The 54,959-nt window shown below is 50.2% G+C and carries 51 protein-coding genes (1 of these 51 cut by a window edge); 16 read left to right on the top strand and 35 right to left on the bottom strand.

Annotated features, from left to right (window positions below; translation table 11 throughout):
• Window positions 1-129 precede the first annotated feature (129 nt).
• On the bottom strand, window positions 130-696 hold the full coding sequence (gene gmhB / locus M977_RS14865; RefSeq protein WP_064516372.1) for a D-glycero-beta-D-manno-heptose 1,7-bisphosphate 7-phosphatase: 567 nt from the start codon (window positions 694-696) through the stop codon (window positions 130-132).
• Window positions 697-886: 190 nt separating this feature from the next.
• Here gmhB and metN point away from each other — a divergent pair, with 190 nt between their 5' ends.
• The 6 genes from metN to proS all read left to right on the top strand — a co-directional run bounded on the left by metN (window position 887) and on the right by proS (window position 6,479).
• A complete protein-coding gene (metN, locus tag M977_RS14860) occupies window positions 887-1,918 on the top strand; it encodes a methionine ABC transporter ATP-binding protein MetN (RefSeq protein ID WP_064516370.1) in 1,032 nt (343 codons plus the stop codon).
• Window positions 1,911-2,564 (top strand): methionine ABC transporter permease MetI, encoded by a 654-nt coding sequence (locus tag M977_RS14855; protein ID WP_064516368.1) that lies wholly within the window; start codon window positions 1,911-1,913, stop codon window positions 2,562-2,564. The genes metN and M977_RS14855 overlap by 8 nt, the downstream gene beginning before the upstream one ends.
• 44 nt (window positions 2,565-2,608) lie before the next feature.
• Window positions 2,609-3,424, top strand: coding sequence for a methionine ABC transporter substrate-binding lipoprotein MetQ (metQ, locus tag M977_RS14850; RefSeq protein ID WP_064516366.1), 816 nt, complete (start codon window positions 2,609-2,611; stop codon window positions 3,422-3,424).
• Window positions 3,425-3,538: 114 nt separating this feature from the next.
• Window positions 3,539-3,943: an Rcs stress response system protein RcsF gene (rcsF, locus tag M977_RS14845; protein WP_064516364.1), complete on the top strand. Its 405-nt coding sequence runs from the start codon at window positions 3,539-3,541 to the stop codon at window positions 3,941-3,943.
• Window positions 3,940-4,647, top strand: coding sequence for a tRNA (N6-threonylcarbamoyladenosine(37)-N6)-methyltransferase TrmO (gene tsaA / locus M977_RS14840; protein ID WP_064516361.1), 708 nt, complete (start codon window positions 3,940-3,942; stop codon window positions 4,645-4,647). The genes rcsF and tsaA overlap by 4 nt, the downstream gene beginning before the upstream one ends.
• A gap of 113 nt (window positions 4,648-4,760) precedes the next feature.
• Entirely contained in the window at window positions 4,761-6,479 is a 1,719-nt protein-coding gene (gene proS, locus M977_RS14835; protein WP_064516359.1) for a proline--tRNA ligase, read from the top strand.
• A 64-nt stretch (window positions 6,480-6,543) separates the two neighbouring features.
• Here the strand turns inward: proS and nlpE are convergent, their stop codons facing one another.
• The 3 genes from nlpE to M977_RS14820 are packed head-to-tail and all read right to left on the bottom strand — an operon-like array spanning window position 6,544 to window position 8,239.
• Window positions 6,544-7,239, bottom strand: a complete 696-nt coding sequence (gene nlpE, locus M977_RS14830; RefSeq protein ID WP_064516394.1) for an envelope stress response activation lipoprotein NlpE — start codon at window positions 7,237-7,239, stop codon at window positions 6,544-6,546.
• Between the two features lie 38 nt (window positions 7,240-7,277).
• Window positions 7,278-7,697, bottom strand: coding sequence for an alternative ribosome rescue aminoacyl-tRNA hydrolase ArfB (gene arfB, locus M977_RS14825; RefSeq protein ID WP_064516357.1), 420 nt, complete (start codon window positions 7,695-7,697; stop codon window positions 7,278-7,280).
• The gene (locus M977_RS14820; protein ID WP_064516355.1) at window positions 7,697-8,239 is read right to left on the bottom strand and encodes a YaeQ family protein; all 543 of its coding nucleotides are present in this window, start codon (window positions 8,237-8,239) and stop codon (window positions 7,697-7,699) included. The genes arfB and M977_RS14820 overlap by 1 nt, the downstream gene beginning before the upstream one ends.
• A 204-nt stretch (window positions 8,240-8,443) precedes the next feature.
• On the opposite strand from M977_RS14820, the gene M977_RS14815 reads away from it, so the two are divergent.
• Together M977_RS14815 and rof are read left to right on the top strand one after the other, a co-directional pair.
• Window positions 8,444-8,644 (top strand): YaeP family protein, encoded by a 201-nt coding sequence (locus tag M977_RS14815; protein WP_034460828.1) that lies wholly within the window; start codon window positions 8,444-8,446, stop codon window positions 8,642-8,644.
• The gene (gene rof, locus M977_RS14810; protein ID WP_034460830.1) at window positions 8,631-8,891 is read left to right on the top strand and encodes a Rho-binding antiterminator; all 261 of its coding nucleotides are present in this window, start codon (window positions 8,631-8,633) and stop codon (window positions 8,889-8,891) included. The genes M977_RS14815 and rof overlap by 14 nt, the downstream gene beginning before the upstream one ends.
• A gap of 48 nt (window positions 8,892-8,939) precedes the next feature.
• On the opposite strand, the gene M977_RS14805 is transcribed toward rof, so the two are convergent.
• From M977_RS14805 to rpsB, 21 genes are all read right to left on the bottom strand, one after another.
• Window positions 8,940-9,251, bottom strand: coding sequence for a c-type cytochrome (locus M977_RS14805; RefSeq protein WP_064516353.1), 312 nt, complete (start codon window positions 9,249-9,251; stop codon window positions 8,940-8,942).
• Window positions 9,251-10,558, bottom strand: a complete 1,308-nt coding sequence (tilS, locus tag M977_RS14800) for a tRNA lysidine(34) synthetase TilS (RefSeq protein WP_064516392.1) — start codon at window positions 10,556-10,558, stop codon at window positions 9,251-9,253. Before tilS ends, M977_RS14805 begins: the two co-directional genes overlap by 1 nt.
• Before the next feature lie 63 nt (window positions 10,559-10,621).
• On the bottom strand, window positions 10,622-11,011 hold the full coding sequence (locus M977_RS14795; protein WP_064516351.1) for a VOC family protein: 390 nt from the start codon (window positions 11,009-11,011) through the stop codon (window positions 10,622-10,624).
• 56 nt (window positions 11,012-11,067) lie between these two features.
• Window positions 11,068-13,209, bottom strand: a complete 2,142-nt coding sequence (locus M977_RS14790) for a lysine decarboxylase LdcC (RefSeq protein WP_064516349.1) — start codon at window positions 13,207-13,209, stop codon at window positions 11,068-11,070.
• Window positions 13,210-13,364: 155 nt separating this feature from the next.
• A complete protein-coding gene (gene accA / locus M977_RS14785) occupies window positions 13,365-14,324 on the bottom strand; it encodes an acetyl-CoA carboxylase carboxyl transferase subunit alpha (protein WP_064516346.1) in 960 nt (319 codons plus the stop codon).
• A 12-nt stretch (window positions 14,325-14,336) separates the two neighbouring features.
• Window positions 14,337-17,819 carry a DNA polymerase III subunit alpha gene (gene dnaE / locus M977_RS14780; protein ID WP_064516344.1) on the bottom strand — a complete coding sequence of 1,161 codons (3,483 nt, stop codon included), beginning with the start codon at window positions 17,817-17,819 and terminating at the stop codon, window positions 14,337-14,339.
• Between the two features lie 38 nt (window positions 17,820-17,857).
• A complete protein-coding gene (gene rnhB, locus M977_RS14775) occupies window positions 17,858-18,454 on the bottom strand; it encodes a ribonuclease HII (protein ID WP_064516342.1) in 597 nt (198 codons plus the stop codon).
• The gene (gene lpxB / locus M977_RS14770; RefSeq protein ID WP_064516340.1) at window positions 18,451-19,599 is read right to left on the bottom strand and encodes a lipid-A-disaccharide synthase; all 1,149 of its coding nucleotides are present in this window, start codon (window positions 19,597-19,599) and stop codon (window positions 18,451-18,453) included. Before lpxB ends, rnhB begins: the two co-directional genes overlap by 4 nt.
• The gene (gene lpxA / locus M977_RS14765; protein ID WP_064516338.1) at window positions 19,600-20,388 is read right to left on the bottom strand and encodes an acyl-ACP--UDP-N-acetylglucosamine O-acyltransferase; all 789 of its coding nucleotides are present in this window, start codon (window positions 20,386-20,388) and stop codon (window positions 19,600-19,602) included.
• Between the two features lie 3 nt (window positions 20,389-20,391).
• Entirely contained in the window at window positions 20,392-20,847 is a 456-nt protein-coding gene (fabZ, locus tag M977_RS14760; protein ID WP_064516336.1) for a 3-hydroxyacyl-ACP dehydratase FabZ, read from the bottom strand.
• Window positions 20,848-20,963: 116 nt separating this feature from the next.
• Window positions 20,964-21,989, bottom strand: coding sequence for a UDP-3-O-(3-hydroxymyristoyl)glucosamine N-acyltransferase (lpxD, locus tag M977_RS14755; RefSeq protein ID WP_064516334.1), 1,026 nt, complete (start codon window positions 21,987-21,989; stop codon window positions 20,964-20,966).
• A gap of 3 nt (window positions 21,990-21,992) precedes the next feature.
• Window positions 21,993-22,493: a molecular chaperone Skp gene (gene skp, locus M977_RS14750; RefSeq protein ID WP_064516332.1), complete on the bottom strand. Its 501-nt coding sequence runs from the start codon at window positions 22,491-22,493 to the stop codon at window positions 21,993-21,995.
• Window positions 22,494-22,614: 121 nt separating this feature from the next.
• Entirely contained in the window at window positions 22,615-25,029 is a 2,415-nt protein-coding gene (gene bamA, locus M977_RS14745; RefSeq protein ID WP_064516330.1) for an outer membrane protein assembly factor BamA, read from the bottom strand.
• Window positions 25,030-25,061: 32 nt separating this feature from the next.
• Window positions 25,062-26,414 carry a sigma E protease regulator RseP gene (rseP, locus tag M977_RS14740; protein ID WP_064516328.1) on the bottom strand — a complete coding sequence of 451 codons (1,353 nt, stop codon included), beginning with the start codon at window positions 26,412-26,414 and terminating at the stop codon, window positions 25,062-25,064.
• An 11-nt stretch (window positions 26,415-26,425) separates the two neighbouring features.
• The gene (gene cdsA / locus M977_RS14735; RefSeq protein ID WP_064516326.1) at window positions 26,426-27,283 is read right to left on the bottom strand and encodes a phosphatidate cytidylyltransferase; all 858 of its coding nucleotides are present in this window, start codon (window positions 27,281-27,283) and stop codon (window positions 26,426-26,428) included.
• Window positions 27,284-27,301: 18 nt separating this feature from the next.
• Window positions 27,302-28,054, bottom strand: coding sequence for a (2E,6E)-farnesyl-diphosphate-specific ditrans,polycis-undecaprenyl-diphosphate synthase (gene ispU / locus M977_RS14730; RefSeq protein WP_064516324.1), 753 nt, complete (start codon window positions 28,052-28,054; stop codon window positions 27,302-27,304).
• Window positions 28,055-28,240: 186 nt separating this feature from the next.
• Entirely contained in the window at window positions 28,241-29,440 is a 1,200-nt protein-coding gene (gene ispC, locus M977_RS14725; protein ID WP_064516390.1) for a 1-deoxy-D-xylulose-5-phosphate reductoisomerase, read from the bottom strand.
• 109 nt (window positions 29,441-29,549) lie between these two features.
• A complete protein-coding gene (gene frr, locus M977_RS14720) occupies window positions 29,550-30,107 on the bottom strand; it encodes a ribosome recycling factor (RefSeq protein ID WP_034460857.1) in 558 nt (185 codons plus the stop codon).
• Window positions 30,108-30,267: 160 nt separating this feature from the next.
• Complete coding sequence (gene pyrH / locus M977_RS14715; protein WP_064516322.1) at window positions 30,268-30,993, bottom strand: UMP kinase; 726 nt, start codon at window positions 30,991-30,993, stop codon at window positions 30,268-30,270.
• 143 nt (window positions 30,994-31,136) lie between these two features.
• On the bottom strand, window positions 31,137-31,988 hold the full coding sequence (tsf, locus tag M977_RS14710) for a translation elongation factor Ts (RefSeq protein ID WP_064516320.1): 852 nt from the start codon (window positions 31,986-31,988) through the stop codon (window positions 31,137-31,139).
• Window positions 31,989-32,141: 153 nt separating this feature from the next.
• Window positions 32,142-32,867 carry a 30S ribosomal protein S2 gene (gene rpsB / locus M977_RS14705; protein ID WP_064516318.1) on the bottom strand — a complete coding sequence of 242 codons (726 nt, stop codon included), beginning with the start codon at window positions 32,865-32,867 and terminating at the stop codon, window positions 32,142-32,144.
• A 311-nt stretch (window positions 32,868-33,178) separates the two neighbouring features.
• On the opposite strand from rpsB, the gene map reads away from it, so the two are divergent.
• From map to M977_RS14685, 4 genes are all read left to right on the top strand, one after another.
• On the top strand, window positions 33,179-33,973 hold the full coding sequence (map, locus tag M977_RS14700; protein ID WP_064516316.1) for a type I methionyl aminopeptidase: 795 nt from the start codon (window positions 33,179-33,181) through the stop codon (window positions 33,971-33,973).
• Window positions 33,974-34,034: 61 nt separating this feature from the next.
• Window positions 34,035-36,707, top strand: a complete 2,673-nt coding sequence (glnD, locus tag M977_RS14695; protein WP_064516388.1) for a bifunctional uridylyltransferase/uridylyl-removing protein GlnD — start codon at window positions 34,035-34,037, stop codon at window positions 36,705-36,707.
• A 45-nt stretch (window positions 36,708-36,752) separates the two neighbouring features.
• Window positions 36,753-37,577, top strand: a complete 825-nt coding sequence (dapD, locus tag M977_RS14690; RefSeq protein ID WP_034461055.1) for a 2,3,4,5-tetrahydropyridine-2,6-dicarboxylate N-succinyltransferase — start codon at window positions 36,753-36,755, stop codon at window positions 37,575-37,577.
• Between the two features lie 109 nt (window positions 37,578-37,686).
• Complete coding sequence (locus M977_RS14685) at window positions 37,687-38,076, top strand: DUF3461 family protein (RefSeq protein WP_034460862.1); 390 nt, start codon at window positions 37,687-37,689, stop codon at window positions 38,074-38,076.
• A gap of 31 nt (window positions 38,077-38,107) precedes the next feature.
• Here M977_RS14685 and M977_RS14680 read toward each other — a convergent pair whose 3' ends face one another.
• The 3 genes from M977_RS14680 to dgt all read right to left on the bottom strand — a co-directional run bounded on the left by M977_RS14680 (window position 38,108) and on the right by dgt (window position 42,539).
• The gene (locus M977_RS14680; protein WP_064516314.1) at window positions 38,108-39,265 is read right to left on the bottom strand and encodes a CdaR family transcriptional regulator; all 1,158 of its coding nucleotides are present in this window, start codon (window positions 39,263-39,265) and stop codon (window positions 38,108-38,110) included.
• Between the two features lie 167 nt (window positions 39,266-39,432).
• Window positions 39,433-40,881 (bottom strand): serine endoprotease DegP, encoded by a 1,449-nt coding sequence (gene degP / locus M977_RS14675; RefSeq protein WP_064516311.1) that lies wholly within the window; start codon window positions 40,879-40,881, stop codon window positions 39,433-39,435.
• A 143-nt stretch (window positions 40,882-41,024) separates the two neighbouring features.
• Entirely contained in the window at window positions 41,025-42,539 is a 1,515-nt protein-coding gene (gene dgt, locus M977_RS14670; protein WP_064516309.1) for a dGTPase, read from the bottom strand.
• Between the two features lie 92 nt (window positions 42,540-42,631).
• Here dgt and mtnN point away from each other — a divergent pair, with 92 nt between their 5' ends.
• Genes mtnN through M977_RS14655 form a run of 3 tightly spaced genes read left to right on the top strand, consistent with a single transcriptional unit; the run spans window position 42,632 to window position 44,769 of the window.
• Window positions 42,632-43,330, top strand: coding sequence for a 5'-methylthioadenosine/S-adenosylhomocysteine nucleosidase (gene mtnN / locus M977_RS14665; RefSeq protein WP_064516307.1), 699 nt, complete (start codon window positions 42,632-42,634; stop codon window positions 43,328-43,330).
• Complete coding sequence (btuF, locus tag M977_RS14660) at window positions 43,326-44,123, top strand: vitamin B12 ABC transporter substrate-binding protein BtuF (RefSeq protein WP_064516386.1); 798 nt, start codon at window positions 43,326-43,328, stop codon at window positions 44,121-44,123. The genes mtnN and btuF overlap by 5 nt, the downstream gene beginning before the upstream one ends.
• Before the next feature lie 25 nt (window positions 44,124-44,148).
• Entirely contained in the window at window positions 44,149-44,769 is a 621-nt protein-coding gene (locus tag M977_RS14655) for a TRIC cation channel family protein (RefSeq protein ID WP_064516304.1), read from the top strand.
• A gap of 185 nt (window positions 44,770-44,954) precedes the next feature.
• Here M977_RS14655 and erpA read toward each other — a convergent pair whose 3' ends face one another.
• Both erpA and clcA read right to left on the bottom strand, forming a co-directional pair.
• Window positions 44,955-45,302 (bottom strand): iron-sulfur cluster insertion protein ErpA, encoded by a 348-nt coding sequence (gene erpA, locus M977_RS14650; RefSeq protein ID WP_034460870.1) that lies wholly within the window; start codon window positions 45,300-45,302, stop codon window positions 44,955-44,957.
• An 82-nt stretch (window positions 45,303-45,384) separates the two neighbouring features.
• On the bottom strand, window positions 45,385-46,806 hold the full coding sequence (gene clcA / locus M977_RS14645) for a H(+)/Cl(-) exchange transporter ClcA (protein ID WP_064516302.1): 1,422 nt from the start codon (window positions 46,804-46,806) through the stop codon (window positions 45,385-45,387).
• A 145-nt stretch (window positions 46,807-46,951) separates the two neighbouring features.
• Between clcA and hemL the strand changes: the two genes are divergently transcribed.
• Entirely contained in the window at window positions 46,952-48,232 is a 1,281-nt protein-coding gene (gene hemL / locus M977_RS14640) for a glutamate-1-semialdehyde 2,1-aminomutase (RefSeq protein WP_064516299.1), read from the top strand.
• A gap of 35 nt (window positions 48,233-48,267) precedes the next feature.
• Here hemL and fhuB read toward each other — a convergent pair whose 3' ends face one another.
• The 5 genes from fhuB to mrcB form a co-directional block, all read right to left on the bottom strand.
• Window positions 48,268-50,253 (bottom strand): Fe(3+)-hydroxamate ABC transporter permease FhuB, encoded by a 1,986-nt coding sequence (gene fhuB, locus M977_RS14635; RefSeq protein WP_064516297.1) that lies wholly within the window; start codon window positions 50,251-50,253, stop codon window positions 48,268-48,270.
• A complete protein-coding gene (gene fhuD / locus M977_RS14630) occupies window positions 50,250-51,149 on the bottom strand; it encodes a Fe(3+)-hydroxamate ABC transporter substrate-binding protein FhuD (RefSeq protein WP_064516295.1) in 900 nt (299 codons plus the stop codon). Before fhuD ends, fhuB begins: the two co-directional genes overlap by 4 nt.
• Window positions 51,149-51,946, bottom strand: a complete 798-nt coding sequence (gene fhuC, locus M977_RS14625; RefSeq protein ID WP_064516293.1) for a Fe3+-hydroxamate ABC transporter ATP-binding protein FhuC — start codon at window positions 51,944-51,946, stop codon at window positions 51,149-51,151. The genes fhuD and fhuC overlap by 1 nt, the downstream gene beginning before the upstream one ends.
• Before the next feature lie 47 nt (window positions 51,947-51,993).
• Window positions 51,994-54,225, bottom strand: coding sequence for a ferrichrome porin FhuA (gene fhuA, locus M977_RS14620; RefSeq protein WP_064516291.1), 2,232 nt, complete (start codon window positions 54,223-54,225; stop codon window positions 51,994-51,996).
• A gap of 212 nt (window positions 54,226-54,437) precedes the next feature.
• A protein-coding gene (mrcB, locus tag M977_RS14615; protein ID WP_064516289.1) for a bifunctional glycosyl transferase/transpeptidase crosses the window boundary here: on the bottom strand, window positions 54,438-54,959 show its final stretch. Its footprint extends 2,034 nt past the window's final position; only the last 522 of its 2,556 coding nucleotides appear in the window; its start codon lies off the right edge, out of view — the gene reads right to left on this strand; its stop codon occupies window positions 54,438-54,440.

Here is a 54,959-nt window from a genome sequence, read left to right as displayed (position 1 = left end):
ATCTGGCTGACAAGCCGGTTTGTAAGCCGTTGTGCCGTGTCAGTGGAGGCGCAGTATAGGGATTTTCTGGAAGCTGACAACCCCTATTTTCAAAATAATTACCAACCGCGCTCTTTTTAATCGTTCCGCTTATTTTTGGCGCGATTTTATCGCTTTTGGCAGGTCTGCGAGGCTATTAATGACAAAATCAGCCGCTGCTTCACTTTGTTCAGTGACTGGCTTGCCGGTACGAACCAACACTTTTGTCCCTACATGTGCCGCTGCAGCTGCCTGCATGTCTTCCAATTTGTCGCCAACCATATATGAAGAAGCCATATCTATATGAAGGAACTCTTGAGCGGAGAGCAACATGCCCGGTTGTGGTTTGCGGCAATCACAGGTTTGGCGAAACTCTTCTACTATTGCCTCTGGGTGATGCGGGCAATAATAGATGCCATCAAGATCAACACCACGGTCTGCTAACGACCAGTCCATCCATTCAGTGAGATTTTCAAAATCATCTTCAGTAAACATGCCACGAGCAATGCCTGACTGGTTGGTGACGAGAACTAATGCATAGCCCATTGCCTTTAACTCACGCATTGCATCAATTACACCCTCAATGAACTCGAACTGGTCCACTTCATGAACGTAGCCATGATCCACATTAATGGTGCCATCACGATCGAGAAAAATAGCGGGAACAGACTGTGCCACTTGGAAACTCCTGAAACTGGGATTATTAGCTGTAGTATCGCATGATTTCTTATCCTCGCGGGAACAGACAATCATTCGCAGATTGATTTAGACGTCTGGATGCCTTAACATCCATACTGATGACGGTCATCGCCCGTTATCGGCAGCAGAAAATGCCACGGCTTACACTCATACGATAATAAATAACCTAATGATTAAACTTTCGAATATCACCAAAGTGTTCCAGCAAGGAAGCCGCAGCATACAGGCGCTGAATAATGTCAGCCTGCATGTTCCTGCTGGGCAAATTTATGGCGTGATCGGCGCATCAGGTGCAGGGAAAAGCACACTCATCCGCTGTGTAAACCTGCTCGAACGCCCAACTCAAGGTTCAGTACTGGTCGATGGCCAGGAGCTGACTACGCTTTCTGAAGGGCAGCTGACTAAAGCTCGCCGCCAGATTGGCATGATTTTCCAGCACTTTAATTTGCTCTCTTCCCGTACTGTTTATGGCAACGTTGCATTGCCTTTAGAGCTGGATAATACGCCACGTGAAGAAATTAAGCGCCGCGTGTCTGAATTACTCGATTTAGTCGGCCTGAGCGAAAAGCACGATGCATACCCAGCTAACCTGTCCGGTGGGCAAAAGCAGCGTGTCGCGATTGCTCGCGCTCTGGCAAGTAATCCAAAAGTCCTGCTGTGCGATGAAGCCACCAGCGCACTCGATCCCGCAACGACACGCTCGATTCTGGAACTTCTGAAAGATATCAACCGCCGTCTTGGCCTGACTATTCTTTTAATTACTCATGAAATGGATGTTGTTAAACGCATCTGTGATTGCGTTGCGGTCATTAGCGACGGTGAGTTAATAGAACAAGACACCGTAAGCGAAGTGTTCTCTCATCCAAAGACACCGCTGGCACAACAGTTCATTCAATCCACTTTGCATCTGGATATTCCGGAAGATTACGCACAGCGTTTGAGCGCCGATAAAAGCGAAACAACGGTTCCTTTACTGCGCCTGGAATTTACCGGCCAGTCTGTTGATGCTCCGCTGCTTTCCGAAACCGCCCGCCGCTTTAATGTGAACAGCAATATCATCAGCGCGCAGATGGATTACGCTGGAGGCGTGAAGTTCGGCATTATGCTGTGTGAGTTGCACGGAGAACATCAAGATATGGACGCTGCTATCGCATACCTGCAGCAGCAACATGTAAAAGTAGAGGTGCTGGGTTATGTCTGAGCCAATGATGTGGTTACTGTTAAAAGGCGTGTATGAAACGCTGGCGATGACGTTTGTGTCTGGCTTCTTTGGTTTCGTTCTTGGGTTGCCTGTTGGTGTGCTCCTCTATATTACACGTCCGGGGCAAATCAGTGCGAACGCGAAGGTTTATAACAGCCTTTCAGCGTTAGTGAATATCTTCCGTTCTATCCCGTTCATTATATTGCTGGTATGGATGATTCCATTTACTCGTACCATTGTCGGGACCTCAATTGGTCTGCAGGCTGCTATCGTGCCATTAACTGTAGGTGCCGCACCATTCATCGCACGTATGGTTGAAAACGCCTTGTTAGAAATCCCGTCGGGCCTGATTGAAGCTTCACGCGCAATGGGTGCCACACCAATGCAGATCATTCGCAAAGTTCTGTTGCCAGAAGCACTACCGGGTCTGGTGAATGCTGCAACCATCACGCTGATTACCCTGGTTGGCTATTCTGCTATGGGTGGTGCGGTTGGTGCCGGTGGCTTAGGTCAGATTGGTTATCAGTACGGTTATATCGGTTATAACGCTACCGTGATGAATACGGTATTAGTGTTATTGGTAGTATTAGTGTATTTAATTCAATTCTCAGGCGATCGTATCGTCCGGGCAGTGACTCACAAATAATACGTTCAACACAACATCGTTTTTACACATAGTAAGGAAGGGATATGTCTTTTAAATTTAAAACCTTTGCGGCAGTTGGTGCTCTGATTGGTTCTCTGGCACTTGTGGGTTGCGGTCAGGACGAGAAAGATCCAAACCATATTAAAGTTGGCGTCATCGTTGGTGCTGAACAGCAGGTTGCTGAAGTTGCGCAGAAAGTCGCAAAAGAGAAATATGGCCTGGATGTTGAGCTGGTTACCTTTAACGATTACGTTCTGCCTAACGAAGCACTGAGCAAAGGCGATATCGATGCTAACGCCTTCCAGCACAAACCATACCTGGATCAGCAGATCAAAGACCGTGGTTACAAACTGGTAAGCGTAGGCAACACATTCGTATACCCAATTGCTGGTTACTCCAAAAAAATCAAATCTCTGGATGAGCTGCAAACTGGTGCGCAGGTCGCTCTGCCAAACGATCCAACTAACCTTGGCCGCTCTTTACTGCTGCTGCAAAAACAAGGTCTGATCAAACTGAAAGATGGTGTTGGCCTGCTGCCAACTGTTCTGGATGTCACCGAGAACCCTAAAAACCTGAAGCTGGTTGAGCTGGAAGCACCTCAGTTGCCACGTTCTCTGGACGATGCTCAGATTGCTCTGGCTATCATCAACACCACTTACGCAAGCCAGATTGGCCTGACTCCAGCGAAAGACGGTATCTTCGTTGAAGATAAAGACTCTCCATACGTGAACATGATCGTATCCCGTGAAGACAACAAAGACGCTGAAAATGTAAAGAAATTCGTTCAGGCTTACCAGTCTGACGAAGTTTACGAAGCAGCAAACAAAGTCTTCAACGGCGGCGCAGTAAAAGGCTGGTAAGTTTCCATTCTTCTATTTTTGCGTAAATAATCTAAGACGGGCTTATGCCCGTCTTGTTATTTGTGCGAGAGCTTGGTTCAATAATCGCGTTTTATCATTCATTGAGGAAAAATTATGCGTGCTTTACCGATCTGTTTATTAGCAGTCATGCTGAGCGGCTGTACGATGCTAAGCAGATCCCCTGTTGAACCTGTTAAAAGCACTGCAACAACACCGGCACCTGAGCCTGTTAAACCAAAGCCAGTTCGTCCGGCCCCCGTAAGAATTTATACCAATGCTGAAGAGTTAGTAGGTAAGCCTTTCCGCGATCTTGGCGAAGTCAGCGGCGATTCATGCCAGGTTAGCAATCAGGATTCGCCACCAAATATCCCAACAGCCCGTAAACGCTTGCAAGTTAACGCATCAAAAATGAAAGCAAACGCCGTGTTATTGCATAGCTGTGATATTACCAGTGGTACTCCTGGGTGCTATCGTCAGGCCGTTTGTGTTGGGTCTGCGTTAAACGTTTCGGCAAAATGACAGCCTTTAGTTTTGAGCAAATCGGCGTTATTCACTCTCCTTATAAAGAGAAGTTTGCCGTTCCCCGCCAGCCTGGTTTAGTGACTGATGGCGGTGGCGAGCTGCATTTACTGCCTCCGTATAATGTGGCAGATGCTGTTCGTGGTCTTGAAGGCTTTAGCCATCTATGGCTTTTGTTTGTCTTTCATCAAACGATGGAAGGTGGCTGGCGCCCGACGGTTCGCCCGCCGCGCCTGGGTGGGAATGCGCGTATGGGCGTCTTTGCTACTCGCTCGACTTTCCGCCCCAATCCCATTGGGATGTCGCTGGTTGAGCTGAAAGGTATTCGTTGCCAGAAAGATCAGGTCATCTTGCAGTTAGGCAGCCTGGATTTGGTCGACGGCACGCCGGTCGTTGATATCAAACCTTATTTGCCGTTTGCTGAAGCGATACCAGACGCCATGGCGGGTTATGCGCAGCATGCTCCCGCAGCCGATATGCCGGTTTACTTTACCGCTGAAGTGCAGCAGCAATTAACTGTGCTGGATAAACGTTACCCTTATATTGAGCGTTTCATCCGCCAGGTGCTCGCACAAGATCCTCGTCCAGCCTATCGTAAGGCAGAAGATGTGGGGAAAACCTACGCCGTTTTATTGCTGGATTTTAACGTTCGCTGGCGTGTGACCGACGAAGGTTCAGAAGTGTTTGCAATTGAGACCCGTTAATTTATCGCCCTTCTCTTTTGACATCCCTGCCACACTGGTAAACTAAAACACTTATTTTGCATCAGGCTACTCAGGTAGCCAGTTATCTGCCGTTCAAATGGAACCGTAACAACATGCGTACTAGCCAATATCTGCTCTCCACATTGAAGGAGACACCAGCCGACGCTGAGGTCATCAGCCACCAACTGATGCTGCGTGCCGGGATGATCCGCAAACTCGCTTCTGGTTTGTATACCTGGTTGCCGACCGGTCTGCGCGTCCTGAAAAAAGTCGAAAACATCGTGCGTGAAGAGATGAACAACGCCGGTGCCATCGAGATGTGCATGCCCGTGGTTCAGCCCGCAGATTTGTGGCAGGAGAGCGGTCGTTGGGAACAGTATGGCCCAGAGCTGCTGCGTTTTGTTGATCGCGGCGATCGCCCATTTGTTCTCGGCCCAACTCACGAAGAAGTCATCACTGACCTGATTCGTAATGAGCTGAGCTCTTACAAACAACTGCCACTGAACTTCTTCCAGATCCAGACTAAGTTCCGTGACGAAGTGCGCCCACGTTTCGGCGTCATGCGTTCCCGTGAATTCCTGATGAAAGATGCTTACTCTTTCCATACTTCTCAGGAATCCCTGCAGGAAACTTATGATGCAATGTATCAAGCCTACAGCAAAATCTTCACCCGTATGGGTCTGGATTTCCGTGCAGTAGAAGCAGATACCGGTTCTATTGGTGGCAGCGCATCTCACGAATTCCAGGTACTGGCACAGAGCGGTGAAGACGATGTTATCTTCTCAACTGATTCTGATTTCGCCGCGAATATTGAATTTGCTGAAGCCGTTGCTCCAGCAGGTGGTCGTGCTGCGCCCACTGTTGAAATGACGCAGATCGATACGCCGAATGCAAAAACCATCGCCGAGTTGGTTGAGCAGTTCAATCTGCCAGTTGAAAAAACAGTGAAGACTTTGATGGTCAAAGCTACCGAAGGTAGCGCTTATCCGCTGGTTGCTCTGCTGGTTCGTGGCGATCATGAACTGAACGAAGTTAAAGCAGAAAAACTGCCGCAAGTTGCCAGCCCACTGACTTTCGCGACCGAAGAAGAAATTCGTGCCGTCGCTAAAGCAGGTCCAGGTTCACTTGGCCCAATTAATCTGCCAATCCCTGTTGTTATCGACCGTACCGTTGCCGCAATGAGTGATTTCGCGACGGGCGCAAACATCGACGGTAAACACTTCGTTGGCGTTAACTGGGAACGCGATGTTGCGCTGCCAGAAGTTGCTGATATTCGTAACGTTGTGGAAGGCGATCCTAGCCCGGACGGTAAAGGCACTCTGCTGATTAAACGCGGTATCGAAGTTGGTCATATCTTCCAGCTCGGCACCAAGTATTCTGAAGCGATGAAAGCCTCTGTTCAGGGTGAAGATGGCCGTAACCAGACGCTGACCATGGGTTGCTACGGTATCGGTGTGACTCGCGTAGTGGCTGCTGCAATCGAGCAGAACAACGACGAGCGCGGCATTGTCTGGCCAGATGCGATCGCACCTTTCCAGGTTGCGATTCTGCCGATGAACATGCACAAATCTTTCCGCGTGAAAGAACTGGCTGAAGAGCTGTACTCAACTCTGCGTGCCAAAGGCATCGACGTATTAATGGATGACCGTAAAGAGCGTCCAGGCGTGATGTTTGCCGATATGGAACTGATTGGTATTCCACACACTGTCGTTATCGGCGATCGCAACCTTGATAGCGAAGAAGTTGAATACAAAAACCGCCGTGCAGGCGAGAAGCAGATGATCAAAACCAGCGAAATCATTGATTTCTTGTTGGCGCAGATTCCACGCTAAGTCTGACGCATAAAGAAAAAGCCCCGCTAAGCAATTAGCGGGGCTTTTTTATATCCACGGTTTATCAATCGTGGCAGCTTTTCTTAGGCTCAAATTTAGCTGTTCTGTCAGCAACGACGGTTTTCTTCAACTCGCCGCTATCTGGTGATGCCTGCAAGGTAAAGTGCGCATCAACCACCAGCAACACCGGCTGGTAATCCTCACCCCGCGCTGCCGCATATCCACGTTCCAGTTCTGCGTTACTGGCCACAGGGAATGTTTTCCCGGTGGTGCAATCCTGGAAAATTGCCGCATCAGCCATGTATTTGTACATGCCTTTCATGGTCATTGGCGTTGCAGGTAACGCTTCTTTACTCGGCGTCAGAGTGTAATTGAGCTGAGACTCAATCGAATTACCTGCCCTGTCCAACATCTCCAGGTTATCGCCTTTCGGGCGGAAATAGAGCTTTTCACCGTCACGTTCAGTGAGAACAAGTTTATCCGCCGTACGCGCCCAGCTACCGTAAGATGCAAATACTGCCGGTTCTTTCGCGTCCTGATAACGTTGGTTCATCACCCAGGTGCCGTCTTTTTCCAAAAACAGCGACGTTTCAATCCCTGAACAATCCGCACAAGGTAAAACCCCTTTATAACTTTGCTGCATTGGCTGTAGTTCCGCGGCTTGAGCCGGCTGTAACGTTTGAACTTCAGCCCGGTTATTACAACCAAAAAGTGCAAACAAGCTGCATACGGCAACTGCCGACAATAGAATCTTTTTCACCATCTCTTCCCTCTTCTGGTCAATATCTTTGCCGTTCGTCACTCAGGGCGACGGACTTTTCCACGCAATGATTTCGTCGTTGATTTTTGTGATTTCGATGCCAGACGACGCTCTTTTGACGCGCGCGTAGGTCGCGTCGCTCGTCGGCTTTTCTGCTCAACGGTTAATTCCTGAATCAATGAAATAAGCCGTGCGACTGCCGCTTCACGGTTCATTTCCTGACTACGGTATTCTTGTGCCTTAATTATCACCACGCCATCAGGCGTAATCAAATGGTGACTTGCCGCCAGCAAGCGTTCTTTATAATACTCTGGCAGGCTGGAGGCACGAATGTCAAAACGCAAATGGATAGCTGTTGAGGTTTTATTCACATGCTGACCGCCCGCTCCCTGCGCGCGGATAGCCGTAATAGTGACCTCAGTGTCCGGTATAGCTACCGCTCGTGACACCACTATCATCAATGATGCTGCCAGGCCGTGAAATGAATTTCGAGATTATTCTCAGCATCAGATAACCAGATAGCGCCATCCTGAATGGTAGCCTGCAAGTTCATCGAACGTGTACCAAACTCACACAGCTTCGCCAGTTGCTCATCATCCAGATACCAGATAGACAAGTTTTGGTATTGCTTGAGTTTGTTCTGATGCTGCTGCCACCAGACTTCCGCAGCACGGCTGTTATAGGTAAACAGCGCCACTTGCGCAGATTGGCTACAGGCTTTTTTCAGACGTTTTTCTTCTGGCAGGCCCAGCTCAATCCACAGGTCGATACCCATATGATCGTTACGCTGCCAGATTTCCGGCTCATCTTCAGCACTTAAACCACGGCTAAATTGCAGGCGCTCGTTGGCGTATTTAATCCATGCCAGCAAACGCAGCATCATACGTTCTTGCGTTTCCGAAGGATGGCGCGCAAGCGTCAGGTTGCTATCCAGGAATTGATTGCGATCGAGATCGGCAACATTCACCATCGCTTTATAGATTGTCGCTTTTAACGCCATCACACTTCTCCACACGAATAAGGCGCTCATTGTAACGAAAACCCCGCTAAAACGCTGTTATGTATTCACTCAAGTAGCGAGTTGGTCTGCTGATATCGGTTTCACTGCTGTGGTATAGTCACCTTGCTAAACAGAGTTTATCTTCGTAGGCTTAACTGGCATCACACGATTAAGTCTGAGTTCGGGACTCTGAAAGGAGGGCGTGTGGAAAAGTATTGTGAATTAGTACGGCGGCGCTATGCGGAAATAGCCAGCGGAGATTTGGGTTACATTCCCGATGCACTGGGTTGCGTATTGAAAGTGCTGAATGAAGTGGCTTCCAACGAAGCACAACCAGAATCGATTAGGGAACAGGCGGCGTATGCTGCCGCGAACTTACTGGTGAGCGATTATGTCAATGAATGATGCCTATCAACCCATCAATTGTGATGATTATGACAATCTCGAGCTCGCCTGCCAGCATCACTTATTATTGACGCTGGAGTTAAAGAGCGGAGAAGTTTTCAAGGCGAAAGCCAGTGACCTGGTGTCTCGTAAAAACATCGAATATCTGATTCTCGATGATGCCGGAGCCACTCGCGAAGTTCGTCTCGATAAAATTACCAGCTTCAGCCATCCTGAAATTGGTACTGTCGTAGTTAGCGAGTCCTGATACGCAAAGTATCCGCATACGCGGGCAGCCATGAGCTGCCCGTTTTTTTTACGGTTTCATTGAGGCGTAGTAAGCCGCCAGATTACTTATATCTTCATCGGAAAGCCCGCTCACATAAGCCTTCATCACTTCCGCTTGCCCACCGCTGCGCTCACCTTTTTTATATGCCTTCAACGAGTGTTCAAGATACGCCTCGTTTTGCCCGGCAAGATTCGGGTACATCGGCACGGACACTTTCCCCGTCGCACCGTGGCAGGCCACACACATCATTGCTTTCTGCTCACCAGCGACTGCGTCACCTTTTGCCAGTACCGGTTGGCTACACAACAACACTCCAGCCAAAATAATCATTCTTTTCATTATTGATTCTCCTTTTGCCAGTCGACACGCCAGCATGATTGTTCCGTTGCAATGCCTTCCCGGGTGACAAAAACACCCAGTGCTGCAATTAATTGCTCACCATAAAATAGCAGCGGCGTTCTTTCGCGCAGCCAGGGTGGAATACCTGACTCCTGCCAGATTTTTTTCAAACTTCGACCTCGTTCGCGCCCAACAATATGGAACTGCCCGGAAGCCTTAAAGCGTAAGGTAACAGGCTCGTTATCGTGAGGTGCCCGAATTTCCTGTCCACACGGCGCACATAAAAGCGTGCCCAGGCCGTCAGGCAACGTGAGTGGTGCAAAAGGTGCCGGCCAGGAAATGATTTTATCACCCAATCCGTTCATCAAAGGTAGCCAGTACAGCGCCCCCTGATAACGGCGAACTTCGTAAGCGCCAAATCTCAGGCGAGGAGTGGCATCGTCACGGCTGGTCGCAACTTCACCCCACAAGCGCGCTAAAGCCGCCCGTGATGGCATGGCGGCTTTTTGCCGGGCAAACCAACGGCGTAACAACGCGGCACGTCGGATATCGCTCAGGGACAGCAGAGGCTCAATCAGTAATGAGCCATCGTCCTGAATCAGTGCATTGAGTTGTTCGGCAAGTAACTCATCAAGTAACTGCTCTTGCTCGCCACATAGTTCAGCGCTACGAGCAACGCTTTGCGGGAAATGCGGCCAGCGTTGCTGGATTTCAGGAATGACCCGCAACCTCAAGAAATTCCGGTCGTAGCTATCATCCTGATTACTTTCGTCTTCTATCCACGTTAGCTGGTGTTCATTCGCCCACGCTTCCAGATCTTTGCGCGTTTGCCCCAGCAGCGGTCGGATTAATTCTGTCTCACCAAACGGCAAACGTTCTGGCATTGCGGCCAGCCCCGCAGGGCCACTCCCCCGCTTCAGGGCAAGTAAAAACGTTTCACACTGGTCATCAAGGTGCTGCGCCGTCAGCAACACTTCGTCTGGCCGTATTGTTTCAGCCAGCGCCTGATAACGTGCTGTTCGCGCGTGGGCTTCAAGGCCCAATCCCTCGTCTGCGAGTTTTACGCGTTTGACTTCAAGCGGCACGTTCCATTGCTCACAGACTTGCTGGCAATGTTCTGCCCATTCATCAGCATAGGGGCTTAAACCATGATGAATATGCATGGCGCGAATCTGGAGGTTTGCGGCCTGCGTATCGCTAAGCGTAACCAACTGATGGAGCAAAACCGTGGAATCCAGGCCACCACTAAACGCCACCAGCAAATTCGGGTGCGGTTGCAATAATTTGATGAGAGGACGAAGTGGCATAGTCAGTAACTTGAATAAGGTTTTGCCCGGCACGTTACCGGGCTACGAGAAGAGAGGCAAGCGTTACTGCTGGTATAGCTCAAGAGGCAAGCCATCGGGGTCGTTAAAGAAAGTAAAACGCTTATTGGTGAAAGGATCGATACGAACCGGCTCACACTTCACTCCATGCTTCTCAAGGTGAACAATCGCGGTGTCGATATCGTCAACGCTAAACGCCAGATGACGTAACCCACAAGCCTCTGGGCGACTCGGCCTTGCTGGCGGGAACGGGAAGGAAAATAGCTCAATGACATATTGCCCGTTCAATGCCAAATCACCTTTCCATGAATCCCGTTCTTCACGATAGGCTTCCGCTTGCAGCGTAAAGCCAAGAATATCGCAGTAAAAATGCTTACTGGTTGGGTAATCCGACGCGATGATAGCGATGTGGTGAACTTGCTTTAAACCCAGCATAAATGCTCCTTTGTCTTTTTCGCACGGTAACTATCATGCATAGGTAAATCAATATGCTACACCGATTTTAGGACTCGTACTCTGTAGATGCCATCCTCACCCAGTTTGGCTCCGTGAATGTCGGTTTCAAACCCAGGATAGTGCTCTCCCACAGAACACAGCATCAGCAGGAAATCGAGCACTGCCCGACTTTCATTGGTGATCATCTCACCAGGCATCACCACCGGCACACCGGGTGGATACGGCAGGATCATGTTTGCTGAAACGCGATTAAGCAATTGTTCGATTTCTACCGTTTCAACGTTACCTTTCACTTGCTGTTGATACGCCTTGTGCGGCGTCATTTTCATTTCCGGGAGCACATCAAAAGCACGCAGCATCAGGTCAGAAAGATTGTGCTGCTTAATCAATTTGTGGATGCCTTGCGCCAGGTCCTGGATACGCATATTGCGATAAAAATCAGGGTCTTCAGCATACAAATCCGGCAGCATGTTTTTCACACGCAAATTGAGGTCATACGAGCGTTTAAACTCCGTCAAACCACGCAACAAACTTAACGCCTTGGTTTTGTCTATCCCAATGCTAAACAGGAACAGCAGGTTATATGGCCCTGTTTTTTCGACGACCACACCGCGTTCATCAAGGAACTTCGCCACCAGTGCAGCGGGAATGCCCTCATCAGCCATCGTCCCTAACTCATCCATGCCTGGCGTCAGAATGGTGACTTTTATCGGGTCGAGGTACATATGGTCAGCATCGGCATCTTTGAAACCGTGCCAGTTCTCTTCGCCTGGCGAAATCGGCCAACAGGCGGCTTCATCAATAAATTCCGGCTGCCAGATATCGAAGAACCAGTCCTCTGACTCTTCTCGCAGGCGCTGAACTTCACGACGGAAATGCAGCGCACGCTCTACCGAACGGTTAATCAACCGCTTGCCGGGGTTGCCTCGTAGCATTGCTGCCGCCGTTTCAATGGATGCCACCAGCGGATAACTTGGCGATGTAGTGGTATGCATCATGTAGGCTTCGTTGAAAGTTTCCTCGTCGTAGTCACCTTTAATATGAATAAGGGATGCCTGCGACAACGCTGCCAGTAATTTGTGTGTGGACTGGGTTTCGTAAATCACTTTCCCCGGCACGCGATCGCCACTCATACCGCTTTTACCCTGATAAATAGCGTGGAAGTTGGTGTACGGCACCCAGGCGGAATCAAAGTGGATCGAGAGTACATCGAGAGTCTGTTTGATAAATTCGGTGTTATACAGCAAGCCATCGTAAGTCGAGTTGGTGATAACCGCATGCACCGGCCACTGGGCATTTTCCGTCGCAGCAACTTTCGCCTCGATACTCTCGCGCATAAATTCACGCTGCGGAATGCCGCCCAAAATCCCCAGCGCGTTGCGTGTCGGTTTTAACCAGATGGGTACCAGGTCGGTCATCATCAGCAAATGGGTCAGCGATTTATGGCAGTTACGGTCAATCAGCACTGTGCTGCCGGAAGGCGCGGCGTACATACCCACGATTTTATTCGACGTGGATGTGCCGTTGGTCACCATATAACTCTGCTCCGCACCAAAAGTACGGGCGATATATTCCTCAGCTTCCAGATGTGGGCCAGTGTGATCGAGTAACGATCCCAGTTCCGTCACCGAAATAGAGACATCCGCTTTAAGCGTGTTCGCGCCAAAGAAGTCATAGAACAAACAGCCAACCGGGCTTTTCAGATAGGCGGTGCCCGCCATATGCCCCGGCGTGCAGAAGGTATATTTCCCTTCGTTCACATAGTTGAACAATGCTTTGGTTAACGGCGGGGTGATGTTGTCGAGATATTCATTAGTGTACTGACGGATGCGCAGGGCGATATCGTCTGCTGCACTGAGGGCGTATTCAAAGAACCACAGCGCCATGCGCATTTCGTTGACGCTGACATCTAGCGAAGAGTGTGTGTTGATAAACGCATACAAAGGCAGATATTCATTCAGCGCATTAATTTCGCTGCATAAATCCAGGCTGTATTCATCCCAGTCAAAAATGACGCCGCAGATACGCGGGTTATGTTCGATTAGTTTCAGCAGGTCGGTACTGTTGGTCGGGTAAATCAGGCGAAAACCCTGAACTTCCAGCGCCTGGTGGAGTTCTTTGATTGGCTCGTCTTTGTAGAAAACGCCATGCGGTCCCATGATTGCAATAATATTCAACGCTTACCTCCTGGAAAAAAACCTTCAGGTAAGCATAGTTTATTGAAAAGTGGCTGAGGACAAGTGCAGAGGTGTAAAGCTTCTTAAAGTGTGGGATTCAGAGAATAAAAAAGGCCAGAATTTCTTCTGACCTTCTTCTTCAGAGCATCACGCTATTATGCGTAACCGTAACTCATCAGACGGTGATAACGACGAGCCAACAGCTCTTCGGTATTCAACACGTCCAGATCGGCAAGATCGGCCAGCAATTGCGCTTTCAGTGAAGCGGCCATTGCTTCCACGTTACGGTGTGCACCGCCCAGTGGTTCAGGGATCACGGAATCAATCAGCTTCAGCTCTTTCAGGCGTGGCGCAATGATACCCATCGCTTCTGCAGCGATTGGTGCCTTATCAGCACTTTTCCACAGAATTGACGCACAACCTTCCGGAGAGATAACGGAATAGGTGCTGTACTGCAGCATATTCACTTTATCGCCCACGCCGATTGCCAACGCACCACCAGAACCACCTTCGCCGATTACGGTACAGATGACCGGCACTTTCAGGCCAGACATTTCACGTAAGTTGCGAGCGATAGCTTCTGACTGGCCGCGTTCTTCCGCGCCCACACCAGGATAAGCCCCAGGGGTGTCGATGAAGGTAATGATTGGCATTTTGAAACGCTCAGCCATTTCCATCAAACGCAGTGCTTTACGGTAGCCTTCTGGTGCTGGCATACCGAAGTTACGGCGGATTTTCTCTTTAGTCTCACGGCCTTTCTGATGGCCAATGACCATAACAGGACGACCATCAAGACGCGCAATGCCACCAACAATAGCTTTATCGTCAGCATACGCACGGTCACCCGCAAGTTCATCGAACTCATCAAAAGCGAGACGCAGGTAATCAAGCGTATACGGGCGCTGCGGGTGACGCGCCAGTTGAGCAATCTGCCATGCTCCTAAATCGGCGAAGATTTTACGTGTGAGTTCTACGCTTTTTTCACGCAGGCGCTGCACTTCTTCGTCGAGATTAATATCTAACTTTTCGTCCTGACGGCTAACTGCAGTCAGGGAATCAATTTTCGCTTCCAGCTCTGCAATCGGCTGTTCAAAATCGAGGAAATTCAGACTCATAATATTCCTGTATTAGTCAAACTCCAGTTCCACCTGCTCCGATCCTATCAGCGTGCGAAGCTCATTGAGCAAACGATCGCTTGGGGATACACGCCATGCTGCGCCAAAACGCAAACGCGCACGTGCATCCGCTCTCTGATAGTAGAGATGTACTGGAATGGTCCCCGAACGATGGGGTTCCAGAGACTGACGGAGACGGTTCAAAAGCTGGTCATCAATTTGCCTGTCCGTCAGCGAGATAGCAAGCCCACGCGCATACTTTTCGCGGGCCTCGTCTATATCCATAACTTCGCGAGCAGTCATTTTAAGGCCACCGCTGAAGTCATCAAAGCTGACCTGTCCGCTGACGATCAGGATACGGTCTTTTTCCAACAGATGCTGGTACTTTTCTAACGCATCTGTGAATAGCATCACTTCCAGGCGACCAGAACGGTCATCCAGAGTACAGATGCCAATGCGATTGCCGCGCTTGGTAACCATCACCCGCGAAGCAATCACCAGACCCGCAGCTGTGGTCATTTTACCACGTTCTGTCGGGTGCATCTCTTTCAGGCGCATGCCACCGACATAGCGCTCAATTTCTTTCAGATACTGGGTAATAGGATGCCCCGTCAGGTATAACCCTAACGTTTCACGCTCACCATCCAGCACCACTTGTTCAGGCCATTGCATTACGCTGGCGTAGGACTGCTCAACCTGCTCAGGTTCATCGGCCAATACACCGAACATATCCACCTGGCCGATGGCTTCGGCTTTCGCATGTTGGTCAGCCGCTTTAAGTGCATCAGGCAACGCATTCATCAGTGCTGCGCGATGCGGCCCAAGGCGGTCAAACGCCCCGGACATCACTAATTTTTCAAGAATGCGTTTATTGAGTTTTTTAACGTCAGCACGCGCACACAGATCGAACAGCTCGCGGAAATAACCGCCCTCGTTACGCGCCTCAATTATCGCTTCAATTGGGCCTTCACCGACACCTTTAATCGCGCCGATACCATAAACGATTTCCCCGTCGTCATTAACGTGGAAATGGTACAGCCCGGAGTTAATATCCGGTGGCAGAATTTTCAGGCCCATTCGCCAGCATTCATCCACCAGGCCGACGATTTTCTCGGTGTTATCCATATCAGCGGTCATCACCGCCGCCATAAACTCTGCCGGATAGTGCGCTTTTAGCCACAGCGTCTGGTAAGAAACCAGGGCATAAGCGGCTGAGTGAGATTTGTTAAACCCATAGCCGGCAAATTTCTCTACCAGGTCGAAGATCTTAATCGCCAGTTCACCATCAATACCACGCGATTTCGCACCATCTTCAAAACCGCCACGCTGCTTCGCCATTTCGACCGGGTTCTTTTTACCCATCGCACGACGTAGCATATCCGCACCACCGAGCGAGTAACCCGCCAGCACCTGTGCAATCTGCATAACCTGTTCTTGATACAGGATAATGCCGTAGGTCGGTTCAAGTACCGGTTTCAGGCTTTCATGCTGCCATTGAATATCCGGATAAGAGATGGCTTCACGCCCGTGTTTACGGTCGATAAAGTTATCAACCATGCCCGATTGCAGCGGGCCGGGGCGGAACAGCGCAACCAGTGCGATCATATCTTCGAAGCAGTCAGGCTGCAGACGCTTGATAAGATCTTTCATGCCGCGGGATTCTAGCTGGAACACCGCAGTGGTTTCCGAACGTTGCAGCATGTCGAAGCTTTTCTTGTCTTCGAGCGGGATTGCCGCGATATCAATCGGTTCTAAACCTTGCTTTGCCCGACGCGGGTTGATCATCTTCAACGCCCAGTCGATGATGGTCAGCGTACGCAAGCCGAGGAAGTCGAACTTCACCAGGCCCGCATATTCCACATCGTTTTTATCGAACTGGGTGACCGGGTTTTGGCCCTGGTCATCGCAATAAAGCGGAGCAAAGTCAGTAATTTTGGTTGGTGCAATAACCACGCCGCCAGCATGTTTACCAGCGTTACGCGTGACACCTTCAAGCTTACGCGCCATATCAATAAGCGCTTTAACTTCTTCGTCAGCTTCATACATTTCGGGAAGCTGCGGTTCAACTTCAAACGCTTTGGCAAGCGTCATGCCAGGATCTGGCGGGATCAGTTTAGAAATCCGATCGACAAAACCGTATGGGTGCCCCAGTACACGGCCCACATCGCGGATAACCGCTTTTGCCGCCATGGTACCAAAGGTAATAATCTGTGATACCGCTTCGCGCCCGTACATTTCGGCTACGTGGTCGATAACCCAATCGCGTTTTTCCATGCAGAAGTCGATATCGAAGTCGGGCATCGATACACGTTCCGGGTTAAGGAAACGTTCGAACAGCAGGTCAAACTCAAGCGGATCAAGATCGGTAATCTTCAGAGCATAAGCAACCAGTGAACCCGCACCAGAACCACGGCCAGGCCCTACCGGCACGCCGTTGTCTTTGGACCACTGGATAAATTCCATCACGATCAGGAAGTAGCCCGGGAACCCCATCTGGTTAATAACTTTTAGCTCAATATCCAGACGCTCGTCGTACGGCTGCCTTTTCACCGCACGCTCTTCAGGATCTTTGAACAAAAACTCCAGACGATCTTCAAGCCCTTCCTTCGATTTCATGACCAGGAAGTCTTCAGTCGACATTTCACCGGTTGGGAATTGCGGCAGGAAATATTCGCCAAGGCGAACTGTAACGTTACAGCGTCTGGCAATTTCTACGCTGTTTTCCAGCGCTTCCGGGACGTCCGAAAACAGCTCGCACATCTCCTCTTCGGTACGCAGATACTGCTGCGAAGAGTAGTTACGCGGGCGTTTAGGATCATCAAGGGTAAAGCCATCGTGAATAGCAACGCGGATTTCATGTGCATCAAAATCTGTAGACTCAATGAATCTTACGTCGTTCGTTGCAACAACCGGCAAACCACGTTCATCCGCTAAAGCGACAGCGGCATGCAAATAACTTTCTTCGTCAGGACGACCAGTACGAATCAGTTCCAGATAGAAGCGATCGGCAAAATATTGCTGATAAAATTCCAGGCACAGATCAAGCTGTGCTGTATTTCCACGCAACAAGTTTTTGCCAATATCCCCCATGCGCCCGCCAGAAAGAAGGATCAGCCCTTCATTCAGTTCGGCAAGCCACGCTCGGTCGATAATGGGGCCTGCAGCACCGTAACCACGCTGGTAAGCCTTAGAGATGAGCAATGTCAGGTTTTGATAACCGACATTGTTTGCAGCAAGTACGGTTAAATGGCTGAGTTCATCACCCAACAATTCATTCGCAACGTTAAAATCAGCACCAATGATCGGCTTAAGCCCTGCGCCGTGCGCAGCACCATAGAATTTCACCAGCCCGCAGAGGTTGGTAAAATCAGTGATAGCAATTGCTGGCATCCCCATCGCCGCGGCTTTCTTCACCAGCGGTGCTGTTTTTGCCAGGCCATCAACCATGGAGTAGTCGCTGTGCACCCTAAGGTGTACGAAACGTGGTTCAGCCATTTCTCATTCCGTTTAGATGTGTAACGTACGTCCGCAAATCAGGACGCCAGTCCGAGAGCGCGTTTGACCGGAGCAAAGCTACGACGATGATGTTCAGTCGCACCATGCTCTGCCAGCTTTTCCAGATGGAAAGCTGTGGGGTAGCCCTTATGTTGGGCAAAACCGTATTGCGGGAAAGAGAGATCAAGCTCTGCCATTTCACGATCGCGCGTCACTTTGGCAATTATTGATGCCGCACTGATTTCTGCAACCCGACTGTCACCTTTAACTACGGCCAGAGAAGGCATCGGTAATGCAGGGCAGCGGTTGCCATCAATCAGTACATATTCTGGAGCCACGCAAAGGCCTGCAACCGCACGCTGCATCGCAAGCATTGTGGCGTGCAAAATATTTAGCTGGTCAATCTCTTCGGGCTCAGCACGCCCAAGACTCCAGGACAGTGCTTTTTCGACGATTTCATCATAAAGCGCGTTGCGGCGTTTTTCAGAAAGCTTCTTCGAGTCGGCAAGGCCAATGATAGGCTTCGCCGGGTCGAGGATCACCGCAGCGGTGACGACTGCACCAACCAACGGGCCACGGCCGACTTCGTCAACACCCGCAACCAGGTGCGTATGAGGATAAATAAATTCAATCATTGTGCGAGCTCCAGCACAGCATCGGCCGCCTGTTCATCGGCATTACAACGAATCTGCTGATGCAGTTCACGGAAGGTGTCATGCATTTGATGGCTCTGCGCACCGTCTTCCAGCAACGGCCCCAGCACCTGCGCTAGTGCATTTGGCTCGCACTCTTCCTGCAGCAATTCTTTGACCAGTTCACGGCCAGCCAGTAGATTTGGAAGTGAAACGTAATCGGTTTTCACCAGTCGCTTCGCCAGCCAGAAAGTGAATGGCTTCATGCGATAGCCCACCACCATCGGGCATTTCGCCAGCATGCACTCAAGTGCCGCAGTACCTGATGCCAGCAATGCGGCATCGCTTGCCACCATCGCTTCGCGCCCTTGCCCATTAAGCAAATGCATTGTCAGGTCAGGCGCGACTTCTGCTTTGATACGCTCAAACTGCTCACGGCGTTTGGCATTAACCAAAGGAACGACAATTTCGAGCCCCGGGAAACGCTCACGCAGCAAAAGAGCTGTTTTCAGGAAATCCGCGCTGAGCATTTCAACTTCTGCTCCCCGGCTCCCCGGTAATAGTGCCAGGCATTTCGCATCAGGGGAAATACCCAGAGTCGCGCGGGCGGCATTTTTATCAGGATCAAGCGGCATGGCATCCGCCATGGTATGACCGATAAACCGGCACGGAACATTAAATCTATCGTAAAACGCTTTTTCGAAAGGCAGAAATGCGAGCACTAAATCCGTTGCTCTGCCAATTTTGAAAACGCGTTTTTGCCGCCATGCCCAAACGGAAGGGCTGACGTAATGAATGGTGCGAATACCCTGCTTCTTAAGATTGCCTTCGAGCGTGATGTTGAAATCAGGCGCATCAATGCCGACAAAAACGTCTGGCTGCAATTCGGTGAAACGGCGCGTGAGATCGGCTCGGATATGCAATAAGCGACGCAGGCGACCGAGCACTTCAACAATGCCCATCACCGCCAGCTCTTCCATCTCATACCATGCTTCACAGCCTTCAGCCTGCATCAGAGGCCCGGCAACACCAACAAAGCGAGCATCAGGATGACGAGCTTTCAGAGCACGAATCAGACCAGCACCAAGAATATCGCCGGAAGTTTCTCCGGCGACCAGGGCAATCGTAAGCGGACGACCAGGTTTCATTTAGCGAATCAGACCACGAGTTGAACGTTCAAAGAATTCAACAAATGCGTTCACTTCTGGATGTTGCTCAGCAATCGCAGCAATTTCAGGCTTCGCTTCTTCGAAGGTTTTCCCGCTGCGGTAGAGAATCTTATACGCGTTGCGAACAGCGTGAATAGCTTCTCTGGTAAAGCCGCGGCGTTTAAGCCCTTCGATGTTTACGCCGAATGGCGTTGCGTGGTTGCCCTGCGCGATAACATACGGCGGAACATCTTGTGCCACACCGGAACAACCACCCACCATCACGTGTGCACCGATAATGCAGAACTGGTGCACAGCGGTCATGCCGCCAATGATTGCGAAATCATCAACGGAAACGTGACCAGCAAGAGTTGCGTTATTTGCGAGGATACAGCGGTTACCGACTGTACAGTCATGCGCCACGTGAGCGTTGACCATCAGCAGGTTATCGCTACCCACCTTCGTCAAACCACCGCCCTGCTCTGTTCCGCGATGGATGGTGACGCTTTCACGAATGCGGTTGCGATCGCCAATTTCCACACGAGTTGGTTCACCGGCATATTTCAGATCCTGGTTAACTTCACCAATGGAAGCGAACTGATAAATCTCGTTATCACGGCCAATAGTCGTATGACCATTTACCACAACATGGGATTTCAGAACGGTACCTTCACCGATTTCAACATGCGGACCAACAATACAAAACGGACCAATATGAACGTTAGCACCAATAACGGCACCGTCTTCCACAATGGCAGATGGATGAATAAAGGCGGATTTATCAATCACGTATTAACTCTCCCGGCTGCGGGCACACATCATAGTTGCTTCGCAGACAATTTTACCGTCAACAGTTGCCACGCCTTTAAAGCGCGTCAGACCACGGCGGGTTTTCTCGAAAGTAACTTCCATGACCATCTGGTCACCAGGTACGACAGGACGTTTGAAACGCGCTTCATCGATACCAGCAAAGTAATAAAGCTCACCAGGTTCCAGTTTCCCTACGCTTTTGAACGCAAGAATACCGGTGGCTTGCGCCATCGCTTCAAGAATCAGCACACCCGGGAAAATCGGTTTACCAGGGAAGTGGCCCTGGAAAAACGGCTCGTTTACTGTGACATTTTTTACTGCACGTAAAAAACGCCCCTCTTCAAAATCCAGCACGCGGTCTACCAGCAAGAACGGGTAACGGTGTGGCAGAAGTTCCAAAATCTCTTCGATGTGCAGAGTATGAGTGTCGGTAGTCAAGATACTCTTCCTGTCTAAATGTACCAAATGACAATAATAACACGGCCTGCGACTATCTCGGGATAGCTAGCAGGCCGCAAATCAGTAAGCACTAACGCGTCTTGGGCGGGTGACTTTTAGTCTTGTTGATTGATTTTTTTCTCAACGGATTTCAAGCGTTTGCTGATCTCGTCGATATTCATCACCAACGCGGCTGTTTTACGCCACACTTTGTTCGGCTGTAGTGGAATACCTGAGGAGTAAACCCCCGGCTCTGTGATAGGGCGCATTACCATGCCCATTCCAGTCACGGTGACTTTATCGCAGATTTCCATATGGCCATTGATAACACTGGCACCACCAATCATGCAGTAACGGCCAATTTTCAGGCTGCCTGCCATGATCACACCGCCAGCAACAGCAGTATTGTCGCCAATCACAACGTTATGTGCAATCTGGCATTGATTATCAATGATAACACCATTGCCAATAATCGTGTCGTCTAGTGCGCCACGGTCAATCGTCGTACAAGCACCGATCTCGACACGATCGCCAATAATCACGCGACCAAGTTGGGGGATCTTCACCCAATTGCCACGATCGTTAGCATAACCAAAACCATCTGAACCGATGACGGTACCGGACTGAACCAGGCACTGTTCACCGATCTGGATTTCATGGTAAACCGACACATTCGCCCACAGGCGTGTGCCAGCACCAATTTTGGTGTGTTTACCCACGAAACAGCCAGGACCAATCACAACGTTATCACCAAGCACTACGCCAGATTCGATAACCGCATTGGCGCCAATGGCTACGTTATTACCCAACGTCGCAGTTGCATCAATCACTGCACTTGGTGCGATTTTTTGAGCAGGTTGCGGCGTGGAATCAAGGATTTGCGCCATGCGAGCATATGTGAGGTAGGGATTCTTCACTACCAATGCCGCGCTATGTGCGAAAGGGAGGTCGGCTTCAGTCATAACGACGGCAGAAGCCTGGCAAACAGCCAATTGCTCACGGTAACGTGGGTTAACCATGAACGTAATTTGGCCAGCCTGGGCCGTTTGCATAGATGCAACGCCGGTGATGACGAGATCGCCATCACCGTGCAAATCTGCATCCAACTGCTGGGCTAAATCAGCCAGTCGAATTGAAGACATTACTTATTTAACCTGTTTCAGAACATCTGAAGTGATGTCTTTAACACTGCTGCCAGCATAAGCAACGGTGTTAGCATCCAGAACTACGTCGATGCCTTTGTCGTCAGCAACTTTCTTCACTGCGCTCTGAATACGAGTAACCAGTTTGCCACGCTCTTCGTTAGAGCGACGTTGACGATCTTGTTCGAATGCCTGAGCTTTAGTCTGGAACTGCTGACGTTGAGCCATCAGATCTTTTTCAGCTTTGCTGCGGTCAGCAGCTTTCATGGTAGAACCATCGCGTTGCAGCTTTTGCATTTTGGACTGCAGGTCGCCTTCCATATTCTGCAACTCGCTTGCGCGGCCTTTAAACTCGTTTTCAAGAGTTTTAGACACACCGGTGCTCTGTGCTACCTGTTGGAACAGGTTGCCCATGTTTACTACAGCAATGCTTTCAGCTGCTTGAACGCTGGCAGATGCAGCCATAGCGAGGCCAAGACCTGCGGCAAATAACCACTTTTTCACAATAAACTCCTTACCATCCCGAATGTGTCCGAAGACACTCTTTTTTGCGTGTGCCAGTTCTGCATTTAGCGAACTGGCATCAACGCTACACTGCTTTTATGCATTCCTTCGCACAGAACAGTTACCAAGTTTTACCAATGTTAAACTGGAACTGTTCCGCTTTGTCGCCTTCGTACTTCTTGAACGGTTGGGCATAAGAGAAGACCAACGGCCCCAGCGGTGACATCCATTGCAATGCGATACCTGCTGACATACGAATATTACTTGGGTCACTGTAGTCCGGAATCCCGTCTGCAGAATACTTGGTATTATCCCAGTTAGTATCCCAAACGGTACCCATGTCCATGAACACGGAAGTACGCACAGAGTTCGCGTACTTCTCGCTCAAGAACGGCGTTGGCGTGATAAGTTCAAGACTTGCCACTGCCATTGCGTTACCACCGACTGCATCGTCAGAACTACAAACTTCAGTTGACGAAGCTTTGTTACAGTTATCTGTATCATTGCCGCCGTAATAAACAGCTTTAGGACCAATGTTATTTGACTGGAAACCACGAACAGTACTGGAACCACCGGCATAGAAGTTCTCATAGAACGGCATTTCTTTGCCGCCAAGACCATCACCGTAGCCCCAACGAGTACGTCCTAACATGACCCAGGTATGATCCTCATCAATTGGGAAGTAGCTCGCAGTATCCAGAGTCACTTTATAGAACTCGTTATCTGAACCCGGAACGGTCACTTTACCGTTCAGGTTTACGCGTGAGCCTTCTGTTGGGAAGTAACCACGGTCAAGTTTGTTGTACGTCCAGCCATAGTTCAGCGTGAAGTCATCTGCAGCAAAACCATTGTCATCAGATGATGTGCTAGCCGATTGACCAACAGAATCCAAATAACGCCACATCGCAACCTGTGGCTGCATGTTGGACAGGTCGTTATGCACGTAACCTAAGCCCAGACGCAATGTGTTGTTTTCGTTAACCGGGAAGCCAAGCGTTCCGTCCACACCATAACTTGTGTTGGTGTAGTCAGAAAGATCCGCGTCATCAGCTTTAAAGTCATTGTAGAAGAGACGGCCACCGAGGCTCACGCCATCAACTGTAAAGTACGGATCGGTTACCGACAATTCAGCATATGTCTGATAATCGTTTTTGGTACCGTTGATACCAACCGAGTAGCCTGTTCCTAACCAGTTATCCTGTTGGACACCGACCTGGAAACTGATACCACTTTCAGTACCGTAACCCACACCAAAGTTGAAACTACCGGTGTTGCGCTCTTTAACTTTGTAGACCACATCAACCTGGTCAGGGCTACCTGACACACGTTGCGTATCAACATCTACAGTTTCGAAGTAACCCAAACGATTCAGACGATCTTTACCTGAGTTCACAAGATCGCTACCCAGCCAAGTCCCTTCCATTTGGCGCATTTCGCGACGCAGGACTGAATCTTTACTGGTGTCGTTGCCTTCAAAACGAATTTTACGCACGTAGTAACGGTTACCAGAATCAACGTTCACATGCAGTTTAACGGTCTTATCTGCATCGTTGATTTCAGGTTGTGTCTGCACTCGTGGATAGGCGTAACCATAACGACCCAACAATTTCTTGATGTCGTCTTCCATCTTGGTCACTTTGGTGCCGTTATAAAGCTCACCTGGTTTGAGTTTAGTCAGCGTTTCAATTTCTGCTGAGTGCCCTGCCAGATTACCGTTCACCGTCACGCCAGCAATCTTGTATTGATCGCCTTCTGTAACGTTGATGGTCACGTAAATGCTTTTCTTATCAGGCGTCAAACTGACCTGAGTCGAATCGATGTTAAAGCGTGCATAACCGCGATCCAGATAGTAACTGCGCAGCGTTTCGAGGTCGCCGGCCAGCTTCTGTTTCTGGTATTTACGGTCACCCACCACGTTCCACCATGGCACTTCATCGCGCAACTGGAAATGCGAAATGAGTTCATCAGTCGTAAACGCATGGTTGCCGACGATGTTGATTTGCTGAATTTTGGCAGAAACGCCTTCCTGGAATACCAGTTTCAGGTCAACACGGTTACGCGGCAATGGCGTAACAACGGCTTTCACGCTGGCACTGTACTTACCAACGCTGTAATAGAAATCTTCCAGCCCTTTTTCAATATCAGCCAGGGTCGTTCTATCCAGTGATTCGCCGACACGCACACTAGAAGCCTCGAGGTTCTGCTTGAGCATGTCGTCCTTCACGGACTTGTTACCGGAGAAGGTAATACTCGCGATTGTCGGGCGTTCTTTCACCTGAACAACTAACGTTTCGCCATCACGAAGTACCCGGACATCTTCGAAGTTCCCGGTAGCAAACAGTGAACGAATAGTATTACTGATATCCTCGTCAGAGACAGTATCGCCTACGCGAACCGGCATGCTGAGGAGGGCCGCACCGACGGCGACTCGCTGCAGGCCTTCGAAATGAATATCCTTCACCACGAACCCGTCTGCACCGTATACGGTGGCGCTGCTAAACAGCAGCGACGCTATGAGCAACTTTTTCATCGCCATCGTTGTTATGCGTTCTTCCTAACCTATTCTCTCTAAAACCGAGAGAAATCATTGAAAAGTGCAAGCCCCATCAACAGCACCAGCAATATAGAGCCAATGCGGTAACTAAAGTCTTGAACTCGCTCGGAAACCGGCCCACCCTTTAGCTTTTCAATCGCCAAAAAGAGCAGATGCCCCCCGTCCAGGACGGGTAACGGAAACAGGTTGATTATCCCCAGATTAACGCTAATCAGCGCCAGGAACATCAGATAGTAAATCAACCCAGATTCCGCTGACATCCCTGCCCCTTGAGCTATAGAGATTGGCCCACTGAGGTTATTCAGTTTGATGTCACCGGTTATTAATTTTCCCAGCATGTTGACTGTAAGCTTCATCAGTTGCCAGGTTTTATCTGTGGCTTCTGCGACAGCAGCAAACGGCCCATACTGGCGTACTGTTTTATACTCATCAGGCAGCGGGATAACTTTTGGTACTACCCCCGCAAACCCTTCAGCCTTCGCTTTACCCGGTTTTGTATCCGGTATCAGCGTTAAAGACAAGAGTGCCCCTTGTCTTTCTATTTCTAGCTCCAGTGGGTGACCTGGATTGTCACGCACCTGACTAACAAATTCTGTCCACTGAACAAGCGCCGCACCGTTGACTTTAACGATCCTGTCCCCGGCTTGCAAACCCGCTTTGCTCGCTGCGGAATCGGGCTGTACTTCTTGTAATACCGTTTCAATTTGCGGACGGCGAGGTCCGATGCCTAATGAAGTAATCGGATCCTGCTTTTCTGGCTCAAATTGCCAGTGGCGCAAATCAAGCGTTTTCTCACTTTTCAGATTTGAACCTAGTGGTGCCAGCGTCAGATTAACACTGTCATCACCAATCTTTGCCATCAACTCAAGTTGAACCGATTCCCAGTCAGGCGTTTCGATACCATCTATCGCTTTAAGTTCCATGCCTGGTGCAATTTGTGCTTCTGCTGCTATCGAGTTGGGCATTACTTCACCAACAACCGGACGAACACCAGGGACACCGATGATAAACACCAGCCAGTAGGCAAACACAGCGAAGATAAAGTTAGCAATAGGACCGGCTGCAATAATTGCAGCGCGTTGAGAAACGGTTTTGTTATTAAAGGCCTGATGGCGTAGTTCCGGCGTAACCGGCTCAACACGCTCATCAAGCATTTTGACATAACCACCAAGTGGGATCAGGGCGATTACAAATTCGGTACCGTGGCGATCGGAACGACGCCAGAGCGCTTTACCAAAACCAATGGAAAAGCGCTCTACTTTGACACCACAGCGGCGAGCAACCCAGAAATGGCCGAACTCATGCACGGTAATTAATACACCCAGTGCGACAATAAACGCAGCCAAATTCCAGAGTAAGCTCAGCATATAACCTTCCGTTAAATCGTCCTGAATACCAGCAATAACAGACAGGCAAATACCGGTACTGCTGCTGTGAGGCTATCAATGCGGTCAAGGATACCACCATGACCGGGGATCAGGTGACCGCTATCTTTAATCCCTGCTTCACGCTTAAACATACTTTCGGTTAAATCGCCCAATACTGAAGCAAGAGCGGCAATAACCGAACAGGTCAACAGAATAGCCGGTGACACATCCAGATTCGCCCACATGCCGAACAGCACGGAGATAATCGCAGAAGTGAACAACCCACCAAAGAAGCCCTGCCAGGTTTTACCCGGAGACACTTTCGGCGCTAATTTGTGTTTGCCAAACATTTTGCCAAACATATAAGCACCGGAGTCTGCACCCCAGACCAGAACCATCACATACAACAGCCAGATTGAGCCAGTGTAGTGGTTAATATCGTAATGCCAGTTACGTAATACAATCATGCCCCAGAAAAACGGCACAATCGTTAATACGCCAAACAATAGACGCAACGTTTTTGAGTTGCGCCAGATTGATGCAGAACCCGGATAAAACAACACCAGTAACAGCGCGGCAAACCACCAGGCAAGTGATGCCCATAGCGAAGCCTCAATCAACGGAATATGAACCGTACGCTGGTATTCGGGTAATGCATAAAGCATTAATGCCAGTAACAGACCACACAATACAGCAAGCCATACACGTTGAGAACGTGCTTTAAAACCTGCCAATTGTCCCCATTCCCAGGCTGCCAGCATACATACCACGAGGGTTGTAATAGCAAATCCTACTGGTGGAAGCCAGAATAACGCGGCAATAACCACCGGGATTAAAATAAACGCAGAAAGCAGGCGATACTTCAGCAAAAGTGACCCCCAACAGGCTTACTCACTACCAGGTGCTGTGCCGCCAAAACGACGCTCTCGATTTGCAAAAGCATTTAGTGCACCTTCAAAGTCTTGTTCATCGAAATCAGGCCAAAGAACATCGGTGAAATAAAGTTCTGCATAGGCAATCTGCCAAATCAGAAAGTTACTAATACGATGCTCTCCCCCTGTCCTAATTACTAAATCTACGGGAGCCAGTTCATTCATGCAGATTTGCTTACTCAGCATCTCTTCATCAATCTGGTCTGGACGTAGTAAGCCTTCTTGCACCTGTTCGGCAAGATGCCGCACACCTTGAATAATATCCCAACGACCGCCATAGTTCGCGGCAATATTGAGAGTCAAACCTGTGTTGGCACTCGTTAAGTCTTCGGCTTTTTTGATACGTTCTTGCAGGCGAGCATTGAATCGGCTGATATCGCCGATAATACGCAAACGGACATTGTGACGATGCAGACTTTTGACTTCACTGTCTAAAGCCCACACAAACAACTCCATTAGTGCGCTAACTTCTTGAGCTGGACGATTCCAGTTTTCACTACTAAAAGCATAGAGCGTAAGTGCATCTATACCATTATTTGCCGCAAAACTTACCGCCCGGCGAACAGATTTCGCCCCAGCCTTATGGCCGGAAACCCTCATCTTCCCTTGTCGTTTCGCCCAGCGACCGTTGCCATCCATAATAATGGCAACATGGCGCGCGCCATGTTCGGATTGTGTTTCGCTTAATTGTTGGTTTGCAGACAACATAACGCGTAATTATTCCCAGATAAGGATTAAGCGGTACTCAGAATGATCTCAGCTTTTACATAAAAAAGCCGTGCTATAACACGGCTTACCAATCTTTCAGTCAGTTATTCCTGGACGAAAGATGGCGCAGACTATATCACTGAAGCACAAAGCTAACAAATAGAGGCACATCAGCTGAATAAATAATCATCGAGAAGCGATGCGCGTCACCAAACCTCGGGCAACCTCGCGTGCTTTCGCATCAACAGCAAGAACCTCTTCCACACTCTTCGGCTCAGTCAATTCAACACTATCAAGGACGGCACGATTTAAGGAAGCAATGTCTGTAAAACGTAGCTGTTGTTGCAAGAAAGCCTCAACCACAATTTCATTTGCTGCGTTCAGTACGGTCGTTGCAGCCTGTCCTTGCTCAAATGCTTCCATCGCAAGCTTCAGACAAGGATAGCGATGATAGTCCGGTTCCATAAAGGTGAAAGTGCCGATTTTACAAAAATCGAGCGGTTCAACACCTGACTGCACGCGCTCAGGAAATGCCATGGCGTGCGCGATAGGCGTGCGCATATCTGGAGCGCCTAACTGCGCCAGCACACTACCATCACGATAACGAACCATCGAGTGGATAACCGACTGCGGATGTATCAGTACTTCCATTTGTTTAGCTGAAGCATTGAATAGCCAACGAGCTTCAATGTATTCGAGACCTTTGTTCATCATGGTGGCCGAGTCGACTGAGATTTTACGCCCCATCGACCAGTTCGGATGGCTACAAGCCTGGTCCGGAGTCATTACTGTCAGTTCACCTAACGGCGTCTCACGGAATGGGCCACCTGATCCGGTAAGAATAATCGACGAAACGCCATTACCCTCAAGTTCAGCGTACCCGAGGTTTTGCTGAATTGTTTCCGGTAAACTCTGAAAAATTGCGTTGTGTTCGCTGTCGATAGGCAGAAGCTGTGCGTGGCTTCGTTGTACAGCATCCATAAACAGACGCCCACAAGTCACCAGTGCTTCTTTATTTGCCAGCAAAACTTGCTTACCCGCCGCAATCGCCGCAAGCGTGGGTAACAGACCTGCTGCCCCAACAATAGCTGCCATAACCTGATTCACTTCGTCCAGCGCAGCCATTTCACAAGCCGCCTGCTGCCCCGCCAGAACTTCAGTGCGACTCCCCTGCTCTTTGAGCAAACGGCGTAACTCACCGGCAGAGACTTCATCATCCATTACTGCCCAGCGAGGCTTGAACTCCAGGCACTGCTCAGCCATGCGCGCGACATTTTTCCCGGCAACCAGGGCCGTGACGGAAAACTTATCAGGATTATGACGAACAACGCTGAGGGTACTGGTACCGATAGATCCGGTAGAGCCAAGAATGGTCAGTTGCTTCATGGGACGCTCTGGAGTTTTAGTATGAATAATCAAATAAAAAACGCCGTAGACAATAATCGTGGCATGAGCCACGGCTTGCATACGGCGTTTGATCCGTCATCTCAACGGATTAGAACTGCATCAACTCAGCTTCTTTCTCAGCAAGTGCAGCATCTACTTTCTTGATAGCAGCATCAGTCATTTTCTGAACGTCGTCCTGAGAACGGCGATCGTCATCTTCACTGATTTCTTTATCTTTCAGCAGCGCTTTAACTTTGTCGTTAGCATCACGGCGAACGTTACGAACCGCCACGCGTGCGCCTTCAGCTTCGCCACGTACAATTTTGATCAGATCTTTACGGCGTTCTTCAGTCAGTGCAGGTAGTGGAACACGAATGTCAGTACCAGCAGAGCTTGGGTTCAGACCGAGGTCGGAAGTCATGATCGCTTTCTCAACGGCCTGGCTCAGTGAGCGGTCAAACACGTTGATCTTCAGTGTGCGAGAATCTTCAACCGTTACGCTTGCCAATTGGCGCAGTGGAGTCGGGGTGCCGTAATACTCCACAATGATGCCGTCCAGCAGAGATGGAGAGGCGCGGCCGGTGCGGATTTTACTGATTTGGGTTTTGAACGCTTCTACGCATTTTTCCATACGCACTTCGGCATCTTTTCTGATATCGCTAATCACGTTACGAATCCTTGAAAACTGGTTTAGGGCAGACCACACTTCACGCCGCTATGCAGACGCTGCGAGCTAAGTATAGCCCTGTTTATTCATGGCGCCCGTTGGGGTTGCCTGTTAACACTATCTGAAACTGAATCTTACCCTGATTAAGCATCGACTGAAATTACTCAGTGATCAATGTGCCTTCTTTTTCACCCATGACCACACGGCGAAGCGCACCAGGTTTGTTCATATTGAAAACACGAATCGGTATTTTGTGATCGCGGGCCAGCGTAAACGCAGCCAAATCCATCACTTTCAGTTCTTTTTCCAGTACTTCGGTATAGGTCAATTGCTCACAAAGCGTGGCGGTAGGATCTTGAACCGGATCCGCAGTAAACACGCCATCTACTTTCGTGGCTTTCAGTACTACGTCCGCTTCAATCTCAATACCACGCAAACACGCAGCAGAGTCAGTAGTAAAGAACGGATTACCGGTACCAGCTGCCAGGATAACTACGCGGTTATTGCGCAGCAAGCTGATAGCTTCTGCCCAGCTGTAGTTATCACATACGCCATTCAATGGAATAGCAGACATCAGGCGGGCGTTCACATAGGCGCGATGAAGCGCATCACGCATTGCCAGGCCGTTCATTACGGTTGCCAGCATGCCCATGTGGTCGCCCACAACACGGTTCATACCGGCTTTTGCCAAGCCTGCACCGCGGAATAAGTTGCCACCACCAATCACCACCCCGACCTGAATACCCAATTCAACCAGCTCTTTAATTTCCTGAGCCATACGATCAAGGATGCTTGCATCAATACCGAAGCCTTCGGTACCTTGCAGCGCTTCGCCGCTTAGCTTGAGCAGAATGCGTTTGTAGACAGGTTTTGCATTGGTAGCCATGATTCTTTCCTGGGAACAGTCAACGAATGGGGATGGTAAATTCAGACGACATAATGTCGCATATCAACAAGATCTGTATCAGAGCAGGCTGATTTTTAAAGCCAGATAAAAAGGAACCGCCAATTGGCGGCTCCCTTTAAAAATTAAGACTGCTTGGACATTGCAGCAACTTCTGCTGCGAAGTCAGTCTCAACTTTCTGGATGCCTTCGCCCACTTCAAAGCGGATGAAGCCAGTTACGTCAGCATTGTGCTCTTTCAGCAACTGACCAACAGTTTTGCTTGGCTCGATAACGAAAGGCTGACCAGTCAGAGAAACTTCACCGGTGAATTTCTTCATGCGGCCTTCAACCATTTTCTCTGCGATTTCTTTCGGCTTGCCAGACTGCATAGCGATGTCCAGCTGAACCTGGTACTCTTTCTCAACAACTTCAGCAGACACGTCTTCTGGCTTAACGAATTCTGGCTTGCTTGCAGCAACGTGCATAGCGATTTGCTTAACCAGCTCTTCGTCAGCGCCTTTAGCTGCAACAACAACACCGATGCGAGCACCGTGCAGGTAGCTACCCAGAACATCACCTTCCAGAACAGCAACACGACGAATGTTGATGTTCTCACCGATTTTAGCAACCAGTGCAACACGCTCTTCTTCGAACTGTGCTTTCAGTACTTCGATGTCAGTAACTTTGCCTGCAGCAGCAGCGTCCAGCACTTTGTCAGCAAATGCCTGGAAACCACCATCTTTAGCAACGAAGTCAGTCTGGCAGTTAACTTCCAGAATCACAGCGTAGCCGTCTGCGATCTTAGTTTTGATCACGCCGTCAGCAGCTACGTTGCCTGCTTTCTTAGCTGCTTTGATCGCACCAGACTTACGCATGTTTTCGATTGCCAGCTCGATGTCGCCATTAGCTTCAGTCAGTGACTTTTTGCAATCCATCATGCCTGCGCCAGTACGTTCACGCAGTTCTTTTACCAGAGCAGCAGTAATATCAGCCATTCTAAAATCCTCGGTTATCTCGTAGAGAGAGATAAGCCCTGGTCCACGAAATAGACGAACCCTGGCTCAAAATAAAAAGGGGGCCTGAGACAGGCCCCCTAACCAAACTATTCAATACCTGGTTAATAAGAGCTCAAATAAGAGCGAACCTTATTATTCAGCTTCTACGAAGCTTTCTTCTGCCTGAGAAGCCAGATCCTGAGAGCGGCCTTCACGAACGGTAGCAGCTACAGCACCCAGATACAGGGTTACAGCACGGATTGCATCGTCGTTACCAGGGATAACGAAATCAACGCCATCTGGATCGGAGTTAGTATCAACGATAGAGAATACTGGGATACCCAGGTTGTTCGCTTCTTTGATTGCAATGTGTTCGTGATCAGCGTCGATTACAAACAGTGCATCCGGCAAGCCGCCCATGTCTTTGATACCGCCGAGGCTGTTTTCTAACTTAATCAGCTCACGGGTACGCATCAGCGCTTCTTTCTTGGTCAGTTTGTCGAAGGTACCGTCCTGAGACTGGATTTCCAGGTCTTTCAGACGTTTGATGGACTGACGAACAGTTTTCCAGTTAGTCAGCATACCGCCCAACCAGCGATGGTTCACGAAGAACTGATCGCAGCTCAGAGCAGCTTCTTTTACTGGTTCGCTTGCAGCACGCTTAGTACCAACGAAAAGGATTTTGCCTTTACGAGAAGAAATCTTGCTCAGTTCAGCCAAAGCTTCGTTGAACATAGGTACAGTTTTTTCAAGGTTGATGATGTGAACTTTGTTACGAGCGCCGAAGATGAAAGGCTTCATTTTCGGGTTCCAGTAACGGGTTTGGTGACCGAAGTGAACACCAGCCTTGAGCATGTCGCGCATGGAAACAGTTGCCATGATTAAAACCTCTATATAAAAGTATGGGGTTAAGCCTCCACGTATCCCATATTACCGACCCCTAAGGGCACCCCGGAATATGTGTCGATACGTGTGTGTTATTTACACAAAGTGAGAGTGTTGGCCGTATCCGAAAAATCGGAATACAAGTCCGGCGCGCTTTATACCATAAAACAGACCCGGACTCCAATAGTTGATAGTGGATAGTGCGCACACCGATTCTCGATTTGGCACCGATCGTAGGCCCTGATACCATTACCCCACTACTGCTCAATTATTGTCGATAACGACGACACCTGCGGATCGAATGAATGGCTATCTCAATTAAAACACCTGAAGAAATCGAAAAAATGCGCGTTGCGGGCCGCCTTGCCGCTGAAGTGCTGGAAATGATTGAATCCCACGTACGACCGGGCATTTCCACTGGCGAACTGGACCGTATTTGTAACGATTACATTGTTAACCAACAGCAAGCGGTTTCCGCGTGCCTTGGCTACCATGGCTTCCCGAAATCCGTGTGCATCTCCATTAATGAAGTGGTCTGCCACGGTATTCCTGATGACGCTAAACTCCTGAAAGATGGTGACATCGTCAACATCGACGTTACCGTTATCAAAGATGAATACCACGGCGACACCTCAAAAATGTTCATCGTTGGCAAACCGACCATTCTGGGTGAGCGTCTGTGCCGCGTGACTCAAGAAAGCCTGTATTTGTCTCTTCGCATGGTAAAACCAGGTATTCGCCTGCGCACTCTGGGTGCAGCCATTCAGAAGTTCGTTGAAGCTGAAGGTTTTTCTGTGGTTCGCGAATACTGTGGACACGGTATTGGCCGCGTATTCCACGAAGAACCGCAAGTGCTGCATTACGATGCTGATGACGGTGGCGTGGTGCTGCAACCGGGCATGACTTTCACTATCGAGCCGATGGTGAACTCCGGCGATTACCGCATTCGCACCATGAAAGACGGCTGGACGGTGAAAACCAAAGATCGCAGCTTGTCTGCACAATACGAGCATACTATTGTGGTGACAGATAACGGCTGCGAAATTCTCACCTTACGCAAAGATGACACCATCCCCGCGGTGATTTCGCATAACGACTGATTGCCTGGCGAAAGTCAGCAATCGAAGCCGGCTTATGCCGGCTTTTTTTATGGATGGCGACATGACACCGAGCTTACCCGAGCAGTACGCAACCACAGTGCTTCCTGAGATTTCCGGGCAACCTGAATACCCTGTCAACTGGACAGACTCAGAGCTTAATTGCGCCGAAATCAAAGCCCGCCTCGACACTTTCCAGCAGTGGTTGGGGACAGCATTTGACGACGGTATTTCCGCCGAAAAACTTATCGATGCCCGCACCGAGTTTATCGACCAGTTACTGCAACGGTTGTGGGTAAACTACGGTTTTGGTGATGTCGCTGAAACCGCGCTCGTCGCGGTGGGTGGTTACGGGCGCGGTGAACTTCATCCGTTATCTGATATTGATTTGCTGATACTCAGCCGTAAACGTCTGAGCGAGCCGCAATCCCAGAAAATCGGTGAACTTCTCACGCTGTTGTGGGACGTAAAGTTAGAAGTCGGCCACAGCGTACGCACGCTTGAAGAGTGCCTGCTCGAAGGCCTGTCTGATTTAACAGTTGCCACCAACCTGATTGAGTCACGCTTACTGATTGGCGATGTCGCACTCTTCCTTGAACTGCAAAAACACATTTTCAGCGACGGTTTCTGGCCATCTGCCAAGTTCTTTGCCGCAAAAATTGATGAGCAAAATGTTCGTCATCAGCGTTACCACGGCACAAGTTATAACCTCGAGCCAGATATCAAAAGCAGCCCCGGCGGTTTGCGTGACATCCATACGCTGCAATGGGTCGCGCGTCGCCATTTTGGTGCCACGTCCATGAGTGAAATGGTCGGCTTTGGTTTTTTAACCGAAGCAGAAAGAAATGAACTGGATGAGTGCCAACACTTGCTGTGGCGTATTCGCTTCGCTTTACATCTCGAAGTAAATCGCTATGACAACCGTTTGTTATTCGACAGGCAGCTCAGCGTTGCTCAACGTCTGGATTACAACGGTGAAGGCAATCAGCCGGTCGAACACATGATGAAAGATTTCTATCGTGTGACCCGTCGCGTCGGTGAGCTTAACCAAATGCTGTTGCAGTTGTTTGATGAAGCGATTCTTGCGTTAGATGCCAGCGAAAAACCGCGCCCACTTGATGATGACTTCCAGTTACGCGGCACTCTGATTGATCTGCGTGACGAAACGCTATTTATGCGTGAACCGCAGGCTATTTTGCGTATGTTTTACATGATGGTGCGTAACCGTGACATCACCGGAATTTACTCAACCACCCTACGCCATTTGCGTCATGCGCGTCGCCATTTAGTACAGCCGCTTTGCTACATTCCGGAAGCGCGCGAGCTGTTCCTCACGATATTGCGCCACCCCGGTGCCGTGAGCCGCGCCTTATTGCCAATGCACCGCCACAGCGTGTTGTGGGCATATATGCCGCAGTGGTCGCATATCGTCGGGCAGATGCAGTTTGACCTGTTCCACGCGTATACGGTGGATGAACACACTATTCGCGTGCTGCAAAAACTGGAAAGCTTCGCGAAAGAAGAAACCCGTCCGAAGCATCCATTATGTGTCGATCTGTGGCCGCGCCTGTCGCATCCAGAGCTTATCTTGATTGCAGCCCTGTTCCATGACATCGCCAAAGGCCGTGGCGGGGATCACTCGGTTCTGGGCGCGGAGGACGTTATAAAGTTTGCCGAACTGCACGGGTTGAACTCTCGCGAGACGCAACTTGTCGCGTGGCTGGTGCGCCAACATTTGCTGATGTCAGTCACCGCGCAGCGCCGTGATATCCAGGACCCGGAAGTGATTAAGCAGTTTGCTGAAGAAGTGCAGACTGAAAACCGCCTGCGTTACCTGGTTTGCCTGACCGTCGCTGATATCTGTGCGACCAACGAAACCTTATGGAATAGCTGGAAACAGAGTCTGTTGCGGGAACTCTATTTCGCCACAGAAAAACAGCTGCGTCGTGGGATGCAAAACAGCCCGGATATGCGTGAGCGTGTACGCCACCATCAACTTCAGGCGCTGGCGTTACTGCGTATGGATAACATCAACGAAGAGGCGCTGCACAATATCTGGCGCCGCTGCCGGGCCAACTATTTTGTTCGCCACACGCCAAACCAAATTGCATGGCATGCGCGACACTTGCTGAAGCACGACCTCAGCAAACCGATGATTTTGCTTAGCCCACAGGCAACACGTGGTGGTACCGAAATCTTCATCTGGAGCCCTGATCGCCCTCACCTGTTCGCCGCTGTTTGTGCCGAGCTGGACAGGCGCAACCTGAGCGTTCATGACGCACAAATATTTACTACGCGCGACGGCATGGCAATGGACACCTTTATTGTGCTGGAGCCGGATGGCAGCCCGCTTTCCGCCGACAGGCACGAACTCATCCGCCACAGTATTGAACAGGCTATTACGCAGGCCAGCTGGCAGACGCCTCAACCGCGCCGCCAGTCCGCCAAACTGCGCCACTTTACCGTCGATACCGAAGTCAATTTCCTGCCTACTCATACTGACAGGCGCACATTCCTGGAACTGATTGCGTTGGATCAGCCAGGCTTACTGGCGCGGGTAGGTGAAGTGTTTGCTGACCTCGGAATTTCACTTTACGGGGCTAGAATTACGACAATTGGCGAGCGAGTAGAAGATTTATTTATAATAGCTACCGCTGATCGGCGTGCTCTTAATAATGAGTTGCAAGAGGAAGTACAGCAACGGTTGACAGCAGCCCTTAATCCAAACGATAAATAACAGTCTGTTAATTTCGTCACAATCAGGAAAATGTTCACAATGCCAATGCAGCAGCTACAAAACGTAATTGAAACCGCTTTCGAGCGCCGCGCCGAAATCACTCCGGCAAATGCTGATACCGTCACTCGTGAAGCGGTAAACCAGGTCATCTCCCTGCTCGACAGCGGTGCGCTGCGCGTTGCCGAAAAAATTGATGGCCAGTGGGTTACCCACCAATGGCTGAAGAAAGCCGTTCTGCTTTCTTTCCGTATCAATGACAACCAAGTTATTGATGGCGCAGAAAGCCGTTACTTCGACAAAGTGCCGATGAAATTCGCCAACTATGACGAAGCACGTTTCCAGAAAGAAGGTTTCCGCGTTGTGCCGCCAGCGGCCGTTCGCCAGGGTGCATACATCGCACGTAACACCGTTCTGATGCCTTCTTACGTTAACATCGGCGCTTATGTTGATGAAGGCTCTATGGTTGATACCTGGGCAACTGTCGGTTCTTGTGCGCAGATTGGTAAAAACGTTCACCTGTCTGGTGGCGTAGGCATCGGTGGCGTTCTGGAGCCATTACAGGCTAACCCAACTATCATTGAAGATAACTGCTTCATCGGCGCGCGTTCAGAAGTTGTGGAAGGCGTTATCGTTGAAGAAGGTTCTGTGATTTCCATGGGCGTTTACATCGGCCAAAGCACGCGCATTTATGACCGTGAAACTGGTGAAGTACATTACGGCCGCGTGCCAGCAGGTTCCGTGGTCGTTTCCGGTAACCTGCCATCTAAAGATGGTAAGTACAGCCTGTACTGTGCAGTTATCGTGAAAAAAGTCGACGCGAAAACTCGCGGCAAAGTTGGAATCAACGAGCTGCTTCGCACTATCGACTAATAAAATATGCAAAAGGCGGGCTCTCCCGCCTTTTTAGCATTTAGGGCTAGCGGAAAAGGATTTTTCCGTTAATTATCTTGATATTGCTGATATCGAAAAAGGTAACACTATGTACGATAACTTGAAAAGTCTGGGTATTACCAATCCTGATGAGATCGATCGTTACAGCCTCCGGCAGGAAGCCAATAACGATATCCTGAAAATCTATTTCCAGAAGGATAAAGGCGAGTTTTTCGCTAAAAGCGTGAAGTTTAAATACCCACGCCAGCGCAAAACTGTCGTTGCCGATGGCGTCGGTCAGGGTTACAAAGAAGTGCAGGAAATCAGCCCGAATCTGCGCTATGTAATTGATGAATTAGATCAACTTTGCCAACGAGATCGCACTGAAGTGGATCTGAAACGCAAAATCCTCGACGATCTTCGCCATCTGGAATCTGTAGTTGCTCACAAGATCAGTGAAATTGAATCCGATCTTGAAAAGTTAACCCGCGGTAAATAATGCAAAAGGGCCGGAATCTCCGGCCCTTTTATTATCTTTGCTCATCCAGTTGCAACGCCACATACAGCAGCAATCTATCGTCAAAATTTCCTAAATCTAACCCTGTTAATTCCGAAATACGGTTAAGTCGGTACTCGAGCGTATTACGATGAATAAACAATGCCTTAGACGTTGCCAGTGGCTGCACGTTATGGCGGAACCACGCGCTTAACGTTCGGCGCAGCAGCCCGTTGTTATCCATTGATTTCAGGCGAGCTAAAGGGCGAGCCAGTTCATTCGCCTGCCATCCGCCACGCAAACTATCCAGCAGCACCGGCAACATCAAATCCTGGTAAAAATAGCCCCGGTTTTCTGGCATACGTTGTTTGCCGACCATCATGGTAGTGCGTGCGGTTCGATACGAGCGCGCAATACTACCAGGCCCGGTAAAATAGTTGCCCAGCGCGACACGAAAGCGTAGCTGACCATTTTCTTTCATACGGTTGATTAGCTGCTCTACCCGCTTGCGGTGATCTTCTGCATCCCAACGGCCAAAAGGATTTAGCGCAGGTTTTAGCACCACCATTTCAGTTAACGACACAATGGCTATTAAATTATTCCGCTCAGGTGTCGTCAGTGCAGTTTGCAGCTGCTGTAACTCTTCCATAGCGCTTTCCACGCCAAGCTGACCACTATCGACTTCCACAACAGCGACCACTCGAGGTTGATTCAGATCGATACCCAAACGTTGTGCCCATTCGCTCAAAGCCGGTGTCTGTTCTTCAGCCTGAATCAAATTCATCACTAACTCTTCACGCAGACGAGTGTCTTGTGCCAGCAAGTGCATCAGACGAGATTGTTCAAGCATCATCTCCGCCGTCATACACACCAGCTCACCGTACTTACGCAGCGAGCCAGGTTCCCCTGTCAGACCGATAACACCAACAATTTCACCTTCGATGCGCAGTGGCAGGTTTATCCCTTGACGCACGCCGTGCAGATGCCGGGCTACGGCATCATCAATATCAACCACACGCCCCTGGGAGAGCACCAGCAATGCACCTTCGTGCAATTCACCAATACGTTCTTTATCACCACTACCAATGATTCGCCCACGCGCATCCATCACGTTTATGTTGGTATCAATAATGGTCATGGTGCGCGCCACAATGTCCTGCGCCATTTTGGTATCAAGGTGCCAGCCAGCCATGTGTCCTCCTGAGTCGTGCTAATGGCCTAGCATAGGCGAGATGGATCGCCTCAGCATTGTGCGAATGCACAAAGCACCGATGAAGAGTATGGAGTTGTGGTAAGGCTCACAAAAAAGGGCCGCAATTTGCGGCCCTGATAGTTTAAGGAGAACTTAGTGGCAATTAATTACTGCATCAACAGATAGATGGTGCTGTCGCCACGCTGAATATTAAGCGCCATTACAGATGGTTTGGTGTCCAGAATTTTGCGCAGTTCAGCGATGTTATTTACAACCTGCTGGTTAACACCAATGATAATGTCACCTTTTTTCAGACCAATACGTGCAGCAGGGCTATTGCCTTTTACGTTATTGACGATGACACCCTTCTCATCTTTACCGCTGCGGTTGCTCATTTCAGCACCTTCGATACCCGTAAAGATAGTGGCTGAATCAACCTGAGTCTGGCTGCTTTGTTGCAGTTCCAGATTCACTGATACTGGTTTGCCATCACGCAGCAGGCCAAGAGTCAGTTTGCTGCCAACTGGCATAGAACCCACTTCAGCGCGCAAGGCAGCGAAGCTGCTAATTGCTTTACCGTTCATGGAAACCACAACGTCACCGGCTTTCACGCCCGCTTTCGCAGCAGAAGAGTTAGGCATAACCTGGCTGACAAATGCACCACGTTGCGCGTCAACTTTCATCGCTTTTGCTAACTCGGAGTTCAGCTCAGTCCCAAGGATACCCAGTTCGCCACGCTTAACTTGACCATACTGCACCATCTGCGCAGTCAGGTTTTTCACCATGTTGCTTGGGATAGCAAAACCGATACCGATGTTGCCACCGTCTGGTGCCAGAATCGCAGTGTTAATCCCGATCAACTCACCATTAAGGTTAACCAGTGCACCACCGGAGTTACCACGGTTGATTGCCGCATCGGTCTGGATAAAGTTCTCATAGTTTTCAATGTTCAGGCCACTACGACCTAAAGCTGAAACAATACCGGAGGTCACGGTTTCGCCCAAACCATACGGGTTACCGATTGCAACGGTGTAATCACCAACGCGCAGTGCGTCGGAGTCAGCCATTTTTATCGCAGTCAGGTTTTTCGGGTCCTGCAACTGCAGCAGTGCGATATCAGAACGTGGATCTTTACCCACCACTTTTGCTTCAAACTTACGTCCATCACTCAGGGAAACCTGAATTTTTGTTGCATTATCAACAACGTGGTTGTTTGTCACCACATAGCCTTTAGCGGCGTCAATAATTACACCAGAACCCAGTGCTGCAAATTTCTGCTGCTGACCGCTGCCCTGAGGGCCTTGGTCCGCCGGGCCACCCTGGCAGAATGGAGAGCTCTGGAATGGAGAGCCTTCCTGACAGAATGGTGAATTATCACCAAAGAACTGCTGGAAGTTACGCCCCATACGCGGCGTATTAACAGTGGTGCTCCCCTCAACGTTAATACTCACTACGGAAGGCATCACTTTTTCCAGCATCGGCGCAAGGCTTGGCATAGGTTGCCCAGCGGTTGCAGGTACAGAAGAAGCGGTCTCTGCCGCAATTGCAGATACAGGACTCAGCGCCAAACCCAGGCTAAGAGCCAGCGCGCTCATTGCTAAAGTTGTTTTTTTCATCGATTTCAGTCTCAAGTTAATAAGTCACGCAAAATTGCTGTGTAGGCCAATATAGAGTGACAATTGAGGCGCTAAGTTCCGCCGATAAGTCACTGGAAAAAGTAAAAATTTATTGTCCGTCTTTACAAAACTCAATGAGCAACTTATTCCACCGCCATCAGGCGCCGATACTCATCCCAGGCGAATAAGTCCGTCATTCCGCTGATATAATCCTGAATTAGACGACAGCGGTAATAATATTCCCATACTGGGAAATCACTGGCTGACGGCGTCAAATCACTGACGGCTTCAATATACGCAAGTCTATGTTTTGTCGATAATTTGTGGAACAATCGAGTTTCAATCGGCAGACGACGTAAACTTTCTTTCTCCACCAGTTCAGCAAAATCCTCAACTGATATATTGAGTAATGGACTGTAAATTTCAAGTAAGCCACTGATAACGCGATAACCTTGTAACTCAAGTTGCTCAACTTCTGGGTGACTAAATACATGTTTAAATGCAACCTGCTTATATAGCTCCAGCAGGCGCGCAAAGGGGCTGTCATCTTCTAGTAGTGCGTGATTGAACTCGCCGCTAAATATATCGCTGATATTATCGATAAAACGTTGAGCGGCATAAGGCACCAACTGGTTTAACGTATTGACGCGCAGATACATAAAGAACTGATCTTCGGTACTGCGGCGCATCTGATTTGAACGGGATTTCTCCCAGGCCTCATCCACTACATGCTCAAACAGATCGCCTTTGCTATGCTCGCCCCAGGCATCACATAAGTGCTGATAAAGTTGTTCAACGCTGAAAATGCGCTTCTCAACCGCATCTTCCAGATCCGCCACACAGTATGAAATATCATCCGCAGCTTCCATTATCCATGTCAGTGGGAAACGGCTGTATTCACCCAGTTCAAGCTCCGTACGCAAACGGGCAATGTACGACTCTTCCGAAAGATAGAAGCCAGGTTTTTTCATCAGATAAGCGTGGCTTTTTGGCGGCTCGCCAACAAACCAGGCCGGGCGCGTATATTTGAGAATGCAACCAACCTGCGCCCAGGTCAGATTCATACGCAATAGACTATGTACCAGGCGAATGCCCTGCGCATTGCCTTCGAACTGACAAAGATCCTGGCGCACCTTGTGGCGCAAGCCATTCAGTTGATCTTCACCTTCACGCAGGCGTAAAGCTTCAACCCGGCAACGATCGTCGCTGCGCGGCTGGCTTCCGGCATCTGTTGGGAATAAACGCTGGCGGAACCAGTCATTAATAGCTGACTCACCAAAATGACCGAACGGTGGGTTGCCGATGTCATGCATCAGGCAGGCCATTTCAACGATGCTTTCAAACGGGCCGGTGAGCTCATGCAGCCCAAAGCGCTCAAGATCCTGCTCCTCCTTAAGGCGGCTCAGCACTTCTTTGGCGATGTAGCGGCCGACTTGCTGAACCTCCATCGAGTGAGTCAAACGTGTGCGAACAGAGGCATTACGCTCCAGAGGGAAAACTTGTGTTTTCTGCTGCAAACGGCGAATTGCCGGAGAGTTAACGATTCTCCCGCGATCGCTTTCAAAAATACGCAGGATTTCATGTTCGTTCTTCAGCCCTTCAGGAGAGCGGAAACGGCGGTGCCAGTTAATTTTCTTACGGAAATCTATTTCACTCATGCCCTCTCCTGCGCCTTTTAACAGCGGATTAATTCCTTGATGCCAGCCATGATAGACTATGAAGGTAATTTAACACTTTAGCGAGAATCACTATGAAAGTAGGCATCATTGGTGCAATGGAAGAAGAAGTTACGCTGCTGCGTGACAAAATTGAAAGCCGTCAGACTCTGAAGCTTGCAGGGTGTGAAATTTACACCGGCTCCCTGAATGGCGTTGAAGTAGCTTTGCTGAAATCAGGTATTGGCAAAGTCGCAGCTGCAATGGGTGCAACTCTCCTGCTTGAGCATTGCAAACCAGATGTAGTGATCAACACCGGTTCTGCAGGTGGTCTTGCATCCACACTTAAAGTTGGCGATATCGTGGTTTCTGATGAAGTGCGTTACCACGACGCAGACGTTACCGCTTTTGGCTATGAATATGGCCAATTGCCAGGTTGCCCAGCAGGTTTTGCTGCTGACGCCAAACTGATTGCCGCGGCTGAAGAGTGCATTGCCGAGCTGAACCTGAACGCCGTGCGCGGTTTGGTTGTTAGTGGTGATGCGTTTATTAACGGTTCTGTGGCACTGGCAAAAATCCGCCATAACTTCCCACAGGCGGTTGCTGTGGAAATGGAAGCGACAGCAGTTGCGCACGTTTGCCATAACTTCGGTACCCCGTTTGTCGTGGTGCGCGCGATCTCTGATGTTGCCGATCAGCAATCCCATCTGAGCTTCGAAGAGTTCTTAGCTGTTGCGGCGAAGCAGTCCACGCTGATGGTTGAAAACCTGGTGCAGAAACTGGCTCGTGATTAATAAGAACTTTTGGCGCGGCATCACCGCGCTTCTGTGTTGTCTCCCGGCGTGGCTAAATGCCGCGCCGCGGGTTATCTCATTATCGCCGAGCAATACTGAACTGGCATTTGCGGCTGGTATCACGCCAGTAGCGGTCAGCGCCTGGTCAGACTATCCGGAAGCCGCCAAAAAGCTTGAGCAAGTCTCGAACTGGCAGGGGATGAATCTCGAGCGTATCGTGGCGCTTAAACCTGATGTGGTTCTTGCCTGGCGTGGTGGAAATGCTGAGCGCCAGGTCAACCAACTAAAAGCATTGGGTATTAAAGTTGTCTGGCTTGATCCGGCAACGGTCGAAGGTGTGGTTGCGGCATTGCGTCAATTGAGCCAATACAGCCCGACACCCCAAACGGCCCACAACGCCGCAGATAAACTGGCAAAAGAGTTTGCCGATTTGAAAGCGCACTATTCTCAGCACCCGAAGAAAAAAGTGTTTCTCCAGTTCGGCCAGCAGCCGCTATTTACGTCAGGAAGTGGTTCAATTCAGAACGAAATTCTGGAAGTATGCGCAGGGCAAAATATCTTCGCTGATAGCCGGGTTCCCTGGCCGCAAGTGAGTCGTGAACAGGTGCTAAGCCGCCACCCACAGGCTATTATTATCACCGGCGATGAAACGCAAATCCCTCCGGTTGAACAATTTTGGAATACCCAGCTAAAAATTCCGGTTATTGCAGTGAATGATGACTGGTTTAGTCGCTCAGGCCCACGTATTATCCTCGCCGCAAAACAGCTCTGTGAGGAGCTGGCAGAAAAATAACCTTTTCTATGAGGATAACACCCACATGCTCGTCTATTGGCTGGACATCATTGGCACAGCCGTCTTTGCAATATCCGGCGTACTGCTGGCAGGTAAACTACGTATGGACCCGTTTGGTGTTCTGGTTCTTGGCGTAGTGACAGCGGTTGGCGGCGGAACTATTCGCGATATGGCACTGGATAATGGCCCGGTATTTTGGGTTAAAGACCCAACCGACTTAGTGGTCGCAATGGTCACCTGTATGCTGACTATTGTGTTGATTCGACAACCGCGTCGGCTACCAAAATGGATTTTACCAGTGCTCGATGCCGTGGGACTTGCGGTGTTTGTCGGTATTGGGGTGAATAAAGCATTTCTGGCGGGCGCAAGCCCACTGATTGCCATCTGCATGGGCGTGTTGACCGGTGTTGGCGGTGGGATTATTCGTGACGTTTTAGCGCGTGAAATCCCGATGATCCTGCGTACCGAAATCTATGCCACGGCGTGTATTGCAGGCGGAATTGTACATGCCACTGCGTATTACACCTTCCACGTTCCACTGGAACAGGCGAGCATGATTGGCATGGTCGTCACCCTCGCAATCCGTCTGGCCGCCATTCGTTGGCATCTCAAATTGCCAACGTTTGCACTCGATGACAGACAATAGAGAATAAAAAAGCCGGATGACGCTTTCGCTTATCCGGCCTACAAGAATTTTTATAACTAACCATTTAAACCGAATAATTCGAGTTGCAGAAAGTAGACAAAGTCGTGAGTCCCAGGAGCATAGAAAACTATGTGACTGGGGCGAACGGGTGCAGTCGACGCATCTGCAGCTTGAAGTATGAAAGCTTAAACGCTGAACGAAGAACCACAACCACAGGTACTTTTCGCATTCGGGTTGGTCACAACAAAGCGCGAACCTTCCAGACCTTCAGTGTAATCCACCGCACCGCCTACCAGATATTGCAGGCTCATTGGGTCAACTACCAGCGCAACGCCTTGCTTCTCGATAGTCATATCGCCGTCATTAATCTGATCGTCAAAGGTAAAACCATACTGGAAACCGCTGCAACCACCACCGGTGATGTAAACGCGCAGTTTCAGATTCGGGTTCTCTTCATCCGCGATCAGGTTTTTTACTTTATTGGCTGCTGCTTCGGTAAACTGCAACGGCAGCACTGCTACGTCATCACTCATCATTTGCTCCCAACGAAATAAGAAGTCGGGTAAAGTTTAACCCAGCCTTTGGGGGTCATTATCTAATACCCGAGTAAATCGTTCAAGTATTCTCCCCGGCAGGGGTTTGCTGTTCTTTGTTCTGCTTTTCCGCTTCCTGTTTGGCGAGCGTACGCGCGAGAATCGAGGAGTATAGCGGTTTCCCACCCAGGAATTGTGCCAATAGTGTCGCGCCAAGGCAGGTAATAATCATTGGCAGAATGAGCTGGTAATTGTCAGTCATTTCCAGAACCAACACAATTCCGGTCAATGGCGCACGCACTGATGCGGCAAACAACGCCCCCATTCCGGCGATGGCAAATGTCCCAACTTCAAGATGATAGGCCGGGAACCAGGCCGCACTCGCGATACCAAATGCCGTGCCAAGTAATGTACCCAAAGCTAGCATTGGTGCAAAAATCCCACCAGGTGCACCGGATGCAAAACATAGCAACGTGGTAATCACACGAGCAATAAAGATAAACAGCAGCATGCCAAGGGTGTAATTGCCTGCGGCTGCAATGGGGATAAGATTAAAACCGCCACCGGCCGCTGCAGGTTGGATAAGACCAAGAATCCCGCAAATACCGCCCAGCAAGCCACCAATAATCACCCATTTTTTCAGATTGCCGCCGTGAAGGCGCTGGAACATATCCTGGGTACGGAACACCATCGCGTTAAAGAACACGCCGACGATGCCAAATACCATCCCCAACACCAGATACAACCACAGCGTGTTAACCGGCGCGTTAGCCAGTTTGCCGACTTCGATAACCGCATTTTCACCATTAAAAATACGGAACACCACGCTCGACATAATCACGCCGATAAACACGGCTTTTATCGAAATCAGGTTGTAGCGAAATTGCGGGCGCATCTCTTCAATGATGAACAGAATCCCCGCCAATGGGGCATTAAACGCAGCGGATAAACCCGCAGCCGCACCGGTCGCTAACAGTGAATGGCGAGCTTCAGCACCACGCAGGCGGAAAATATCCAGCACCATGCGGCCGATATTCCCACCCAATTGCACCGTTGGCCCTTCGCGCCCGAGCACCATGCCAGCACCGAGCGTCCCCATCCCGCCGATAAACTTCACTGGAATGACACGCCACCAGCGCACCGGACGCAACTCTTCCAGTGCCCCTTCAATTTCAGGGATACCAGAGCCCCCTGCTTCCGGCGCAAAACGGCGCACCAGATAGTAGCCAATCATTGCCAAAAGCATTGAGCTAATGAATGCCAGCGGCCAGACAATAAGGCTGTGATCAGCCACATGAGCCAGCATTGCGAGGCGATTTTGTTGAACCCAGGTGACCGCTTTTTCAAAAGCGACACCCACCAAACCGGCTAACGTCCCTACTATCGCGGCCATGAAAAGAATAGCGACGGGAGTTTTATCCTGTCGAATTAGGCGACGCACCATGTCGCCCCTGCGTAAGCGCACAACCTGCTGTGCTTCAAAAGAGGGGTGGGAGTGATTCATTAGGCTAATCATTTATTGGTAATACAAATCGAGGGGGCATTCTACTCTCTCGACGCGTTTGGGCAAAACTTTCATAACTTCGAATGTTTCCCTTAGAATAGCGTGTAGTCATTATTTCCACGAATCCACGAATTGGAGCCGATTCATGAGTAAGTCTGAAAACCTGTACGCTGCAGCACGTAAAGTCATTCCTGGTGGAGTTAACTCGCCGGTTCGTGCTTTTACTGGCGTCGGCGGTGTGCCGCTGTTTATCGAACGCGCTGACGGGGCTTACCTGTATGACGCTGACGGCAAAGCCTATATCGATTATGTTGGTTCATGGGGGCCAATGGTTCTCGGTCACAACCACCCGGCAATTCGTAATGCCGTGATTGAGGCGGTTGAACGTGGTTTAAGCTTTGGCGCGCCAACTGAGATGGAAGTAAAAATGGCGGAGCTGGTGACCGACCTGGTTCCAACCATGGACATGGTTCGTATGGTGAACTCAGGCACAGAAGCCACCATGAGCGCCATTCGCCTGGCACGTGGTTTTACCGGTCGCGATAAAATCATCAAATTCGAAGGCTGCTACCACGGCCACGCTGACTGCCTACTGGTGAAAGCCGGTTCTGGCGCACTGACCCTCGGCCAGCCAAACTCACCGGGCGTTCCGGCTGATTTCGCTAAACACACCCTCACCTGCACCTATAACGATCTCGCTTCCGTTCGCGCCGCGTTCGAGCAATATCCGCAAGATATTGCCTGCATTATCGTTGAACCCGTTGCAGGCAACATGAACTGCATCCCGCCAAACGATGACTTCCTGCCAGGCCTGCGTGCGCTGTGCGACGAGTTTGGTGCGTTGTTTATTATTGATGAAGTGATGACCGGTTTCCGTGTCGCGCTGGCAGGTGCCCAGTCTTACTACGGTGTGGAACCTGACTTAACTTGTCTGGGCAAAATCATCGGTGGCGGGATGCCGGTAGGTGCGTTCGGCGGTCGTCGCGAAATTATGGACGCGCTGGCACCAACTGGCCCGGTTTACCAGGCAGGTACGCTTTCCGGTAACCCAATTGCGATGGCGGCAGGCTACGCTTGCCTGACTGAAGTCGCACAACCAGGCGTTCACCAGACATTGACCGAACTGACCGAAATGCTGGCAAACGGTTTGCTGCATGCAGCGAAAGAAGAAAATATTCCACTGGTCGTGAACAATGTGGGCGGCATGTTTGGTTTGTTCTTCACTGATGCGGAAACGGTGACTTGCTACCAGGACGTGATGGCGTGTGATGTCGAGCGCTTTAAGAAGTTCTTCCACCTGATGCTGGAAGAAGGTGTTTACCTGGCACCATCTGCATTTGAAGCAGGCTTTATGTCAGTTGCGCATTCGAAAGAAGATATTCAGAAGACTATCGACGCTGCGCGTCGGGTGTTTGCGAAGCTGTAATGTTTACGCCCTCTTCTGTGAAGAGGGCGTGTTAATCACCGCGTCTGCTTACGCAGCAAATAGATGAAATAAGGCGCGCCGATAAAAGTCGCCAGCAAGCCAGCAGGCACCTGATCCGGGAAGAGGATCATTCTTCCGCACCAGTCCGCCGCCACCATCAGCATCCCACCCAATAATGCCGACATCACCAACTGCGGCATAGCACGCCGGAAACCGAGCATACGCGCGATATGTGGTGCCATTAGGCCAACAAAACTCAGCGGGCCGACGGTCATAGTTGCCGCGGCGGTTAAGGTTGCAGCCAGCAAAAGCAGCGCAAAGCGTGATGGTGTCAGAGCCATACCAATCGCGCGCGCAGTTGCTCCACCTAACGGGAGAATCATTAACCAGCGGCGGCACAGCGGCGTCAGGGCAAACAAAATCACCATCAGGATAAGCGTTCTGACAGCCTGGTCACCGGTAACGTTATAGGTTGAACCAGAAATCCACGTCAGAATCCCAGCCATACGTGGATCACCACTCGCCATCAGCAACATCAACAACATGGTAAACGCGGTACTCAGCGCCATCCCGGCAAGTAACATGCGTTGCGGGGAAAAACCGCCACGACTGGCCGTCACCATAATCACCAACAGTGTCACCGCAGCACCCAAGCTACCGGCCGGGAACAACCAACCGAATGCATTTCCAGGTACGATAAACAGCATCACCACCACGCCGAATGCCGCACCAGAGCTGATACCTAACACTTCGGGGCTTGCCATCGCATTACCGGTCAGACGCTGGATAACGCTGCCAGCAACCGCCAGCATCATACCCGCAGTCAGTGCAGCTAATACACGTGGCCAACGCCACTGTAATAACTCATGGAATAACGAACCGCTTACCCAGTTCCAGCCATACGCATCGCGTCCAAGCGTTAGCGCAGTGACAAGAACCAACGCTAACACACCGCTACCAACTAACACCCACCATGCCAGATGCTGGCGCTCGCTCGGAACGTTATCGCCCTGGTTCATCGCTGGTGTGCCAACAGTACGTAAGCGTGGCAGTAACCACAGCAATAACGGCGCTCCAATAAGAGCGGTCACCGTACCGGTTGAAATCTCACGCCACGCGCTGGTCAGCCAGATAACGGATTGATCGGACAGCCACAATATCAACGCGCCAATAAGCGGTGCGAGGAACAAACGCGCAACCAGGCGGCGTGCCCCAAGCATTTTCGCCAGCAACGGCGCGAACAGGCCAATAAAACCAATAATCCCGACTGCATTAACCAACAGCGCACTGATGGCAATCGCCAGTACCAGCGTCGCGAGGCGCACCATGGAAAGTGCCAGCCCCAGGTTACGTGCCACACCATCGTCGAGCCCCATCAGCGTTAGCGGGCGCAACAACAGCAGTGTTAATAACAAACCGCCGACCAGACGTGGCCACAGGCCGTTAACGATGTCCCAGTCTTGTTGGTTTAACGAGCCAGTGCTCCACAGGAACATGTTCTGCAACTGGTCGTGATGGAAAATAGCCAGCAGCTGGTTTACCGCTCCACAGTAAAGGCTCAGTACCAGCCCTGCGAGAATCAGCGTGACCGGAGATAACCGCTTGCCCCAGGCAACGCCAAACACCAGTAAACCCACAACGCCTGCCCCTACCAGAGCGGCAAACTGTTGTGTGGCAAACCCACCGGGCAACGCCCACAGCGTGGCAACCGTGATACCGAGTTGCGCGCCACTTGCCACACCAAGTGTAGTTGGCTCAGCAAGCGGGTTTCGTAACACTTGCTGGAATAGCACACCTACTAATCCAAGCCCTGCCCCAACTAACAAAGAGATAGCAAAGCGCGGTAGCAAACTGTAGTGGAATAACATCTGATTGATGTCATCAATATTGGGCTGCCACCAGGCCGCACTCCACTGCGCAGAAGGCAACTGTGCATTCAGGTTGTGTAACGTCAGCGCGCAGGCAATAACAAACAGCAGGGATAAAAGCAGCGCGGGGAGCAAAGCATAACGATGTTTCACGTCTGGCTCCCTATGGCTTTAGCAAGCGTAGTGGTGAAGTTCATGGCGGAAAGTGTCGCGCCGTAAAGCCATACTGGCGGCACGCGTTGGAAGCGGTTTTGACGAACAAAAGGCATCGAGTTCCACAATGGCGTTGCGGTTACGCGGGCCATTTCAGCATCGTTATTATGATCAAAGCAGATAACATCGGCGTCCTTAACTTCGGCGAGGCGCTCAAGGCCAACGACCGCACTGCCCCAGAAGTTGGTTTCACCTTGCCAGGCATTTTTTACGCCTAGCAAATCCATCACCTGTTGGAACAGGCTGTTTTTGCCAATAACCAGCGCGTGGCGGGAATCTAACAATGTCATCAGCAAAACGGGTTTATCCCCACGGGAAGCAAAGCGGGGTTTCATCTGCTCGATAAATTGATCAAATTTCAGCAAGTGATCGCGTGCTTCCTGCTGCATACCTAATTTTTCACCCAGTTCTGTCAGTGACTGACGAGCAACGGTCAGCGGCTTCCCGGAACCATCGTTGAAACTAAAACCCAAACCCGGCGCGATACGCGACATCTTTTCCGGTGACGGGCCGTAGCCTGCGGAATAGAGAATCAGTGACGGTTTTAATTGGGTCAGCAGTTCGAGATTGGGTTCGGTGCGTAAACCAACTTCGATTATGCCATCGGGCAATTTCGGTTCACCGACCCAAGCCTGATAATTTTTGATATCAGCCATCGCGTAAGGCTTAACGCCCAGCGCCAGCATCAATTCGACAGGTAGCCATTCCAGCGCAACAATTCGTTGCGGATCGATTGCCGCCGCATGAGCGTTGCCCATTTTGAGCAACAGCGGCGAGAGCGCCAGTGCCGTTAACAACTGGCGACGGCTCAGTAAAGGGTTAATCAGCTCACTCATCAGTAAACGAAGCTCACCGGAGCCGCGCCCGCAGGATGTGGCAGAATACCCATTGGGATACCGTAAATCTGTTCCAGCGTTTCGCTTTGCATCAATTCAGCAGGGCTACCCTGGGCAATCATTTCGCCACCGCGCAGCGCTGCAAGGTTGTCGCAATAACGCGCCGCCATATTGATATCGTGCAGAACGGCAATCACCGTCAAACCACGTTCCTGGCTAAGACGATGAATCAGCGCCAGTACATCAACCTGGTGGGCAATATCCAGCGCCGAAGTCGGTTCATCCAGCAACAGGCAACGGCTATCTTGCGCCACCAGCATGGCAATCCACGCACGCTGGCGTTCGCCGCCAGAAAGACTGTCCACCAGACGATGAGCAAAAGGTTTCAGCCCGACCAAAGTGATGGCCTCTTCAACCAATTCCCTGTCCGCTACGCCAAAACGACCCAACGCGCCGTGCCACGGATAACGACCAATCGCCACCAGCTCACGCACGGTCATGCCTTCAGCCGCTGGGAGTTGTTGCGGTAAGTACGCGACTTTGCGCGCAAATTCCTTGCTGCTCCAGCTATCCAATGGTTGATTGTTGAGACTGATTTCCCCATCAGAGGGTTTCTGATGGCGACCAAGCATTTTCAGCAGTGTCGATTTCCCCGAGCCGTTGTGGCCAATCAGGCCTGTGACTTTGCCTACAGGAAAGGTCATCGACAGAGGATGGAGAAGCGTGCGACCGGGTACGCGGAAGGTAACGTCAGTGAGGCTAAACGTGGTATCGGGATGAACGAGTTTGTCCTGCATGGTAGCCATCTTTGTTGATGGGCACGGCGAACCGTGCCCGAATACACTTAGAAGCGGAATGTTGCAGTCGCAACAACCTGACGCTCAGCGCCCCAGAAGCAACCGTAGGTATTGAAGCAACTGGCTACATATTCACGATCAAGCAAGTTATTCACGTTGACCGCAATGCTTGAACCATTCATACCAAAGCGGCCCAGGTCATATTTGACCACTGCATCCAATACCGCAGCACTTCCCACTTTGAAGGTATTCGCAGGGTCACCGTAGCTAGAACCGATAAAGCGGCCACCAGTACCCAGCGTCAAACCACTCAACACGCCATCGTTGAAGGTGTAATCGCCCCACAGTGATGCCATATGTTCTGGCACTTGCGCAGGGGTATTACCTTTCAAGTTGGTATCTTTGGTGTATTCCGCGTCAGTGTAGGTATAAGAGGCAGTCATATTGATATTGGCATTGATAGCCGCTTTGGCTTCCAATTCAACACCACGAGCACGCACTTCACCAGCTGGAACTTGGTTAAGGGCATTGGTTGGGTCAGCCATCAACGTATCGGACTTGGTCAACTGATAAACCGCACCGGTAATCACGACTGGCATATCTTTCGGCACATACTTCACGCCGGCTTCGTATTGCTCACCTTTGGAAGGTTCATAAGCAACACGTGGTGTGCTGTACAAGCTAAAGGCATTAGGCTCGAAAGACTGGCTGTAGCTGAAATATGGTGAAATACCGTTATCAAACAGATAATTCACACCACCACGCCAGGTAAACTGCTTATCGTCACGGTCGATGTAACCATTATCACTGCGAACAGTTGTGGCTTGCTTAGACCAGTCGTAACGACCGCCCAATGTCAGCACCCACTTATCCCACTCAGCCTGATCCTGAACGTAGATACCCGTTTGTTTACTTTCGTTCATCTGGTAAGGCACTGCATCGCCGAAATCAACCGATTCCATAGGCGGCAGGTTATTCAAATCCAGTGGCGGAGCATTACCAAACAAGGCGCTGATGTCATTACGCATACGCGAGTAATCCACACCGGTTAATAGTGTGTGTTCAACAGTACCTGTAGCAAAGTTGCTTTGCAGTTGGGTATCAACGCTAAAGTTTTGCAGGCGTTCATTGTCAACAACTGTGCCACGACCTAAATAGTGGGCCCGTTGTTCTGGAGTCAGTGCCTGGCAATAAACGTTGTAGGCATTCATACCGTTATTGCACAAACCAGTACCATAGGCACTCTGCTGTGCAACTTTAATCTCAGAGAAACGTAGGTTTTGACGCACGGTGAAGGTGTCGTTAAAGCCATGTTCGAAGCTGTAACCGACCATTTTTTGGTTACGGGAATAGCTGTTATTGGTCGCACCTTCATTAAAGTCGGTTGGCAGATAGCCGCCCCCCGGCAATGGTTCAACCGTACCTTCTTTTGGCAGCCAGCCGTAGTAACCGGTTTCAGGCTCATTCTGGAAATACGACAAGAAGGTGAAGTTCGTCTTGTCATCCGGACGCCATGAGAAAGATGGTGCGATAGCATAACGCTGCGCTTCAGAATTCTGCTGTTGCTCGTTACCTGAGCGAGCAACACCGGTCAATCGATAGGAGTAAACACCATCGTCATCCAGCGCATCACTGAAATCAAAACCAGTCTGGAACAGGCTGTCAGTGCCCATTTTGAACTGTACTTCTTTAAGCGGTTCTGTGGTTGGGCGCTTACTCACCATAGAAACGATGCCGCCAGGGCTGCTTTTGCCGTACAACACTGAGGTTGGGCCACGCATCAGTTCAACGCGCTCTAGCATGTATGGGTCGATGACTGCATCGTTGTAAAAATCACCCTGCATTTTCAGGCCATCCAGATAGTTATTCTGGTTCAGGCCAACAGAAGAAAAGCCACGGATGATCACGAAATCGTAGGTGTTTGAAGCTCCACGGCTGCTTACCGTAACACCTGGTGTGTAACCTAACGCTTCTTTCACCGACTGGAATTGATGCGTCTGCATCTCTTCATTAGTCACAACTGAAATAGACTGCGGAGTCTTCTCAATCGGGGTGTCAGTTTTGGTCGCGGTGGCGGTGCGTTTTGCCGCAATCGTTGGAGACGGACCCCACGCGCTTTCGTCAGCAGCGCTGGCAGAAACTGTGATGGTATCTTCTTTGCTGGTTGTGTTGTCTGCTGCAAAACTTGATGCACTCACGCCACTGACGGCGGCCGCAACAAAGAATGCAAGTTTACGGATTGAGGTGTTGACTGGTTGTCCAGTTCTTAAACGCGCCATTGGTTTTTCTCTGATGAAGTAGTGACGAATGATAACGTAAACGATAATTATTATTAGCCGCAGAATAATAGACGAAACGGAAAGTGCATAGCAAGCAGGAAACGCCCCTGCTAAGCGCGAGGGAATAATAATTAACCAGAGTGATTGCATGGGCTTAATAAAAAAGAAAAGCCCCCGTGGTAAACGGAGGCTTTATGGGAAAACCGTGAGGTTTATTTACTGCCGAACATGTCTTTTATCCAACCTGCAACACCGTCACTACTTTCTTGCTGCTGAGGTTGTTGCTGCTGCGGCTGTTGTGGCTGCTGAGTCTGTGGCGCCTGTGACTGACTAAACGGATTGTTGTTCTGCTCAGCCTGCTGGCTTTGCTGGCACAACCCGTCCGGATTAGTGGTCCACACTGGCAACACACGATCCCCGCCGCCGCCACACTGGAAGTAGCCTGCGCTATCAACACCCATATCAACGATATCTTCCGGCGGGTTCAGCACCAGTGGAATCGGCGTCTGGTTAGCCAGATAACGTTGGTAAAGCGACATCGCCCCGCTCGCACCATATAGTTTGGTCGGCTGGTTGTTGTCACGCCCTACCCAGGTAATCGCCACTTCTTTGCCGTCGATGCCCGCAAACCAGGTATCCACGTTATCGTTGGTGGTACCCGTTTTTCCTGCTAAGTGCAGGTTCGGATATTTGCCCCCTAACGCACGACCCGTACCGCGAGCCATAACCTGCTG

Source organism: Buttiauxella gaviniae ATCC 51604 (assembly GCF_001654835.1).
GTDB lineage: Bacteria > Pseudomonadota > Gammaproteobacteria > Enterobacterales > Enterobacteriaceae > Buttiauxella > Buttiauxella gaviniae.
Note: the sequence above shows the minus strand (reverse complement) of the source record. Positions and strands in the feature narration are given on the sequence as shown.

What these genes read in the sequence shown, in the direction of transcription:
- metN (WP_064516370.1), top strand. Translation starts at nt 887, where the DNA reads ATGATTAAACTTTCGAATATCACCAAAGTGTTCCAGCAAGGAAGCCGC.
- M977_RS14855 (WP_064516368.1), top strand. Translation starts at nt 1,911, where the DNA reads ATGTCTGAGCCAATGATGTGGTTACTGTTAAAAGGCGTGTATGAAACG.
- metQ (WP_064516366.1), top strand. Translation starts at nt 2,609, where the DNA reads ATGTCTTTTAAATTTAAAACCTTTGCGGCAGTTGGTGCTCTGATTGGT.
- rcsF (WP_064516364.1), top strand. Translation starts at nt 3,539, where the DNA reads ATGCGTGCTTTACCGATCTGTTTATTAGCAGTCATGCTGAGCGGCTGT.
- tsaA (WP_064516361.1), top strand. Translation starts at nt 3,940, where the DNA reads ATGACAGCCTTTAGTTTTGAGCAAATCGGCGTTATTCACTCTCCTTAT.
- proS (WP_064516359.1), top strand. Translation starts at nt 4,761, where the DNA reads ATGCGTACTAGCCAATATCTGCTCTCCACATTGAAGGAGACACCAGCC.
- arfB (WP_064516357.1), bottom strand. Translation starts at nt 7,697, where the DNA reads ATGATAGTGGTGTCACGAGCGGTAGCTATACCGGACACTGAGGTCACT.
- M977_RS14820 (WP_064516355.1), bottom strand. Translation starts at nt 8,239, where the DNA reads ATGGCGTTAAAAGCGACAATCTATAAAGCGATGGTGAATGTTGCCGAT.
- rof (WP_034460830.1), top strand. Translation starts at nt 8,631, where the DNA reads ATGTCAATGAATGATGCCTATCAACCCATCAATTGTGATGATTATGAC.
- M977_RS14805 (WP_064516353.1), bottom strand. Translation starts at nt 9,251, where the DNA reads ATGAAAAGAATGATTATTTTGGCTGGAGTGTTGTTGTGTAGCCAACCG.
- tilS (WP_064516392.1), bottom strand. Translation starts at nt 10,558, where the DNA reads ATGCCACTTCGTCCTCTCATCAAATTATTGCAACCGCACCCGAATTTG.
- M977_RS14795 (WP_064516351.1), bottom strand. Translation starts at nt 11,011, where the DNA reads ATGCTGGGTTTAAAGCAAGTTCACCACATCGCTATCATCGCGTCGGAT.
- accA (WP_064516346.1), bottom strand. Translation starts at nt 14,324, where the DNA reads ATGAGTCTGAATTTCCTCGATTTTGAACAGCCGATTGCAGAGCTGGAA.
- dnaE (WP_064516344.1), bottom strand. Translation starts at nt 17,819, where the DNA reads ATGGCTGAACCACGTTTCGTACACCTTAGGGTGCACAGCGACTACTCC.
- rnhB (WP_064516342.1), bottom strand. Translation starts at nt 18,454, where the DNA reads ATGATTGAATTTATTTATCCTCATACGCACCTGGTTGCGGGTGTTGAC.
- lpxB (WP_064516340.1), bottom strand. Translation starts at nt 19,599, where the DNA reads ATGAAACCTGGTCGTCCGCTTACGATTGCCCTGGTCGCCGGAGAAACT.
- lpxD (WP_064516334.1), bottom strand. Translation starts at nt 21,989, where the DNA reads ATGTCTTCAATTCGACTGGCTGATTTAGCCCAGCAGTTGGATGCAGAT.
- bamA (WP_064516330.1), bottom strand. Translation starts at nt 25,029, where the DNA reads ATGGCGATGAAAAAGTTGCTCATAGCGTCGCTGCTGTTTAGCAGCGCC.
- rseP (WP_064516328.1), bottom strand. Translation starts at nt 26,414, where the DNA reads ATGCTGAGCTTACTCTGGAATTTGGCTGCGTTTATTGTCGCACTGGGT.
- ispU (WP_064516324.1), bottom strand. Translation starts at nt 28,054, where the DNA reads ATGTTGTCTGCAAACCAACAATTAAGCGAAACACAATCCGAACATGGC.
- ispC (WP_064516390.1), bottom strand. Translation starts at nt 29,440, where the DNA reads ATGAAGCAACTGACCATTCTTGGCTCTACCGGATCTATCGGTACCAGT.
- pyrH (WP_064516322.1), bottom strand. Translation starts at nt 30,993, where the DNA reads ATGGCTACCAATGCAAAACCTGTCTACAAACGCATTCTGCTCAAGCTA.
- tsf (WP_064516320.1), bottom strand. Translation starts at nt 31,988, where the DNA reads ATGGCTGATATTACTGCTGCTCTGGTAAAAGAACTGCGTGAACGTACT.
- rpsB (WP_064516318.1), bottom strand. Translation starts at nt 32,867, where the DNA reads ATGGCAACTGTTTCCATGCGCGACATGCTCAAGGCTGGTGTTCACTTC.
- map (WP_064516316.1), top strand. Translation starts at nt 33,179, where the DNA reads ATGGCTATCTCAATTAAAACACCTGAAGAAATCGAAAAAATGCGCGTT.
- glnD (WP_064516388.1), top strand. Translation starts at nt 34,035, where the DNA reads ATGACACCGAGCTTACCCGAGCAGTACGCAACCACAGTGCTTCCTGAG.
- dapD (WP_034461055.1), top strand. Translation starts at nt 36,753, where the DNA reads ATGCAGCAGCTACAAAACGTAATTGAAACCGCTTTCGAGCGCCGCGCC.
- M977_RS14685 (WP_034460862.1), top strand. Translation starts at nt 37,687, where the DNA reads ATGTACGATAACTTGAAAAGTCTGGGTATTACCAATCCTGATGAGATC.
- M977_RS14680 (WP_064516314.1), bottom strand. Translation starts at nt 39,265, where the DNA reads ATGGCTGGCTGGCACCTTGATACCAAAATGGCGCAGGACATTGTGGCG.
- degP (WP_064516311.1), bottom strand. Translation starts at nt 40,881, where the DNA reads ATGAAAAAAACAACTTTAGCAATGAGCGCGCTGGCTCTTAGCCTGGGT.
- dgt (WP_064516309.1), bottom strand. Translation starts at nt 42,539, where the DNA reads ATGAGTGAAATAGATTTCCGTAAGAAAATTAACTGGCACCGCCGTTTC.
- mtnN (WP_064516307.1), top strand. Translation starts at nt 42,632, where the DNA reads ATGAAAGTAGGCATCATTGGTGCAATGGAAGAAGAAGTTACGCTGCTG.
- M977_RS14655 (WP_064516304.1), top strand. Translation starts at nt 44,149, where the DNA reads ATGCTCGTCTATTGGCTGGACATCATTGGCACAGCCGTCTTTGCAATA.
- erpA (WP_034460870.1), bottom strand. Translation starts at nt 45,302, where the DNA reads ATGAGTGATGACGTAGCAGTGCTGCCGTTGCAGTTTACCGAAGCAGCA.
- clcA (WP_064516302.1), bottom strand. Translation starts at nt 46,806, where the DNA reads ATGAATCACTCCCACCCCTCTTTTGAAGCACAGCAGGTTGTGCGCTTA.
- hemL (WP_064516299.1), top strand. Translation starts at nt 46,952, where the DNA reads ATGAGTAAGTCTGAAAACCTGTACGCTGCAGCACGTAAAGTCATTCCT.
- fhuD (WP_064516295.1), bottom strand. Translation starts at nt 51,149, where the DNA reads ATGAGTGAGCTGATTAACCCTTTACTGAGCCGTCGCCAGTTGTTAACG.
- fhuC (WP_064516293.1), bottom strand. Translation starts at nt 51,946, where the DNA reads ATGCAGGACAAACTCGTTCATCCCGATACCACGTTTAGCCTCACTGAC.
- fhuA (WP_064516291.1), bottom strand. Translation starts at nt 54,225, where the DNA reads ATGGCGCGTTTAAGAACTGGACAACCAGTCAACACCTCAATCCGTAAA.